Origin of the sequence: Bacteroides sp. AM23-12, assembly GCF_003434395.1 — a bacterium.
GTDB classification, from domain to species: domain Bacteria; phylum Bacteroidota; class Bacteroidia; order Bacteroidales; family Bacteroidaceae; genus Bacteroides; species Bacteroides thetaiotaomicron.
In genome coordinates this window covers 1-57,671 of record NZ_QTLF01000025.1, presented here as the reverse complement: position 1 = coordinate 57,671, position 57,671 = coordinate 1, and the positions used below count along the sequence as shown (strand labels likewise).

The window sequence follows — 57,671 nt, the reverse complement described above, 5'->3', positions numbered from 1 at the left end:
CCACCCTGCAGGTAGATATCGTTCATGGTCTCCTTTACTTGATAGAACAAATTTTCTTTTTCTTTGTCCGTTAATGCTGCTATTTTTTTCTTTGGATGGATGTGGGCATGATACAGAATGTCCTGTAATACACCGTTTCCCAGTCCCGGAACAGTCTGTTCAGTAGCCAGAAAGGCTTTGGCGGATTTCTTCTGCGCACTTTCATCATTAATCAGTCCGAGGAAATATTTTTTGCTGAAAGCGTCCGACATGACCTGCGGCTTGCTTTTCGCTGTCCGGTAATATTCGGAAAGTACGCCGTTGGCGGCGTCCTTGCTGTAACACATGATTCCTCCATACATGCGCACGGAAGCGATAAGGCAGCTTTCGTCTTCAAAGCCGATCAGGAGTTGATGTTTGGCAGGCAGTTTCGTTCCCGGTGCGTAATACCGGAGATTTACTCCGTCCGTAAGTATCAGCATTTTGTCGCCTATTGTCATCTCTACCATGCCTCCTTGTGAACGTGCGTGGTCTATTGACTTTCCGGTCAGCCATTCGGCATACTCGTCGGGACTTCCGGAAAACCAAGCGAATTTGTGAGGAGTGAACAGGGTGAATACATTTGTGATTCGTTTTCCCTTGACAGTCTTGTTCAGTTGCTCGCATAGATAGAGCGCTTCGGGTGCCTCAATCATGTTCTTTCTTTTTTATGGTTCTATAAATGTTCTCTTGCAAAGATAATGCTTATTAATCAGAATAGCCCTAATTCGGCAGAACAAAATAGATCCGTTTACCGGAGTGTCATTTTCTTCTGAGATGTTGAGAGACGTTATCCGGCATGCTAATACTGCGCCTTGCTTTTACACACTTGTGCCAACAGATTGTCACAGTTGTGCCAAAGGCTTGGCACGGCTGTGCCACCGCATTGGCACAACTGTGCCACAGTGTTGGCACAAGCATACCTCCGTAGGGGGCAGAGTTTATCAATATATATAACAACTGCAATGAAATAGTTTATTTTACTTTTTTCAAAGAACCTTTTCTGCTTTTGATACGTTTCTCTAGTATAGTTAAAAAAACGAAGAATCAAGATGAATATAGCAATGACCGGAGCCACCGGATATATAGGCAAACATCTTTCTAACTATCTGACCGAAAAGGGTGGACATCGGATCATTCCTTTGGGAAGAGCGATGTTTCGGGAAGGTATGTCCGGACTTTTGGTTCAGACGCTGACGCATTGCGATGTCATTATAAATTTGGCAGGCGCTCCTATCAATCAGCGCTGGACGCCGGAACATAAACAAGAGCTTTTCAATAGCCGGATAACAGTAACACACCGCATTATCCGTGCCTTGAATGCAGTCAAAACCAAACCGAAACTTATGATTTCGGCCTCTGCTGTAGGATATTACCCCTCTTTGGTGGAATCGGACGAGTATACACAGACTCGTGGCGATGGTTTTCTGTCCGATCTTTGTTATGCGTGGGAGAAGGAAGCGAAGCGTTGTCCGCAACCGACCAGGCTTGTCATTACCCGTTTCGGTGTAGTGCTTTCTCCCGATGGGGGAGCGATGCAACAGATGCTTCGCCCGCTACGCGCAACAAAGGTTGCCGCCGTCATAGGGCCGGGTACGCAACCTTTTCCGTGGATAGATATTCGTGACCTTTGTCGTGCCATGGCCTTCTTTATTGAAAATGAAGAGTTGAGAGGTGTTTTCAATTTGGTTGCTCCTCAAGCAGTTTCACAGTCCACGTTTACACGTGCGATGGGAAAGGCGTATCATGCGTGGACAACTTTGATTGTTCCGCAAACGGTCTTTCGTTTGCTCTACGGTGAAGCCGCCTCTTTTCTGACAGCCGGACAGAGTGTGCGTCCTACACGTTTGCTGGAAGCCGGATTCCATTTTTCCGTTCCTACCATAGAGAAGTTGTTTGAGGAGACAGATCACAGTACGGTAGATCGGCTTGATCTGAAACGCTATATGGGGCTTTGGTACGAGATAGCCCGTTATGATCATCGTTTCGAACGTGGGCTTATGGAAGTGACCGCTACTTATACCCTCCGTTCCGATGGAACAATTCGTGTTGAGAATCGGGGATATAAACGCAATTCCCCTTACGATATTTGTAAAACAGCCACTGGACACGCCAAGATTCCCGACCCTGCACAGCCCGGTAAACTGAAAGTCTCTTTTTTCTTGAATTTCTATTCCGATTATTATGTGATGGAATTGGATCAGGAGAATTACAATTATGCTCTTATAGGCAGCAGTACCGATAAATATCTCTGGATATTGAGTCGGACGCCCCAACTGCCGGAAGATATAAAAAAGAAATTAGTAACTGCCGCCGAACGTCGTGGCTATGATACGAATCGGCTACAATGGATTGAACAACTTTAAAATAAACATTATGGATTACAAAATTACTCATCAGCCCGAACAGAAACTATTCAAGACGGAAGTCGACGGTCGTACCGCATTTGTAGAATATCGCCTGTTAGGTGATTATCTTGATATTATTCACACGATTGTCCCTAAACCGATAGAAGGACGCGGAATTGCTGCCGCACTGGTGAAAGCTGCTTACGACTTTGCACTCGCCAACGGGATGAAACCGAAAGCTACCTGCTCCTATGCAGTGAGGTGGCTTGAACGCCATCCGGAAATGAATGCGGATAGTTGAATAAATAGGGGCTGACCTAAAAGCACGAAAAGTCATTTTCTCTTTGCTGTAATGGATATTTGTGACAAAGATACGTTTGGAAGAAGAATTTTCGGGTCAGTCCCTTTTTAGCCTATTGTTTCCATCTCTTTAGTTGAGGGAAGAACTCTTTCATCGTTGCCCGCGCCTCTTCTATAGTGTACTTTACTTCCGAATCCTTATTAAACTCCTCAAGGTAGTTCAGGTTGAGCTCAATCATTTCATCCATTGTGCATTCTTTGGTAAAATGCCCGTCTGCATAGCAATACTGGCAATACTCTTCATTCTTGCTGCCGTCTGCTTCTGTTCCGAATGTCGTTTCATCAATTGGCATAGCACAACACTGACAAATTTTCTGTTCCATTTTTTATTGATTTTAAGTGAGTAAAAGCATGATAAATAATTCTCTTTTATCTGTTTACAAATATAGTTACTTTCAATAAGTTCTCAGTTATCCGATCTTGCTATTTTGTTTTCACCGGCAAACGTTTCCATATCCATCGGGGAATCATTCGCCAGAAGAATACGAGAATACGATAACGTCCGTCAATGATAGCTACCCGCTGTTTCCGATGAAGTGCGCGTACAATGTCGCGGCCTACCTGGTCGGTTTTCATCAGCATAGGATAATGCTTTCCGTCATTCAGCAAGTCAGTGGCTACAAATCCCGGACGAATATCGGTAAAGTGAATGTTTAACTTTTGCAGGTGGGCGAGTTGTTCAAGAGCATCGATGTATGTATTCTGAAAGCGCTTCGTTGCAGAATAGGCAGGGGCAACTCCCAGACCTTTAGTTCCGGCAATCGAACTGATGACAGCCAGGTGTCCGCCTCCATTGTTCTTAAAATAGGAAAAAGCGGTATCCACCATTCGTGTGAAACCTTCGACATTGGTACGTGCGGTATTCAGCTCGATTTCCATCTTCAAATCCATATTTTGGAAACCGATGCCGGAACTGAGCAGAAATAAATCCATACCGCCCAATTGATGGATAAGCGCATCCAGTTTTCCGGCACTGTCTTCCTGAGTGACGTCCAGTGATTGGATTTTTATCTGTTCCGGTGCGATTTGCCGGAAATCTTCGAGAGCTGACTGGCGTCTGCCCGCTATGCCGATCTGCCATCCTTCGGACAGGAGGCGTTGGGCAACTTCCTTTCCGATACCGGAGGTGGCGCCTATGATAATGGCTCGTTTCATCTTTTTGGAACAAAGATAGTCAAATCTTTCTATTTTGAAAGGGGAACTTTCCATTTTGAAAGCCATCCTTTTCGTTTTGACAGGAAACCTTTTCATTTTGGTAGGGTAGGAGTCTTCTCGTTTTTCAAAGCAGAAATAGTATGTTGCTGATAAATAGCAGCTTAAAAAGAATACGGCTGTTTTGGCATACTATTAGCTATGGGATTCGTGCAGAGTAATTCATGAGTTATGGAAGAGTATATATCAGACAATAGTGTGTATGCGCGTGCTAAAAGCAACAGCATGATCAATCCGAAAATGATAGGACGGGTGCTTGGGACGTTGCTTTTTATTGAGTTGGGAATGTTCCTTTTGTGTGCCGGTATTTCGTTGGGGTACGGAGAGGATGATTATAAGTATTTTCTTTATACGTGTGTGATTAATGCCGTAGCAGGAGGATTATTATTGCTTTACGGACGGGGAGCGGAGAATAAGATGAGCCGCCGGGACGGATATTGTGTCGTCACTCTTTCATGGATATTCTTTACCGTTTTCGGGATGCTTCCTTTTTATTTCAGCGGGAGCATTGATACCATCACCAATGCTTTCTTCGAAACGATGTCCGGATTCACTACCACAGGAGCTACGATACTCGATGATATCGAGTCCCTTTCACATGGGATGCTGTTTTGGCGAAGCCTGACGCAGTGGATTGGTGGACTGGGGATTGTCTTTTTTACGATTGCTATTCTCCCGATCTTTACCACAGGCGGCGTACAGCTCTTTTCTGCCGAGACTACCGGAGTGACTCATGACCGCACGCATCCCAAAATCAATGTAATGGCGAAATGGCTGTGGACTGTTTATCTGATATTGACCGTTTCGGAGACGATCCTGCTGATGTTTGGCGGAATGGATTTATTTGATGCCATTTGTCAATCATTTGCTACTACGGCGACAGGAGGATATTCTACCAAACAAAACAGTATTTCTTACTGGAATTCTCCGTATATCGAGTATGTTGTCGCTATCTTTATGATTATCTCCAGTATTAACTTTTCCTTATTCCTGATGTGTCTGAAAGGAAAAGTCGGCCGCTTGTTTAAAGATGAAGAAACGCATTGGTTTCTGGGCTCTGTCGGGATATTGACATTGCTTATCACTTTGGCACTCGTATTTCAGAACAACTATGGATGGGAGCTGGCTTTTCGTAAATCATTGTTTCAGGTAGCTACGGTGCATACATCCTGCGGCTTTGCGACGGATGACTATAATTTGTGGCCTCCTTTCACGTGGCTGTTGCTGTTTATAGCGATGCTTTCGGGAGGTTGTACGGGATCTACCAGCGGAGGTATCAAGAATATGCGGTTACTGATTGTGGCGCGGACCATCCGGAATGAATTCAAACATCTGCTTCATCCGAATGCGGTGCTTCCGGTACGGGTTAACAAACAAACCGTATCTTCTTCCATCGTAACGACTGTATTACTGTTCTTTGCTTTTTATCTGGTGATTATTCTGATCGGCTGGACGATTCTTTTATTTTTAGGAGTCGGTTTCTCCGAATCGGTCAGTACGGTAATCTCCAGTATCGGTAACGTGGGACCGGGTTTGGGTAGTTGCGGTCCCGCATACTCGTGGAATTCTTTGCCGGACTTGGCAAAATGGGTTCTTTCTTTTCTGATGTTGATAGGCAGACTGGAACTTTTCAGCGTTCTGTTACTCTTTTATCCGGGATTCTGGAAAAACCGTTAAGACTATTTTGCCGGTATAGCTTTGCCGCTCAGGAGAATAAATGGCGTATCGCCTCTAAAGGGGCATAGAATAACATTCTGGGACCGGAGAACCGCATAACCTCTCGCATCCGTTTGCGCATGGCAGGCTTATAACAATGTACGGGACACTTCTTGCACGAGCTTTTTTTCTCTCCGAACGGACAATGGTCAAGACGGGCATGTGCGTAGCGGAGCAACTCTTCGCACTTCGGACAAAGGGTTGCATTCTTCTCTTTTTTCCGGCAATAGAGACGGATCATGATCTCTACGGTTCTCTTTTCCTGAGTGATACGCGGTTTTTTATCTGTTTCCATTTGTTTTCTTTTGGCTTTGGAGGCTGGCTTCACTTCGGCAAAGATAATAAACTGATCGCATATTCTGCAAAGAACTTCCACTGGAATGATTGCCGTTGCTGGAAACTATGCGTATCTTTGCGGCATGAGAAAGTTATTATGTCCGCAATGCAAGATTGCTGCCCTATATGTGGTGAATGACCGTAAAGAGCGTCTTTTGGTCTATGTACTCGAAAATGGAGAAGTTGTGCCTAAAGATCCGGCAGCTTCCACCGATGGATTTGATTTGACGGAAGTTTATTGTCTGGGTTGTTCCTGGCATGGTTCGCCGAAAAGACTGGTGAAGAGATAGACAGTTGCCGGCACTTCGTCTTTTTTTGATTTATGTCAATAAAAAGAGGGTGCGGGATTAGAATCTTTCAACCGGATTTTTCTGTATCTTTGCAGCCAATTTTTAGGACATAGACGTATGGCAACTTCTAAAGAGATGACGGCAGGGCCGGCATTACCTCTGATTTTTAATTTCACTCTGCCGCTTTTGTTCGGCAATCTGTTGCAGCAAACGTATTCGCTTGTTGATGCTGCAATCGTAGGAAAGTTTTTGGGTATTAATGCGTTAGCCTCTGTCGGGGCTAGTACATCCGTTGTGTTTCTTATTCTGGGTTTCTGCAACGGATGTTGTGGAGGATTCGGTATCCCCGTGGCACAGAAGTTTGGGGCGAGGGATTATAGTACGATGCGCAGTTACGTTTCCGTCAGTCTGCAACTTGCTGTTGTGATGTCTGTGGTCATAGCCATCTTTACCAGTATTTATTGTGCGGATATCCTGAAGATGATGCGTACACCAGAGAATATCTTTGAAGGAGCGTATGCTTATCTGCTTGTTACTTTTATTGGGATACCTTGTACTTTCTTTTATAATCTGTTGTCAAGCATTATCCGTGCTTTGGGAGATAGTAAGACACCTTTCTATTTCTTGGTACTGGCTACGGTGCTCAATATTATTCTCGATTTATTCTGTATTTTGGTACTGGGCTGGGGAGTGATGGGAGCTGCCATTGCTACTGTCTTTTCGCAGGGAGTTTCCGCTTTTCTTTGTTACGTTTATATGTATCGGAAGTTTGACATTCTGCGGGGCACGCCGAAAGAACGGAAGTATCAGTCGAAGCTGGCGAAGACGTTGCTTTCCATTGGCGTTCCTATGGGATTGCAGTTCTCCATTACGGCCATTGGCAGTATCATGCTTCAGAGTGCGAATAATGCGTTGGGTACGGCGTGTGTGGCAGCTTTTACTTCTGCGATGCGTATCAAAATGTTTTTCCTTTGTCCGTTGGAGAGTCTGGGTATGGCTATGGCTACCTTTAGCGGTCAGAATTACGGTGCCGGAAAGCCTGAACGTATTTGGTCGGGGATTAAAGCCAGCACGCTGATGATGGTTATCTATACAGCCGTCACTTTCTTGATTCTGATGCTGGGAGCCAAATCTTTTGCCTTGATTTTTGTTGATCCGTCGGAAATTGAGATCTTGGAGAAAACAGAACTTTTCCTGCATATATCAGTCTCTTTCTTCCCGATGCTTGGGTTACTTTGTATCCTGCGCTATACCATTCAAGGGGTGGGATATACTAATCTCGCTATGTTTTCGGGAGTGTCGGAGATGATTGCACGCATTCTCGTCAGTATTTATGCCGTGCCGGCTTTCGGCTTTATCGCTGTTTGTTACGGTGATCCGATGGCATGGATAGCGGCTGATTTGTTTTTGATTCCTGCATTTATTTATGTTTATCGCAGGTTGAAACGTCAGGTGCTGACAAGTGTCGTTGTATAATTGAAGTGTGTGTCAAAAGTCAATATACCCGTAGGGGAGTTTAGTTACTTTTGACACATACTTTATCATATTTTAGTCTTGTATCGGATACAGCGGGTTACCGCTTTCATCTACATCCGTCCAGTCTTTTACGCTCACGTTACCGAATGATACGGAGTTTTCGTTGATTACTGCACGGAAAAGATATGAATTTCCGGCAGCCAGAATATTGTCTGGCGGGGTAATGGTCGTATTGTAAGTACGTGAGAAACTTTCTCCGTTGACCATCAATTCCATCGTTAAAGCCATCGGATCGGAACTTTTCAGCGGAAGCATGATATATTGAACCGTGAAATCATTGATTCCCATGTCGGCAGGCTTATCGTAACTGACTTCTGAAGAAATGATCCCTGTTGACAGATCCATGAAAGCTCCCGGTTTCGTGGGAGTAATAGTGGCGGAGAGTACTTTGTTGAGTGTAATATTCTCACCTCCCGTTATGGTTATCACGACCTGAGTGGCTACGTGCTGGTAAGTGATGGGAATGTTGACTTGTGAACTGGTCACATCCTGATGCAGGGCATGCCACCACAGATAATCCACCCCATTGGATAATGCTTCGGACTTGCCGTTGGTAAAGGTAGGAGCGGGGTTGCTGGAATTACAGGAAACCGCATAAAAACTATAGATATCATTACTGAGATACATTTTATAACTTTGTATTCCCGTCAACACTCCGGGAGAAGAAGTGATATAGTTGCCTTCACCGACAGGCTCTCCCTCTATCGTATTGGTGGTATTGGAAGGGTAGGCACATAACCAGCTCTGCAATCCTTTTCCCATCGGAGACATGGCACGCGTTATATTTCTTCCTTCTACGGAAGCACTGAAAGTAATGAGTGCATCTTTTTTGTCAGGATTGTCATTGTTTCCCTCTTCTCCGGCACTATTTTCTTCTCCGTTCGGATAGGCAACATCCATATAAATGTTGTTTTTGGAGCAGGCTCCTAACAGCAGCACCGCCAGTGCGGATACTGCCAGATACTTTGTAATTCGAAACTTAAAATTCATAGTCAGGTTCTTTTTGAAAGTTAGTAATTACCCCTATATACATTTCAAAAAGAATTTAGTTCATATCGGAAGAAACTATTTTTAGAACTCCGCTTCCTTCTGTATGCAGATGATATCGCCATAAACGGGATGGCGGAACTCAATATATTCAGCATGGAGATAGAGCCTGTCCGCCTTTTTTCCATAGAGTTCATCGCCCAGAATGGGGCAGTTTAATCCTTGATGATGGGCGGCATGTACCCGTAGTTGGTGGGTACGCCCTGTCAATGGATAAAAAGCGATGCGTATGTACTTATCGGAATAGTTCAGAATCCGGTATTCGGTAACTGCCGGTTTGCCGTATTCTTCACTGACCATTTGCCGGGGGCGGTCGAGCGGATTGAGGCAAAGAGGAAGATTGATGGTTCCTGTTTCTTCGAGTTGCTGGTTCAATCCATTTCTATCCAGCAAGGCTACATAACGCTTCTTAATACTGCGATTGATGAACTGTTCCTGCAAGTGTTGATGAACTTCCTTAGTTTTGGCGACAAGTAACAACCCCGAAGTAGCCATATCCAGCCGGTGTACAATCATGGGACCGGTAGCTTCCGGATATTTAGCTTTTACACGATGGTAAACGGAATCCGTCTCCTCTTCTTTTCCGGGGACAGACAACATACCGGATGGCTTATTGACTACCACCAGCCATTCGTCCTCAAAAACGATTTCTAATTCTTCCTTCCTGTGTGCTTGGGGCGAAAGTGGATTCCCGTCTACTTCCAGTCCTTGCAGCATGTGTTGCAGAATCGGTTCGCATTTTCCTTTACACGAAGGGTAATAATAACCGTGATGCCGTACCTCTGTTTTCGGAGAGTTTCCCCACCAGAACTCGGCCATAGCCAATGGTTTCAGTTGGTGAAGGTAGGCATATTGCAGCAATTTGGGCAAGGCACATTCGCCTGCTCCGGCAGGGGGGATTTTGTGTACGGTTTGTTCAAAGATAGTACATAAGTCTTTTATTTCTCCTTTCGCATTCAGTATACGGAACTGTTCGAATAACTTTTGCTGCAAGGCTGCCGAACGTTGCTTCCGTTCGTTTTTTAGTTTTTCTATTTCCGTCTCAAAGGTGATAACCTCTTCTTCCAGCGTTTTGATTCGTTCTTTCCATCCCCGTTCCAATCGCTTGAATTCCGCTTTCTGATATTGGCTTTCACGAACAAGTGCGTCCTGTTCTTCTTTAGACAGGGCAGGGGATGACTTGCGGCGAAGTTCCCTTTCTTTCTTTGCTGTCTTTAGTTCCTCTTTGGCTTGAATAAGAGCCAGCCTTGTTTGTTCCGTTTCCCTGTCCAGTTTTTCTTTTAAGTGCAGATAATGAGGATTAACTTCCAATGCACTGATACGGACATTGATAGCTGAAATTTGTTCTTCTTCTATTTTAAAGAATCCCTGTGGTTGCAGCAAATCGTAAACAGGTGGGACGAAATACGGATGCAGATTCTTTCCTGCCAGATTGCCGGAAAAAGCAGCAAGATAACCGATAGAGGAAGATCCTTCTTCCTGGGTTTGTACGATCAGTACTCCGAACATTTTTCCGAGGGTCAGTTCCTCTTGCCACTCTTTCTTTGTCGAGATATAAGCTTTGACTTCTTCGGCCGCTAATACACATAGCGGATGAGGAGTATAGTTGAAAGGGTATGTAAACCTTTCCGGTAGTGCAATATGGGAAACCGGTTGGTCGAAAAAATGTATCATTGATTCTTATCTGAATATCGTTATTGATTGCAAAAGTAAGGCAAATCCGCGAATTTTATTCTATATTTGTTTTGTAGTTGGAATAAAATAGAGGAATAAAATGGAAGACAAACCAAAATTCGCTTTTGTAGGTAACAGCCACATGGCATTCTGGGCACTGAATGTATATTTCCCTCAATGGGAATGTCTGAACTACGGTGCTCCCGGAGAAGGGCTGGCGTATGTCGAGTCATTTCATGAAGATACATCCGACTGTCAGGTAGTGATTCAGTTCGGGAGCAATGACATTTATCAGCTGAATGAAGAAAATACAGATGATTATGTAGAGCGGTATGTGAAAGCTGTTCTTGCGGTTCCTTCCCGAAAAACGTATCTCTTTTGTATTTTTCCTCGTAATGATTATGATGATTACAGTACGGCTGTGAACAAGTTCATCCGCATACTGAATGAGAAGATAGTTGCAAAACTGACAGGGACAGGCGTCATTTATTTGGATGTTTTTGATCAATTACTGATGAACGGCAGATTAAATCCGGAGCTGACTATTGACAATCTGCATTTGAATGGAAAAGGGTATCGGATATTAAGTACGGCGCTGAAGCAGGCATTCAACAGACAGGAGCATCTATGAAATTTTATGTTAACGCTTTTGTCATGTAAATAGGTGGCGTATCATTTATTTTTCCTATTTTTGCCCCATTAATCAATATGTATAACCCCCATAAAACGATGAGACGATGGAAAAAGTTATTATCAACTCGTACGAAGAATTTGAAAAGCTGGTAGGGCAACAAATAGGTGTTTCCGATTATGTGGAACTCTCTCAGGAACGTATCAACCTTTTTGCAGACGCAACACTGGATCATCAGTGGATTCACGTAGACACAGAACGTGCAAAAGTAGACAGTCCGTATCACAGTACGATTGCTCACGGTTATCTGACGCTTTCCATGCTTCCTTACCTGTGGAATCAGATTATTCAGGTGAACAATCTGAAAATGATGATCAACTACGGGATGGATAAGATGAAATTCGGTCAGGCTGTTTTGTCCGGACAGAGCATTCGTCTGGTAACTACTCTACACTCACTGACCAATCTGCGCGGTGTGGCAAAAGCTGAAATCAAGTTTGCAATTGAGATTAAGGATCAACCGAAGAAAGCCCTTGAAGGGATTGCTGTGTTCCTGTATTATTTTAATTGAGTAACGACGAAAAGATAAGATAAGGCTGTTTCCTGCAAAGGAAGCGGCCTTTTGTTTTATTTATTGGATGTAAAATATGTAAATACACGGAAATCGGTTAAAATATCAAAATAATAAGAGGTTTGTCATGATTGCGGCATCCATAAGCGCTGCTGAGTGTTTTACATATCATATATGTATTCAAATAATCATGAAGCAATTAAAAAGTGAGCGTTATGTCTTTAAGTAGTCTTTTAATCATATTTTCATCTTCTTTTATGGCATTGTTTCCGGTGATCAATCCTTTAGGAAACGGTTTTGTCGTCAATGGATTCTTTGCAAACCTTGATCCTTCACAACGAAAAACTGCTATTCAGAAACTAACCATTAACTTTATAATGATCGGTGTAGGCACTTTACTGATAGGTCATTTATTCTTATTGATTTTCGGTCTGGCGATTCCTGTGATTCAACTGGGTGGTGGAATACTTATTTGTAAGACAGCGATTGAGCTGTTGGGTGATTCCAATTCTTCCGATAAAGAAGGGACCAGCCAGAATGTGGACAGCTTCAAGTGGAAGAGCATCGAGCAGAAGATATTTTATCCCATCACGTTTCCTATCAGTATCGGTCCGGGCAGTATATCCGTGATCTTTACTTTGATGGCATCTGCCAGTGTGAAAGGCAAACTGTTGCATACCGGAATCAATTATCTGGTCATTGCGCTGGTCATTATTTGTATGGCTGGGATACTCTATGTGTTTCTTTCACAGGGACAGAGGATCATTCAGAAACTGGGACCTGTAGGAAATCAGATTATTAATAAACTCGTTGCCTTTTTTACCTTTTGCATCGGTATACAGATTTCCGTCACAGGTATTTCCCAGATATTCCATCTGAATATATTATGAGTTCGGATGTTCTTTCTTTTTCTTTGCTTGGATAGCTTTCAATGTATTTTTTCTTACTGAACGTATGGCAGGAACCAACAATTCCGGTTCCATTATCTCCAGCATAGTGCGCAATTCTTGCTGTAGTTCGGGGATGGAGCAGGTCAGCTGATAGGCAAGTTTGATGCAAAGAGACTGCACTCCTGCCGGCTCATTTCTCGATACCATTCGTTCCATACAGAAATCCAGTAAGTCTACTCGTGGAGGGTCGGCTAGCTGTTGTTGGCATAGCAGGTTCAGTAACATCCTTCGTTTTCCCGAATGCGGGCAGGTAAGTGCTGCGTCTATCAGTTCGTCTTGTTTCAGAGTCAGCCATTCTACTTCAGGCTTTGAGAAGTGCGTACAAACCCACAATGCCTGATAAGAGACAACGTCATCCTCATCAAAGATCAGCCGGTAAATTTCCTCTCTGAGCCGTTCGTCTTCTTTTATATAATGAAGTAGTTCCCGTATATTCTCTATATGGAAGCGTGTGGCCAGTTGTGTGCGTAAATCCATTTTTATTTTGGGTTCAGTATCTTATTTTTTATCGTCGGCCAGTTGTAAGTGCAGGATTGGATACGGCTTGCCCATGCTGTCTGTTTCATCCCGTCCGATGATCTCGAATCCCAGATGCTGATAGAACCGGAGAGCCTGGTCGTTGTCTTCGTTTACATCCACCTTGTCGATCTGTTTTTGGCGGATGGCATACTCTATCAATCGCTTTCCGTATCCCTTTCCCTGTTCGTCGGGGTGTACAAACAGCATCTCGATCAGTTCATCACTCAATCCCATGAATGCGGCAATCTTTCCGTGAGAGTTGCGGATGATAAAGAGCTCTATTGCCGGCAGATAGTGGTTGCGTATCAGTGGCTTATAGAACTGGATACTCTCTTCTGTCAGAAAGTGGTGCGTGGTACGCACAGACTTCTCCCACAGCTGTATCAGTTCATCGTAATCCTGTTCGGTGGGGCGTGCTATATTGGGAATGTAGTAACATTCATGATCATATATATTCCCGTTATAGGTAAGTTCTGCCTGATGAAGTATTCCTTCGTAGATAAATCCGTTTCGCTTCAGCACTTGTTGCGAACGTTTGTTGTGCGGATAACAGTTGGCAGTGATGAGGCTGAGCTGTAGTTCGTTGAAGCCATAGTTGAGCACGGCTTGCACTGCTTCCGACATGTATCCTTTTCCCCAATACGGTTCGTCCAGCCAATATCCCAGCATACGTACCTGAGGATTTTCCCGTTTCGGATCGGGTACGATGCCGATGGAAGCTATCAATTGCTGTGTATCTTTTAATGTAACAGCCCATATACCTTCCTGTCCTATAAATGCGCCGTGAAGGATTTCACGGGATTCATTCAACGTCTTGTGGGGAGCCCATCCGGCATTATTCCCCAAATTGGGGTTCTGGCAACAGGCAAAGAATGCTTCTGCGTCATTCTCCTGAAAAGGGCGCAGTAGCAGACGTTTCGTTTCGATATTCGGGCATAGAGCCGCTTCGGTTCTTTCTGCTTCCGGTTCTTTCTTGTATACACATTCCAAACGATTTCCGTCGGGGTCGAGTACAACGCTCTCAAAGTATCCGTCGCCCGAAGTGCGTGGTTCACCTGCTATGGTATACCCCTCGGAGCGCATTTCTTCCGTAAAGCGAAGAATCTCCTCCTTGCTGGGAAATGTGAACGCAAGATGTGTCAGTCCCCGCCTGTTTTCCTCTATCGGGGTATTCTGCACATCTACCCGACTCATCAACTCCAGAGTGGGACCTTCATCAAAAGAGATAAAGTATGATTCGAATCCCTTCTTGGGATTGATATATTTCTCATTACTTGTCCCGCCCAGAAAGCGGACATAGAAATCTTTTAATTCTTCCAGACGGAAAGTCCAGATGGCGATATGATGTAGCTTCATAAGAATCGTAGTTAATGTTGTTATACTTCTATTTTATTGATGCGTCACATATTCGTAAACGATACGTGAGATGTCCGCAATGATTTTACTGTTCTCCTGATTATTCTCTTCGGAATCTTTGACGAAGACAGCTATACTGTAAGCGTGTCCGTCGGGCAGGAGGACGAAGCCGATATCATTGCAGGCTACCTGTTGTCCTTTGGCATTGCGGTCACCCGTCCCTGTCTTGTGGCCGATTGTAACTTCTTTGCCGAGCAATGGAGCAACCAGTCGATCTTGTCCGGTCTGGCATTCTGTCATGGTCTGATAGATGAAGTCTTTGTATTCCTGCGGGAACAGTGCTTCTTTGCGGAATATCTCCAAGAGTCTCGCGGCGGCCAGCGGAGTAGTCCAGTTTTGATAACACAGACTTTCGTCTTGGTGCATATCGTTTTCCGTACAGACAATGGCACAATCCGTAACGCCCAGGGAATGGATGTACTGGTTCACCGTATCTACCCCTCCCTGATATTGAAACAGAATATCACAAGCATTGTTGTCACTTTGTTGCAGGGTGTAATTTAATAAATCCGCAATGTCTATATTGAATCCTCCCTGTGGAAAACTATCTCGCAGCGGACTATAAGTATCGGGTTTTAAATCCTCTTTCTTTATGGTCAGTTCAAAGTTCAATGACTGTTGCTGCTTTCCCATATAATCAGCCAATGCCAACGCCTGATGAAATTTGAATACACTCATCAATGGATAATGAATGTCATTGTTGACAGTTACCGTATCTTTTCCGTCGATAATGACGGCAATACCGATTTCAGCTTTCTTGCCTTTGATAGCCTGTTTGAGTTGGTCCTCCAGAGAAAGATTCTGTGCACAGATAATAGTGGGGATCAGACAGAGAAGCAGGATGAATGAGCGCATACTAATTTTTTCATTAATTGGTTTGTATTTGGGTCTTAAGAGTCACAAAGATATAAATACTAATTTTATCAGCAAATATTTACTTGGAAATAGTAATCCTGCATAAGAATTATCTATTTTTGTCGGTAAACAAAATAATAAGCCTTCTATATGTTAAAATGTCATTCAGAGTTGTTTAAATCGTCGGTGAAGTTGGCGGATGGTTTAAGATTGAGTACAAAAGAAGAATTGAAAGATGTAGCACAGTTGCTTCTTCTTCCCATTCCTTCAAAATTGCGAAAAGAAGAGTATGTATCCTGTCTTGCAGAAGCTGTTCTGACTTGTCCGGATATATGGATTCCGCAGTTGACACATTATGAATGGTTGCTCCTTCAAAAATTGGTGAAAGCAGGAGCCAATACCTATGTGGAAGAACCTAATATGATAATGACGAGTACATTAGAATTACTTTCTTTTGTTGCGACCGACCGTGGTTTGAACGGAGACAAGATTCGTTATATGATTTGTGATGAGTTGCGTGAAGCGGTTGCTCCCCATATTGATAAGTTTTTGACATCAACGGAAGAGAACAGCCGTTTTGTGCTGGAGCAGTATGCTTTAGGAATTTTAAATCTTTATGGTCTCTTACCTTATACGGAATTTTTGAAGCAACTGACCGGATACTTGAAGGGTTCAATGACAAAGGACGAAATAGCTAAAGGTTTATCAAATTCAATGTTGATGAGACAACTGACGTTTGATATAGAAGATATATATAATTCTGTTATGTATGTTCGATCTCCCTTATTATTGGAAGTTGAGGACTTGGAGGAAAGATTATATGCACATCGTGCTATAAAAAGTTTGAAGAAGTTTACCGTCGAAGAGGTTTTGTCGGCTGGAACGATGCCTGTGTTCTATATTTCCAATCCGCATTCGGATCAACTGAAAGGATTTATGATGAGGAAATTAGGTTATAATGAAGAACTGGCTGAGGCCAAGATACAGTGGCTGTGGTATGCAATACAGATGGACGAAAATCCGATGTCTGCTATTGTTTCGGCAATAGACACGAAGGTTCTTTCTATGCAAGAACTTCAGGAAGTGGTTGGAATAGCTGTAAACTATTGTAATGATTGTCCCCGTTGGTTCTTGAAAGGTCACTCGTCCACCGAAGCATCTGCTTTACTTGGTAGGGGTGAATCGGTGAAAACTCCTCCTCGTATCGTTGCCGGACCAACGATGAAAGCAGCAGGCATGGATATCACTCCTAAAATGCAAACAATGGTTGATGGTATGTTTTATGATACATTCTCCGGAACGAAAATCGGACGGAATGATCCTTGCCCTTGTGGGAGCGGAAAGAAATATAAGAAATGTTGCGGCAGGGATAACTGAAAAGGGACTGTTCGTAGAGATGCTATGTTGGTATAGGCGGACTGTTCTTTGAAAGATTGTGTTGGAGATTAGAGGAAAATGAGCTTTAGGGAGATTCGGGATATTGTGCAAGAGAATTAGGCAACCTTTTCCTTACGGTTGTGAATTGTCCCGTTTTTCACGTAAAAAACGGGACTTTTTATTACCTTTGCAGCGTTATTAGCGGTTTGATCATGAATATAACAAAAGAGATAAAGGAATTAGTTCGTAATTTTTCTGATGATTATGTATTAACTGCATCAGATTTTGATTTTGGTCCACAAAGTAAAGCGGCTGTGGTCAAGGCTTTGAATCGTATGGCGGATTCCGGTGAGTTGATGAAACTGTCCAAAGGAAAGTTCTACAAGCCACGAAAGACACAGTTCGGCATATTGAAGCCTTCCGTCTACCAAATAGCCAAAGATTATATTGAGCGTGATGGAAAGCTGATAGGTTATATTACAGGGTATTCTGCCTACAATGCGCTTGGGCTGACGACTCAAATTTCCTCTTATATTCAGATAGGTACAAACAAATACCGCCGTGCTGTGAAACGAGAGAAATATACCATTTCATTTATATTGCAGCCTAATCCGATTACACGGAAAAACATAGAAGTATTACGCATTTTGGATGCAATTCGTTTCATCCGCGAAATACCCGGCACATCACCCGATGAAGCTTGTTTGCGGTTGAAAGAAATAATAAAGGAATTGGATGATGAACAAAAAAAAATACTCGTAAAATGTACCTTGCAATATACAAGCTATGTACGAGCGTTGTGTGGTGCTATTCTGGAAAATACAGGTTGTGATAAAGAACTATTGGGTATTATCCGAAAGTCTCTAAATGGCATAACTGAATACAAATTGCCACTATCTGCATCAGTATTACCCACGAAACAAAATTGGAAAATATATGAACCTACACGAAAATAAGAAGCTGTTTACGGATGCTGTACTTGCCGCAGCGGAACAGTTGGATATAAAGGCTGTATATATAGAAAAGGACTATTGGATAACACGGTCTTTGAAACTGATGGCACAAGATTCAAATGCAGAAAGAGCTATATTTAAAGGAGGTACTTCGCTTTCCAAAGCCTACAAAATTGGTAACCGATTTTCTGAAGATATAGATGTAGCTATTTCAGATGCAAATTCCTTAAGCGGCAATCAGTTAAAGATGCTTATTAAACGGATAGCCAAAGAAATGACTGTCGGACTGGATGAATTTGTCGTACAAGGAGTAACGAGCAAAGGTTCCAGATACTATAAAGCGATGTATGCTTATCCGAATATACTTGGCAAAGCCATCAAAGAAATAGTAAATGTCGGACAACTGTTAGTTGAAATCAATTCATTCGCCAATCCCTATCCGTATGAACAAAAGGTAATAGAGTGTTTCATCAGCGATTTTTTTAGGCAGACGGGAAACGACAATCTTATCGAAGAATACGATATGAGACCATTTTCAATGAATGTGTTGGATAAAAGACAGACATTTACGGAAAAGCTGGTATCGTTGATCCGTTTTTCATTGTCGGATAAATATATGTATGACATGGCAGCAAAAATACGCCATTTCTACGACCTGCATTATCTTTTGCAGGATAAAGATTGTGTTGTATATCTGCATTCTGAACAATTTTGCCAAGACTTTGAGAATCTGTTACAGCATGATAAGGAAACATTCGACAAACCGGAAGGATGGACGGAGAAGCATTTAGGTCAATCGCCTTTATTGGTGGATTTTCCAACAATCTGGAGTGAACTGAAAAATACTTATGTTAGGGAACTGCCGGGTATAGCATTTTCTGCTATCCCGAAAGAAACTGTTGTTGCACATAGTTTTATGGATATAGTGGAGATATTTAAGCATAATTATTTTTAAGATTTTTAGTAGCCTTGTTGGCTTGGTATGGTAAAGTTCTTACCTTTGTAAGGTCATCAAAATAAGTGTTCATGAAGAAGTCTATAAAACATTTGCCCAAGCGAACGCAGGAAGAACTGACAGTTCTGCTGGACTTAGTCTGCAAAAGCGTCGATAACTGTCAGATGATTATTCTGTTCGGGAGTTATGCCAGGGGTAATTATGTTTTATGGGATACTAAAATAGAGTTCGGTGTTCGTACCTCGTATCAGAGTGATTATGATATTCTTGTCATCACCAACGGAGCAGTCAAGCGGGCAGAAAGAAAACTGGAGCGTATCACTAACAAATATCATGATTTGTTTGAATACCGTCGTCACGCTTTTCCGCAATTCATTGTCGAACATATAAATACGGTTAACAATAATCTGGAGGTTAGCCAGTATTTCTTTACAGATATTGTAAAAGAAGGAATTTTGCTTTACGATAGTGGCAAATATCAATTGGCTAAACCACGGAAGTTGAGTTTTAGGGAGATTCGGGATATTGCACAAAATGAATTTGATAAACTTTTCCCTTATGCTTGTGACTTCCTAACTGGTGTAAAGGATTATTTTATACTTAAAGAAAAATACAACCTTTCTGCCTTTATGCTTCATCAATCCTGTGAGAAACTTTATAATACTATATTGATGGTTTTTACGAATTACCGTCCGAAAAGTCACAGACTTCAAGACCTTGGTGGAATGGTAAAGCGCTTTTCGATGGAACTGGTAACGGTTTTTCCTCAAAATACGGATGATGAAAAAGAGTGTTTCGATCTGTTATGCCGAGCCTATATCGAGGCCCGCTATAACAAAGATTACAAAATTACACGCGAACAGCTGGAATACTTAATTTCACGTTTAGAGATTCTAAAGGAAATGACTGAACGTCTTTGCAAAGAGAAAATTGCAGAATATAATGCGATGGCGGAAAATGGTTGAACACACGAAAAATTTTAAAGTCTTATAACTTTGCATCCGTCTGGCTGTCACTCCCTATAAATTAAAAAGAAGAATATATCTGTCATCTGTCACCGATTTCATTCTAACTATCAGATTATAAATAGTTAATGATGTGACAGCAGTGGGTGACAGCACTGTGATGGCAATTATGCTGTCACCCTTGTATTTGTGATTCGGGATATGTTGTGAAGTCGTTGATTTCATCACGGTATGTAACTATCTTTTCTACTGTAAGAAACAGTTTGTTTTGCAGTTTGAAACTAAAGTTCCCAATGCTTGAAACCATAGTTCCAAACGCTTGAAACTAATGATTCCAAGCTGTTGGAACTAAAGTTTCAAGCCTTTGAAACTATGGTTTCTCTTCGCTGAAACTATGGTTTCAAGGCGACGAAACTAATTCAGTGCTATAACCTTATCATGACCCAGCTTAGATTACTTCTTTAGTGTCTTCTCTTTTCTATATTAAACTTTCGTTTTTTCTTGTCGGTCCCGGATATAATGAGTAATTTAGCAGTCTCAACGACACGAAGACGCTGACACAAACAACCTATTATTATATAAATGAAAATTACCCAATTCCGTAAAAATGGAGATACAACAGCGCTCAGCGTAATGGATCTTGAAAAATTGGTAAACAAAGTAAAAACAGAGATAAAATCCCGTCCGGTTTCCACTTTCAGAGAAGAATTAAGATATATGCTTCCAGATGATCGGTGTATGTTTGCCGACAAGCTTCCCGAGATAATTCCTGCCGCAGAATTTAGAAAAGTAAACGGGCAGAAGCAGATGAAAGCGTACAATGGTATTATTGAACTGACTGTCGGTCCCCTGTCCAATAAATCGGAGATAGCTCTGGTGAAACAAAAAGCGAGTGAACAACCGCAGACCCGTTGCGCTTTTATGGGTTCGAGTGGAAAAACGGTGAAGATATGGACCACTTTTACTCGTCCGGATAACTCACTGCCCAAAACACGGGAAGAGGCGGAACTGTTTCACGCTCACGCCTATCGGCTGGCCGTGAAATGTTATCAGCCCCAAATCCCGTTCGATATACTTCCCAAAGAGCCGACTTTGGAGCAATATTCGCGATTGTCTTATGATCCGGATATTATGTATCGTCCGAATTCCGTGCAATTTTATCTCTCGCAGCCCACAGCGATGCCCGAAGAGACGACTTTCCGGGAGGCAGTGCAGGCAGAGAAGTCTCCGTTGACTCGTGCCGTGCCGGGATATGATACAGAAAATGCTTTTTTGATGCTTTTTGAAGCTGCTTTTCGGAAAGCTTATACAGATCTTAGCGAAGCAGGCCTCCAATTACGGGAAGATAAATGGCAACCATTGGTCGTACAATTGGCCAAAAATTGTTTTGCTTCGGGATTGCCTCAGGAAGAAGTCGTGAAACGTACCGTTTTTCATTTCTATATGTATAAACAAGAAGTGTTGATCCGGGAGATGATTGGCAACGTATATCTCGAATGTAAAGGTTTCGGCAAAAATATCAGTCTGAGCAAAGAGCAACAGCTAGCCTTACAGACCGAAGAATTCATGAAACGCCGTTATGAATTTCGCTATAACACACAAATCGCCGAGGTGGAATATCGGGAAAGGCTGTCTTTCCGTTTTCGTTTCAATCCTCTCGACAAACGGGCGCTGAATAGCATTGCCCTAGATGCACAAATGGAGGGTATTCCACTGTGGGACAGGGATATCAGTCGGTATATCTATTCAAATCGCGTGCCTGTATTCAATCCGTTGGAGGATTTTCTCTATCGACTTCCCGGATGGGACGGTAAAGACCGTATCCGTGAATTGGCAGCTACCGTTCCTTGCCGGAATCCGTATTGGACAGACTTGTTTCACCGCTGGTTTCTCAATATGGTTTCTCATTGGAGAGGGTATGATAAAAAATACGCGAACAGTGTTTCGCCATTGCTGGTCGGGGCGCAAGGGACGCGAAAATCTACCTTTTGCCGGAGTATAATGCCACCTTCGGAACGTTCCTATTATACTGACAGCATTGATTTCTCGCGAAAGAAAGATGCGGAACTTTATCTCAATCGTTTTGCGCTCATCAATATTGATGAATTTGATCAGGTCAGTTCGACACAACAGGGCTTCTTGAAACATATTCTGCAAAAGCCTGTGGTAAATATGCGGAAACCTCATGCCAGTGCCGTGCTCGAAATGCGCCGGTATGCTTCATTTATCGCTACGAGTAATCAAAAAGACCTGTTGACCGATCCTTCCGGTAGCCGTCGTTTCATCTGTATCGAAGTGACGGGAGTGATTGACACGAATCGTCCGATAGATTATGAGCAGCTTTACGCGCAAGCCATGTATGAATTGGAACATGGCGAACGCTATTGGTTCGACCAGGAGGATGAAAAGATTATGATGGAAAACAATCGTGAATTTGAGCAAGTTCCTCCGGAAGAACAGTTGTTTTTTCGTTATTTTCGTGCCGCACAGCCTGAAGAAGGGGAGTGGTTGTCTCCGGCGGAGATTATGGAAGATATTCAGAGAAATAGTTCGATACCGATGTCCGTGAAAAGGGTCAATTCATTTGGAAGAATACTGAAAAAGCAGGAAATCCCCTCCAAACATGTACGTAGCGGTACGCTTTACCATGTCGTAAAGTTAGTGACCGGGTAGCGGGAACAAATAATAAATGTGTGATTGCATTGTGACGGCAAAAATGCTGTCACAATGCAATCACCTCCTGCTGTCACGGGCTGATTCGTTCATAATGAGTCTGTTATGTCCCGTTTGGTGACAGATGACAGCAACTTACCATATATATTCTTCTGTGTAGCGTTGGTAAGCAGGCTCTTCTTTTATTCCTTTGTTACGAAACAATTGTTTTATATAAGCTTGATCTTTGGGCATAAGGCCTCGTTCTCCACGATAGAGGCGGTAATATCCTGTTTTCCCATAGTGTCCCACCAACTGTGATCGGATACTGACTGCGTCTTCATAAGGAATCCTGTCAAGCAACCGTTTAAGTCCCCATGTTACATGAACTTTTACAGCCGTTTTAAAACATTCGCATTGATTCCCGTCCGCAGGATAGCGTGCCGGATTAACGCTGGTGATATAAAGATAGTCGGCTCCGTTATATTGTGCAGCTATGTGGCGTAAGCATTTGGAGGCTTGTGGGCATTGGTCGTTGAAGCAACGGGCAAAATTGTAAGGGACAGACAGGCTGTCGGGTTCTTCTTTCATTTGTTGACTTTGTTTTATTTATGATAGCAAGGGATACAAGTTTTGTATTCTCTACAAATGTAAGGCTTTCTTTCAAGAATGAGAAATGATTGATAAGCTAATACCATTGTTCTATGCGATTTCTTTTTGAAATCACTATCTTTGCAATGGATCTATTCATTAAATAAAGAAGAGATTATGCTTGCATACACATATATTGAACACGGAAAATTTGAATTGCGAGAAAAACCGGAACCGAAAATTACGGATGCACGGGATGCAATCGTGCGTGTGACTCTTGGCAGTATCTGTACCAGTGACCTGCATATCAAACACGGTAGTGTGCCGCGTGCAGTACCCGGAATAACGGTTGGACACGAGATGGTAGGTGTCGTGGAAGAGGTGGGAGCTGAAGTTACATCAGTCAGACCCGGCGACAGAGTAACCGTGAATGTCGAGACTTTCTGTGGGGAGTGTTTCTTTTGTCATCACGGATATGTCAACAACTGTACCGACCCCAACGGTGGCTGGGCTTTAGGCTGCCGTATCGACGGCGGGCAGGCGGAATATGTCAGAGTACCTTATGCCGATCAAGGACTGAACCGTATTCCCGATACAGTCAGTGATGAACAGGCTCTTTTTGTCGGTGATGTCCTTGCCACAGGCTTCTGGGCAACTCGTATCTCGGAGATTACGGAGAAAGATACTATCCTCCTCATTGGTGCCGGACCTACCGGAATTTGTACTTTGCTCTGCTCGATGCTGAAGAATCCGAAGCGTATCATTGTCTGTGAAAAGTCCCCTGAAAGGATTCGGTTTGTCCGTGAACATTATCCCGATGTACTGATAACGACACCTGAGAACTGCAAGGAGTTTGTACTCCAAAACAGTGATCACAGTGGAGCTGATGTTGTTCTGGAAGTGGCGGGGACCGAAGATAGTTTCCGGATGGCGTGGGACTGTGCCCGTCCCAATGCGATAGTCACGATTGTGGCTCTTTATGACAAACCTCTGCTTTTTCCTTTGCCTGAGATGTATGGCAAGAATTTGACTTTCAAAACAGGAGGTGTAGACGGCTGTGACTGTGCTGAGATCCTCAGTCTGATTGAAGAGGGAAAGATTGATACCACTCCTCTTATTACCCATCGCTGTTCGCTGAACGAGATTGAGGAGGCATATCGTATCTTTGAAAACAAGCTGGACGGCGTCATCAAGGTAGCGATTGTATGTCAAACTGAAAGTAATAAATAAGAATATGCCTGTTGTCGAAATATCCTCTTTGTCTCATCCCGGAGTTGAGATATTCTGTACTCTTACCGAGGCTCAGTTACGCAATCGTATCGAGCCTGACAAGGGTATTTTTATCGTAGAAAGTCCAAAGGTCATAGAGAGAGCTCTGGACGCCGGTTATGAACCTTTAGCCATTTTGTGTGAGCATAAACATATCACTGGCGATGCCTCCAACATCATTGAACGTTGTGGCAATGTGCCTGTCTATACGGGTAGCAGGGAACTGCTTGCTACATTGACCGGTTATGTCCTGACACGTGGTGTTCTTTGTGCCATGCGTCGTCCTGCGGTGCGCAGTATGGCAGAAGTCTGTCGGGAAGCCCGGCGCATCGTCGTGATCGATGGTGTTGTTGATACAACCAACATCGGTGCTATTTTCCGTTCGGCAGCCGCCCTGGGAATTGATGCCGTACTACTGACGCGTAACTCTTGTGACCCGTTGAACCGTCGTGCAGTCAGAGTATCGATGGGAACGGTCTTCCTTGTACCATGGACTTGGATGGACGGTTCTCTCAGCGACTTGGGCAAGTTGGGCTTCCGTACAGCTGCCATGGCACTCACGGATAACTCTGTTTCCATTGATGATCCTGTCTTGGCAACCGAACCCAGATTGGCTATCGTGATGGGTACCGAAGGGGACGGACTTTCGCCGGAAACGATTGCCGAAGCTGACTACGTAGTCCGTATTCCTATGTCGCACGGCGTCGATTCGCTCAATGTAGCCGCTGCGGCTGCCGTAGCTTTCTGGCAACTTCGTGCTCGATAGTTCTGAGGTTTTAGCATATGTTGGTGTAATAATCTTTAATAAAAAAGATTTTATGAAGGTCCTTTTTATTGTCGGGACATGAGTTCCGCAAATTGATCGAGTGACTGGACATTATATTTCTCAATGAGATCAATGCATTGTTGAAGATAATCTTCATCCACTTTTACTCCATTCCATTGGTACCATCGTTTTACCATCTCAATACCTGCATTATGCTTCTTGGCAACATTCCAAATCGTGACGAGATCATCCTTTTGTTTTCTTGATTTTAACCGTTTCAGCTCAAGTGCCCCTTTGTAGATTTTGATTTCCTCATCATAGATGAGCTGTTTCTTTAGCGTCAGTTCATCATCTCCCAGAAAAGTGACATGGGTCATGAGTTTTAGTCCGTCGCTGAAATCGGCTACAGCGATACCATGGTCGGAAACGATGAAATAGCCGCCATTATTCTTGCGGGTATACAAGACTTGCGGATTGTTATACACAAAGTACTCGAATAAGTTTTCTCCCTTGCGGTCTATTTGATAATGGTCGATGTAACGTTCTTTATATCGTTGCATGAAATGCGCTGTGTAATGCATCACCATATCACGGGGCTTGAAGCCCGACATTTGGATATAGCCATTGCTTGAAGCGCCGATAACGGGGGCGTAAGCCTGAAATCCTACGCCTTGCATATATGAATTGTGTTTTCCCACCACTGTCCACACATTTCTTCGGGTGGTGGTGAGGATTATACGCTGGGTCGCCAAAGGATATGGCAGCATGTTCTTTGTTTTCTTACGAACCTTATCCATGAACATATTTGCTTGGGTCGATATTTCGATGAGGTCCTTATGCACTTCGGCATACAGTTCCTCGTGAGTCATACTTGTAAGATACATACTTTGTTTTTTTGATTGTGTATAACGGTAATGGTTATCTTCGTATCTGATGTCGTCTGTAGGACAGCTTTTTGTAAATGATACCGAAAACAAACGCTTTATTTTGTTTGGAACCTGTTTGAAACAAGTTCCAGCCAGCCTGCCATACTTTCTTATTTTCTATCTCTAATTTTAGCTCTCAAATATTCTTTTAAATTTTCATCACAGCAATATACATAGCAACCTTTCATTCCTCTGGACATTAAAACACGGTAGATGTTGCGGGCGTAGTTATCAAAATATGCCGCATTTCGTTTTAACATAGGATCTTTGATTTCTTTAATGTCTGTAATCAGACATTGTTGCTCTGTGTCATACCGTAAATCGGGACCGATGATGACACCTATGTAATCAAATTCAAAACCTTGCACCGTATATATACATCCGACTTGTTTGATGCCTTCGGGTTTATATGCCCATTCATACCACTTGACATATCCCTTGGGAATATTGGCAATAGTATCTTTGGTTTCCCACGGCATTGCGAAGTTCCCGATGGCAACATCTTTTACAAAATCTCCGTTCTCATCCAGAGAACTTGACCATGGCCAGCAAAATCCTGCAGTCAGGCGTGCGCTTTGTCCGTCTATACTGTCTTTTCTCTTTATCTCATCATACAGTGTTTGAGGATCGTCGAATATTTTAAAGTCAAATTCATCTTCTTTGAAGGATGATTTTACAGGTTCATTATAGATAACTTGTTCAAGCCAGTCTAGATAGTTGTCCGAACCATTGCAACGGAACTGGGATTTTAATTCGACTTCTACAATATCGGCATTGTATTCTTTGGCACATTCCCGAATGAGTTGGGAAGATCCGATCTCGACGCTTCGGATGGCTTGTTTGTCGTCGATAAAGAATACGGATATCTTGGCTGCTTGGACGATTGTTTGAATCTGTGTAAGATTGGTTCGTTTATCAGTCGGCGTGTATTGGTTGTTTGCACTATTAGAGATGCGATGGGCTTCGTCGACCAGCAATACATCTATATTATTAGGTTCGCAGTTGGCCGGAATAAACTGAGTTACATTTGAAAATAGCAGTTTAGCCTTACTGCCACGCGGCAATCGGTCTTTTACCCCTTCCAGTAAAGGTTTTGATTTTGTGGCATAACGGATATTATAACTTTTCTTGTTTCCCGCCAATAGAGCCAGGATATGTAAGGCAATCACTGTTTTTCCGGTTCCCGGTCCTCCTTTTACGATAATGATACTTTTCTTGTTACCGATTTTGCGGATTTTATCAAGAATGACATTGCGCGCTATAATCTGCTCTTCGATTAGGGCGAATGCGGATACATTACCTTCATGAATCAGGTTGGCTGCCGATTCCAGCAGTTTTTTAGAAGGGCGTATGGGGCTGCTGATCATTTTGTGGAAGATCGTTTCGCCATCACCGTTGCCTAATGCTTGCTGCAGGTGTTGGGCGAGTTCCTGCACTTCGTCGCCGGCGTACGTTTTGTATGCTTGCAGGAGTTCGCTGTATTTCTCATCAAATAAGGTATTGGGTGTTTTGTTTTTGCGGTAATTGTAGCAGTATGCGAGTCCTTCGATATGAAGTTCTTTGCTGCTCAATACTTCGATGAATCCGGTCAGATAATCATTGTATCCTCTTACTTGTTGGGAAGGGTGGGATACCAGCCGGTGTCCTCCGCCTGTGTATGCCTGTACCTGGAATGTGGTGTCTGAATCTTCGTCGTCGACGTTGAAGTTTCCTTCGCAGTCAGTATCCCGAACCCCCTTGTTGTCCCATTGTTTTAATTCGATATGGACTACATTTCCCTGATTTTGTGAGTTCCTACCATATAAGATGCAGTCAATGCGTTTCATGTTGTATGGAACGAGGTACTCGAATGTCACATATGTATCAGTAACTCCGCTCAACTGAAGCAAGTCTTTTATTTTAGGGGCATTATTTCCCCATGACATTAGTTCTGGATTGCTTGGGTGTAAGTTATAATAGGTGGCGGCCTTTGTCATTTTGTCTGTAAACAGATTGGTCATTACATCATGAAAAAACGTAGCCTGCGGTTCTTGGTATAATACTCTTTTTCCGGTCATCGTGTTTGGTTATAATTCGTTATATTTCTTAGCAGTTCCTTTGGCTTTCTCAACTGGATACTTTTGCGCATTCTTCTCTATTTTGTCCAGTATGATTTGGGCAACATCAAAATTATATTTATTAGCAATGAGTAATGCGTAATTGAGGACATCTGCCAATTCTTCTTTTATTTTTTCAACATTTGCCTCTTCCGGTGATTTCCAGAGAAAGAGTTGGTTCAGTTCTGCTGCTTCAATGGATAATGCCAATGATAAATCTTTAGCATTGTGAAATTGGGCCCAGTCCCGTTCGTCTCTGAATTTCACAATGGTTTCTGTAAGTTCTTCTATTGTTGCCATATTATGTTGTTTATTCTGTAAAGTCAAAAGATTTGCTTTAGAGTATAAAGCATAAAAACTTATTGATGCACAAAGATACTGTTCTATTTAAAATAGACCTAATCTTCTTCCAGCTATTTTAGCTGAATATTTTATAGGCTTATTGTTTAAGGATGTACTCATCTATTTAAAACAGGGTATTATTGGCATTCAGAAAAAAGTAATTGTATTAGCTTTTCTGTCTTTTTATATTTACTTTTGTCTTTGAAGGTGAGATGAGCTTTATGGAAGTCTCGGTAGTGCAGGAAAAACAACTTAAATAAATCTTTTATATGCTAAAGAAAGGTATATACGAACATGTTATCAACCAGATAACAAAGCAGCATATTCATGAAATTGAGCAGCAAGGTATGGTTTGTATGCGACAAAATATAGATGAGGCGGAGTCTCCACAAATACTAGCCAATTATTTGGGGAAGGTGATTCGCCAGAAACTTGAGGAGATCGAAAATCAGGAAGATCGCGTAAATCTTATAAATAATATCTTGAAAGAAGCTGGGATTATTGATGAAATTCAGATAGCTGAACCTTCAAAATTGTTAACGGAGGTAATGAGCAGACAACAAGCACTATTACAAGCAGAAAGTCGCATACAAACTATTCGTCCCATCTCTGGCTTTCGCGTAAGTAATCTGTTTACGGGCGGTAGTAGCTTGCTTCCTCTAGGAGAAGAAATACGTCGTGAAATAGCAAGTGCTAATGAGATAAATTTCATTGTATCTTTCTTGAAAGTATCAGGGGTCCGTATATTGCTCGATGATCTGCTTAAATTCTGCCAAAAAGAGGGAAATCGTTTGCGTATCATAACAACTACTTATTGCGGAGCTACACAAGCTAAAGCAATAGAGCAGCTTGCTGCGTTGCCTAATACTGAAATACGTATTTCTTATAATACAGATATTGAACGTCTACATGCCAAATCATATATTTTTGTGCGTAACTCCGGTATGAATACTGCTTATATCGGTTCGTCAAATCTTTCAAAATCTGCTCAAACTGAAGGTCTTGAATGGAATATACGCGTTACAAGTGTTGAAAATCCACATATAATAAAAACTGCTCTTGCTACATTTGAGATGTACTGGAATAGTTCTAATTTTGAGGATTTCCGACTTGGAGGTATAGAAAAGTTTAATAAAGAAATACATCGTAATATCTTTAGGGATACTTCGAATGAAGTGATATATCGACATTTTACTCTTCTTCCTCATCAAAAACAAATTCTTGACAAGTTACGTGTAGAACGTGAAGAGCTTAAGAATTTCAAAAATTTAGTTGTTGCGGCTACTGGTACAGGAAAGACAGTGATTTCAGCTTTTGACTATAAGGAATTTCGTCGTATACACTCCAGAAGCCGTATTTTATTTACAGCTCATCGGGAGGAAATTCTTCGCCAATCGTTGAATACTTATCGTAGTGTACTTGGTGATGCAAATTTCGGTACTTTGTGGGTAGGCAATTGCCGTCCACAAGATGAAAGCGAATACGAAAATTTGTTTGTTTCCATCTCTATGTTAAACTCCCGTTTTGAAGATTTTTTTGAGAAACTAGGTGCTGATTTTTATGATTATATCGTGATTGACGAAGCTCACCACAGCCAGGCAGAAAGCTACCGAAAATTGTTTGCTCACTTCGTACCGCAACTCCTTATTGGACTTACTGCTACACCTGAGCGTATGGATGGACGTGATCTTCGACCAGATTTTGGTGGACGAATTAGTGCAGAAATTCGCTTGCCACAAGCTTTACAAGCAGGATTGCTCACACCATTTCAATATCTTTGCGTAACAGATTCTACTGATCTTAGTGATGATGCTCTTTGGAATGGGCAAAAATACAATATCGAGCGTCTTGCGGATAAACTTTGCAGCAAAGAACGAGCTGGGTATATTGTTGAAGCGTTGCATAAATACCTCGCTAATGAATATATGTGCCGTGCACTCTGTTTCTGTGTGAATAAACGTCATGCCGATTTTATGGCAGAACAGTTGAGTCTGTATGGATTTAATGCTCAGAGTTTAACATCGGATACACCATCTGATAAACGCAAGCAACTTGCTAAAGAACTGCGTGAAGGAGCTATTCATTATCTCTGCGTAGTAGATATTTTCAACGAAGGTGTAGATATTCCTGAAGTGGATACTGTACTTTTTCTACGTCCTACAGAGAGTTTAACGATCTTTCTTCAACAGTTAGGACGTGGTTTGCGCCTTTCTGTAGGTAAGACGGAACTCACTGTACTTGACTTCGTAGCACAATCTAATCGTAAGTATGACTTTGCTAGTCGTTTCCGGGCTTTGATGCTCAATCCTGAAAAGAATATTGTTAAGCAAATCAAAGATGGATTCACTTTGTTGCCATCAGGCTGCAGTATCGTGATGGAGAAGAAAGCAAGACAATATATTCTTGATAATATCCAAAGTGCTATTTATAACAAGAATCGCATTATCAGAGAAATCAATAGTTACCCTAATATACCTACCATTTCTCAGTTTTTAGAGAATAATGGACAAGATATTCGTACTCTTTATCAAAGTAACAATTGCTGGACATCGCTTAAGCGCGCTGCAGGTCGTATCGCGTACAAAGACGATGTTATAACCAAACGGTTGGAGAAAGGGATGGCTAACTTATTGCACCACAATACTGCATCATTCCTTCATTTTATAGAACTCTTTATCGATGGAAGTAAGCAATATCTTGATACTAAAAATTATAAGTATGCTTTGATGCTATATTACGCTCTTTTTCAGGATCGTTTGGATAAAACAGGTTTTGCCAGTATTTATGAAGCGCTTGAATTGATCCATAAGGAAATGTACAGCTATTTTAGGCAAGAGATTTCGGAAATTATTTCTTATTTGCTTGCGCATCTTCAACTAAAAACGATGCCTTTAGGAGAGGATGTTTTGCCTGGACTTGAATTATACGGTTGCTATACCCGTGAGGAAATTTTTACGCTTGCCGGTAGGCAAACGGAAGCGCGCAAGATGCAAGGTTCTGTAACGGGAGTATTTAATTTGTCCGAACATAATGCTACATTACTTTTTGTGACGCTAAACAAATCAGATAAGGATTTTTCTCCTTCAACACAGTATAATGATTATCTCATTAATGAACACTATTTCCATTGGCAGTCACAAAACACAGACTCTCATCAAAATAATGGAGGACAGCGATATACTAAGCAAGCTGATACACAAAACAAAATAATCCTCTTTGTTCGTGAAGAGAAAAAGGATGGTTATGGTAATACTTGTCCTTTCCATTGTTTTGGTCTAGTAGAGTATATGTCTTCTCATGATGATTTCCCTATGAATATCACATGGAAACTTCAACAACCAGCAATGGCACAATATGTTAAAGCAATATAAGCTATGAAACAGATAGAAGTTGTAGCAGCTATAATCTATGATAATGAAAAATACTTTGCAACCCAACGTGGTTATGGCGAGTTTGAAGGTTTGTGGGAATTTCCTGGTGGTAAAATAGAGAAAGGCGAAAGCCATGAAAATGCACTCAGACGGGAAATTCAAGAAGAATTAGGTATTGACATTAGTATTGATAGATTTGTATGTACTACTGATTTTGACTATCCATCTTTTCATCTTACTATGCACTGCTATCTGTGTACAATTTTAGCTGGTGAATTAGAGCTTCGTGAACATAAATCTGCACGGTGGCTAGTATTAAGCTCCCTTAATGAAGTTATGTGGCTACCGGCAGATAAAGAAATTGTTGAATATTTATTAAAAAATAGGTATGAGGAGTAATAGCCAGAAGAAATATCATTAATTATTTTCTCATGGCAATTGCTACTATAATCGATTGTTCGAAGGGGGGAGCAATTATGGGAGGAAACATATATTAGGATATTTAGGATGTTAATAAATTATGAATGAATCGCCTACATATCGAGAGTTGCTTGCCGCTAATAGACAATTAGTAGCTGAAAACGAACTGCTTCACAAAGAGAATGCAAAATTGAATGGGTTGGTGAAAGACCTTTTAGAAGTCGATAAAGAAACGAAAAATATAGAGGTAATTTCTGCTAATAAAGCTCCTAAGCTTGTATTTCAGGAAAAGAAGATTGTTGCGCCTCCTTGTTTGTCTTTGGACGAAAAAGGCGCTTAACTATATCAAACGTATTGCTTCATTTAAGAATCCTGAGTTTTATGCTAAACAGGGGATGAGATTATCTACCTACAATACTCCCCGTATCATTTCATGTGCTGATGTTTCTGAAGAATATGTAGTTTTGCCTCGTGGTTGTGAAGATGCCATCGTGGAATTATTGATGAATAACCATGTCTGTTATCGTGCAAAAGACGAGACAAATCCGGGAAAATGTATCTCGGTAAAGTTTAAAGGAGAACTACGTGAGGAGCAAGATACTGCCATCGCAAGTTTGATGTCTCATAATACTGGTGTGTTAAATGCTACAACTGCATTTGGTAAAACTGTGACTGCGATAGATCTGATAGCGAAGCGTAAGGTAAATACGTTGATTCTTGTACATACTAAGGCATTACTCGAACAATGGAAATCTCGTTTGGAAGAGTTCTTGGATATTGATTATGTCGAGGAAGACACTTCTCATAGGCGTGTGCGCAAAGTTGCGTTTTCTCCTTTTAGTGCGCTGGATTCTAATGGAAACAGGCTTCATAAAACGATTGATATTGCATTGATACAATCTTGTTTTGATGATGATGAGGTAAAGCCGTTTGTAAGAGATTATGGGATGGTGTTGGTAGACGAATGTCATCACGTATCGGCTGTGAATTTTGAGCGCGTCTTGAAGTGTTGCAATGCCTGTTATGTGTATGGATTAACGGCAACTTCCATCCGCAAAGATGGTCATCAGCCAATCATATTTATGCAATGCGGTCCCATTAGATACTCAGCTGATGCTAAGATGCAGATGACTTCGCAAACATTTGAACGTCTACTTATCCCACGTTTCACCTCCTATCGTGAGTTGACGGATGACAAGGCTATGTGCAGATACTACAAAGGATAGCCGATGACAATTATCGCAACCGGCTTATAGTGACTGAGGTGTGTAAGGCATTGGATGATGGGCGGTCGCCAATTGTTTTGACCAGTCTTACTTCGCATGTAGAGATATTGTCGGCTATGCTTGCTGATAGTTGCAAAAATGTTATTACGCTTGTAGGCTCTGAATCAGTTAAAGAGAAACGGATGAAGATGGAGCGTTTGCAAAATGTTTCTAAAGAGGAGGCGCTCGTGATTATCGCTACCGGGAAATATGTCGGTGAGGGATTTGATTGCTCTCGTTTGGATACTTTATTTCTGGCATTACCTGTTTCGTGGAAAGGGATAGTAGCGCAATATGCTGGTCGCTTGCATCGTGACTATCCGGGAAAGAAGATCGTTCAGGTTTATGACTATATTGACATCCATGTCCCAATATGTGATGTACAAACGGCGGTTGAAAGGTTATGCGTCTGTTGGGTATAAGATTCAACAAAGTGATTCGAAAGATCTTTTCGGTGTCGGTCAAAGTGCTATTTTTACTGGTAAGAATTATCAGGATTCATTTTTTGCTGATTTGTTAAACGCCTCTAAATCTATCATTATATCAGCCACAAAGTTGTGGTTTGCTAAACGTGTTCCTATCCTTGAACTGTTGGCTGAGCTTTCTGCACGAGGTGTGGAAGTTATTGTGTTCACGCGCCAACTTTCAGATAAGGATAAGATGTTATTAAGTGGTGTACAAGTAAATGTAAAAGAAAAGTTGTCACTTCATGCTTCGATTATTGATAAGTCTGTTGTTTGGTATGGTAGCGTAAACTATCTTGGTTACAACGCGGAGGATAATCATACAATGAGGATTATGGAATCATCTATTGCAGAGGAGGTCATTGAGATCCTGTATGAATGATAATGCCCAGTCTTTTTGCTCCGGTTGCAAACTCTAATCTAGGAATATCCCTCATTATTTGTATTGTGAAAGAAGCATATTGGTGCAAAGATAAAGAACCTATTCTATCTTTCCCAGTTTCTTCAATCTGGATCGTATTCCTCCATTATTGCGTTCGAATATTTCAGCAAGCTCCTTGATTGTTTTACCTTCATCGTATAAGCGTATGAGATATTCATCTGCTTCCTTTTCCCAAGGCAGATAGGCATTACCATGTTCTTGACGCTTTTCTTCCAACGTATATGTCTTTTTTTTAGGTTCTTCTTTCACTGATGTATTGAAAGAGGAAAGTTCAATCAAGTTTCCATCTGGATCGGCAATGTAGGCTGTTCGTTGCCCCCACAGCTCTGTGTTGGGTGGCATCACACCTTGTACGCCTTGTTGCAAGCATCGGGCATATTCATTGTCTACATCATTGAATGTGGGGAGGTCGAACGAAAGTTCCATGGTACTGTTCAAACCTTTGGGGCAATCAAAGCGTCGAGATAACATTTTTTCGAACTCCTTTCGAGGGAACATAATCAAGCGCATGCCGTTGTAGGTCATCTCTACATTAGGTTCATTACCATTCCAAGTCGTTTTGAATCCCCAGATATTCCGATAGAAGGCAACCATCTGTGGCTGTTTGTCGGTGAAAAATCCAATGGTATTGAATTTCATAATTGGACGTTGCTGGGAATAGAGCAGAGGTGTGGAAGAATGTTCTGTAACAGGGATTGCTCGTTCATTGAATTCAGTGAAGTCATACGTTTTTTGCCATTCTTCTACCGTTCCGTCCGTACTGATGGCGAAGTGAATGTAATCGCCTGCACCATTCTCCGGTGGAATTACGCCATTGGGAACATATCCTTTGAGTATGCATATTGGTTTCTTTTCCGTATCAAGTAAGGTATAAGTCCCAGTATCGCATACTTTTGCTTGGAAATAACATTCTCCAAAATTAGGTTCCCATTCGAGAAGTTTGTGGGTTTCGAGGTCGACGGTCCCTTGCCAGTAACCCAGGGTGACTAAAGGCAGTTGCTCTTCATCTTTCTCATATTTGAAAGGAAAGGTATAGGAGCAGAGTTCTTCCCGAAAAGGGAAGGATATATGGATATATTGGGCTTGTTCTTTGTTCATAGTCTCCTTAATTTGATTGAAGCTTAGATCGTATATTCAATCGTTTTCTCTTTTGGTAGCATAATGGTTACTCTATTATTTCCCAATGTCCCGACTTATTAGAGCCAATACGTTTAATTAAACCTTTTTCTTTTAATGTTGCCATAATGCGCTCACCCTGTCGTAAGGAAACCGAGAGCGATTCTGCTACCTCTTTTGCAGTTATCCGATTATTAATTCGAATAAGTTCTAATGTGCGCTGTTCGTTTATACCGACATTTATGCCGACATTTATACCGACATCTACACGAGATTCTAAACCTTCATCTTCTATTGATACTTGATAATTGCGGATTATCTGTTCCAAGTTGCGTATATGTTCATCAAACATAAAATTGTGAAATAGTTCTATATCATCGTTTTCACGAGTAGCGATAAGAGCCTCTATATATTCGGCTTTACAGTCTTTGTTGATATTGGAAGGAACAATTCCGTATTCAAATTGCAATTGATTCATCAGCAATCTGCACATTCTACCGTTTCCGTCAGCCCAGGGGTGAATGGTTACCAAATGAAAATGTGCATCGAAACTTAACTTATAACACTCGATAATGTCTGTTTTTGAGAGTGACTTTCGTCTTTGGTTTATGTTTTCGCAAAGTTCCGCTAGCTTAGTAGGTACTTTTGAGTAATTCATATAAGAACGCCCTCCGGTACCTGCCGTAACATTCAACAATCGTAAATCTCCATTCGCTGACGAAAATTCCCCCAAAGCCGTTTTATAAGTCGTTCCCGTATTCTTTAAAACAATAGAAGACAATTGTTTGAGCATCTCCACGGAAATATCGCTATGGCTCTTTGCAAAGGCAATTGATTGTTCGTATGCAGCTTTCAGGTCTAAGTTCATTAACTGTTCGGTCATTGAACGGCCTTTTGCGCTGATACCCTCATCGAATAAAAGTTGGTTTTCTATTTCGGTGACGGTAGAACCCTCAATAGCTGTTGAATGGGTAATAATAGAGTAGAGATAGAATTTATTGTAATCTATCTGTTGATTTATACCCAGTTCTTTGAACTGGGTTAATAGAGATAATAACTTTTTCTCTCTGTTCATTATTCCATAAATTATTACTTAATGTTAATTCAAGATAGATTTTCCTCTTCTATATTCAACCCCAACTGCATAGCCGACTCCTTTACTACTTTGTAAACCTGTGCTGACTCATCCAATGGATTTAAACTTGTGGTTTTAGCCTTAAAAGATATTTCTATTTCCAAACCATTATTTTTGAGAGGAACAACAAAGCTGGAGAATAAATCAGTCCAGCGTTCAACTGGTACTTTCCCAGATACTTTGATGGACTTGAATTTCCGTATCTCATCAACAGATTGGGAGGAGTCCGTTTGCTCTGATTTCTCTTCGGCTGCTGAATTCCATCCAACAGGTTGTTCTTCGGTAGAACTTTCTTCAGGCTCTTGTTGATTATTAATAGATTTATCAACTAACCAATATTGCGGATCGGTAACATCTAAGAATGGAACAGATTCATGATGATAAATGCGATTGTAGTTTCCTTGTTCACCACAAGCTACATTAAAATCACCATTCTCGCAATACCTTTGAATACTTTGACTGACAGTTTCCACTCCACAAATCATGGGTTTGTCATCAAAGCGTAGAAAGGCCTCATATAAGTCGTTAACTTGTATGGGTTGCTCTATTGTAGGGTATAAGCCACTGCTGCGTAGAGTTCCTAGGCCAATTGACTTTTCAAGTAGCCATTCTTCTTCTTTTATATTGTTAAAAAGATTGCTACTTAGTTGCGTGTTAAAATCTTGCGCAAAATCTTTAATCTCAATTTTCTCTAATCCCTCGCTTACAGAGTATTTACATACAATATTATAAGCTGCAATAAGTAAAGTATTTGCTTGTTTATCGTATTCGGCTTTGCGCTCTAAAATATCTTTCTTCTGTTCTGGTTCTATCTGCCCACTATATTCAGCTTGTATTTTCGCACAAGCCAAATACTCAAGTAGCTTACTATGTAGCATACCTAAACCTATTTCAGAGCATGCCAAATATAATATAGTATTCCTATATATGCGACTACTATTGCCTTTATTTTGAGCTATTTGCTCAATTTGCTTTTTGGTTTTGGTATTTATACTTCCTGGCTGTGTTGCATACTCAGGACCGAGTATCACCAACGTAAGATTTTTCTGTTCAGGAATATCATTGGCTGGATTAACCAGCACCTTTATTTTTGATATGTTACGGGTTTGTGCATTTAGCCGATTGATGATTTCTCCCGAAATATCCGCTTGGCCTATTTCTGCTTTAGCCTGATTTACCAAAATATTGATATTAGGTTTGGATTGAAACCAATAACTGCGTGAGCCAACATTAGTGGAATAGAGATAATGAGCTACTTGTTCCAATTTGTTTAATGCACTATTTACTTCACTATGATTGAATGCACTAGGTTTCAAAATACATAGTTTTAGTTCTTCAATAGTCAATCCTTTGTTTTGTAAATTACCCAATGAAGCCATTAATATGGTGGTGGCTATACCTTGGGTCAAGTTATATTTACCGATATTGTTGTTAGGATCTTCATTATCTATTTTATAAGCATTGCTTGAGGTACCTATGACATCAGCATGAATCACTGTTTCCCACTGACTTCCCATCAGACTGGTTATAGTACCTGTCAATGTTGGCAGATTACTAAGGTTGACGTCTGAGGTATGGATTAATGCCTGGGTACCAGTTAATGATCCCCGTCGTGTCCACAAATCCTTCACGATGGATGCTAATAATCGTAATACTCCACGAGTACGCTGGAAACGAGAATCCTGTCCCCATTTTAAACGAAACATATCAATCAATTCTGGATGGAAGGGATAAGATTTGCGCATCTTGTTAATATATTCCATGCGGTCGGCTTGATTGGGTAAATCGGAACGTCGATTATGATATGTATTCTTGTAACGGTTTAAAACAAGCTCTATCACTTGTGGATTCCCAATATTGTCGAATAAACGACGGCGAACGACTTCAAATATTTCTTCATCTTCGACGGGTTTGATACTTGTTCCAACCCGGACAATACGATTTTCTAAGGCAGTCAGTATCTGTTGACCGATAGCCGATGAAGCAACTTCCGTTGCGCTAGCGGGTAATGTGGCAATTAATACGCAGCGAGGTACGGAAGATACCACCTCGGTCAGTGTTTGCATAAAACCAATAGTCTGATCGGATAGACTTCCTTTTCCTATCATGACTGCCGATGCTTTATTACAATAGTCTGCTAACTCATCAATTAGTATAAGAGCAGGGGCTGACTTTTCCAAAATGGGTCGAAATAAATTGGCTGCCGGCGAAATCCGTTCTATGTCATTCTTTTTAATTAAGTTGTATCCTTCTAAACCTCCTAATTGATAAGCTAGTTCTCCCCATAAGGTATTAATGGTGATTCCATCATCGGTGGTTCTGCCTTGTGATACATCAGTGGTATTATTGGTAAACACTGCTACTTGTGCATTCTCAAACTGAGGAGCTACTTTACTGTCTAAAATATGTTGAGTATAAGCTGAAGAGAGCAGAGATTTTCCAGTTTTTGTAATGTGGTATAAAGAGATCAGCGTATGCGTTTTACCGCCTCCGAATCCAGTCTGTAGAGAGATAACCCGATTATCGGTTTCTTCACCGTTCAACGCGCGGACAACTCGGTTAGCTATATCGCGCAATCCAGCTGTGATATAGGTCTTTTCAAAAAACATGGTCGGATTGCTATACACCTCTTGTCCGATGCCCATAGCCACTTCGCTAAGGTTTGCTGCAAAAACAGATTCATCCAGTGAACCGTTGCGGATGTCATAATGAGGATATACATTCGTATACCAGGCCGGTAGAGGGGAGTCTTCGGAGAACGAAACTGTAGAAGAAGCTTCTGTGGTGACAGGTGTCTCTATTTGAATAGTAGGTTCATTTCCTCTATTTTTTATTGTATCTATTTCTGTCACTAAATCAGGCATCTGAAGTAATTTAGCTACTAGTTTCATAGTGCCAAAAGCTCTATCTATCTCGTCTTCATCCAATGGCTGATAGTGGTTGCATTTATTACGTACTTCTTGTATCTCTTGCAGATAGCTAATAAGTTTATTTGCCTCCTTGCTACTCCCTAATTCATCGGTTAGTTCTTGCTTAAAGGCAATGGCAAAGCTTGAGAGATTGCTATAATCTACCAGTTGCTTACGGTCACTATCTGCGGATAGCGACTGAACAGCTTTATTCCAGGTGTTTTGTTTGTCCGGTTTAAGCCGTGCAAAGAATACGCCTTCCCAAGGTTCATTCTTAAATTTCTCCAGTAAGAACCCCACGACGAATGGACGCATGGCTTCAATAAAAATACTGAGTGCTTTGGATAAATTATCATTCATAATCATTCTGTATTTATTAAAATCCTAAATTCATTTGTGTAGCCTGACCAGTTATATCCTTCTGGCAAGACTGTATTAACTCCTCACTATTGGCAAGCAGCTCATTTACTTGTTTCAGGTCATCTCCATCGGGTAGTAACTCTTTCAGGGAGGCCAATACACGCCAAAAACTATTATTAGCTTCAGAACCAACCAGCTTAATAAGACGCAATAGTTTAGGGCGATTTTCTTTTGACCATAACATCATCGCTTGTTGTACTTGGTCTATTAATGGATCACTGATGTTAGTGCCTTGTACTTCGCCTGTAATTCGTTCTGTGTAGGAGGCCAAATGCTGCTTATTTCCATCTTTAATAAGTAAATGATGATGGAATATGTCGCTAACATCTATATTCATGCCGATGCGTGTGAATTTTGCAGCATCATCAAAATCAGTTTCTCCCATACCGTTCATTTGCAACCAGCCAATGTAGAATTTGGTATATTCATCTCCTTCAAAACCTCTGAGCAAAGCATTGAAAGCTGCTGTTTTTGCCAGTTCTAAAAGTTCCGCTACAGTCACTTCGCTTCCATCAGCTTTCTCTACTTTTTCATATTTGCCGAATTCACTTACTGCTTGTCCAAAGCATGCGGTTAATAGATCGGCACCACGAAAACCTAATCCATAAAGTTTTTCTACTTCTGTATTAACTTTTTCTTCAATGGCTCGTTTCACTTGTTTGAAACTGCCATAGCCTAAGCGCTCGGAGGGGCGACAGGAAACGGTAACGGAAGACTCAAGAGCAGCACTTGCCAGTCCCAAACTTCTATTTGCCATTTCTGTATCCATAGGCCAGCTACCTGTAATGTTCATGCGGGCACTTAGAATAGAATTACACAACGTGGTCCATGCTTCTGTTGTTTGGTGGGCAAACATTATACTGACAATATCAGACGTTTGTTGTTCTATTGCATCAAATATATCTGTGAGTTTCTTTTCAAAGTATAATTTAGCTTCTTGTTCGCTATTGTTATGATGATGTTTTAGTGCAGTACACTCCTCTGATTTAGGTGTTTGTGGTGTTGAAAAGTTTAATGAATATGTGTCATTTAATGTTCGCTTTAACCAAACGTAGAAAAAGTCTGATATATCCGCATAGGCAATCGCATCATAATATGGAGGGTCTGTAATCACAGCTGTCAGTTTTTTTTCTCCAAATTGTTTTTTTTCTCCACTGGAAGCATTTTTTAATATAGTCTCAAAAGAAGAATTACTTTCTGATTCTATATATCGCAGTATCCATTCGAGTTGGTTTGTTGCGCTGCCAGAACTACTACAAAAAGGATTGGATTCCGGATAGTCGAAAACCATAGCAATAGCTTGTCTGCTGAATGGATGCTCAATAGTTTCACGCCCGTTATGCCATCTTCCCAATGAAGTATTAGCCACAGCAATTCGATCAATCCAGATTGCTAAGTAAGTGTAAAGAGCTTGAGTATATTGCGTTGGTTCTATTTTCTTTTTTAAAAGAGAGAAGCTTTTTGTAAATGCCTGGAGCATGAATAGTTGACGGTCAGAGAACATGTCGCCATAAATTTCTATTCCCCATCCTGGAGTGTTGAAATTTCTATTATTTTCAACAGCCATTCTATCTGTAGGCTTATCTATATTTTTAGATTGTGGCTTAATGTATTCATTTTTGGTTGGCGATCTGTATAGCTTTCCTCTATTTGTTTCAGAAATGATTGCTAATAATACTTCTTTAGATGTTTTTGCCTTAAACTGTAGTTTTACCTGATTTACAGTTGTAATGCTTCCACAACAAGGACAAGTCATATTTCCCCGATTATTCCATCCACTTTTTATAGGACACATCCCTTCCTTAATTTCGAATTGAATATCTGTCCCATTAATGACAGGATTCAAATACACCTTCTTTGATGAAGTATTCGCCAAATAGAATTGCTTTAATAAAGGAACTTCCGCTTTACAGCTTGGATTAGAGCAAGTAGCAGTTCTTGCCCAATAGTAAGCGATTGGTTTGTTCCCATTTTCATCGGCAGGATATAAATACCCTACTTCCTTCTCTGTCATAGCCAACAGTTGTTTGGCATAGTATTCCACATCAAAAGAAAGTCTGTTGGGAATATCTATAATGCCGTTGCAGATAGAAATACCTTTGGTAATGAGTATATCTATACCTTCTTTTCCGTAAATACGACGAAACTCCTCTTCTGTATATCGTATGGGCTTCCCATATTTCTGTGGAAACTCTACACTTCCTTTTTCAATGATATGGGCAACCGGATTAATATCATTGCCATAACTACGACATCCCAAACGCGCTGTCTCTAAGGGTATAGCACCTCCACCTGCAAATGGATCGAACACACTTGGCATCTGCTTTTGAAAACAATCAATTGCAGTTTTCAGTGCAGCCTCCTTTTCTTTTATAATATCAGTTTCCAAATGACGGTCTATGCAAGTATAGAGATTGTTTTCTGCTTCTTCAATAGCTTGATAGGCTGCATCAAATGACTGACTTAATGAAATAAAAGAAGCATCAGGATTCTGTTCTGCATTGTATGCAACCCAAATTAACTTTCTTGCTTTTGCTAGAACAGCTTTATCGTTCTTACTTTCCCATTTTATCAGGCAACCTTCACTTAACTGTTCTTTCGAAGCTGTACTTTTGCCTTTCAACATATTAGCCTGACAGACTGGAGAAAACTTTCCTATAAACATCAGCAAACGATTGCGCAGATTGTCCGGCATTGGATCATATATCGCCGTATATGGAATATCCGGATAAGGTACATAAAGTGGATCGTTACTTAACAACTCCTGTATAGCATCTTTAAAAGCCAGCGGACATTGCTCATCCAATGGGTCTGGTACCAGACTGGCAAAGATTACAGCCCTGCACACAGGAAGTGGACGGCGTGCCCACCATAAATGTAAAGTAGAAATATGGCCGTGACGAATAGATTTATCACGTACACTCTCAGCCGATATTTCCTTAATCGGCATAGCTACTTCTATCAGTTTTTTTGCTTTTGTCATATTTATGTTTTCCTTATTTTTCAGTTTTATTTCTCCATTCATCCAGTGGCAGATAGTATTGTACTCCTTTGTCTTTCCGCTCAAAGATGAGCTTCTTGGCTGGGTTTTGAATACGGTGCAATTGTGGTTTAGATTTGCAATTCACTACAATATAAAGCCATGCACTGTTTCCCAGTTGTGCCAACCGGTTCATTTCATTCTCCGACAGCATAACCCCATCAATCCCTGAACGACCTTTGACCTCAATATATCGTTTAATATCTAACTTGTTAACGCTTCGGATATCATATCCTAAGTTTTGGCTGGAAACATCTTCCGCTTGCCATTCATTGGCAGCCTCATATTCGATAGCTATATTCATGGCTATGGCTTCTACTTCATCGTCTCTTTTCATGCCGTAATGTTGCTCATACTCCATTTGGCTGAGGGGGACGACATAGGCACATCCCAATATTTCCGGAGCTTTGGGATTTATTTGAACCATTTGCTCCATTTCGCGGATGCGTTCATCTTTTTTGCGGAGTAGTTCTGCTTTTCGTTCCATCTTATGCAATAACTTTTCCTGTATTTTTACATCTCCCAATAAAACCTTACCTTGCAATTCATTAATTTCTATGTCTAAATCCATGATAATCTGACTGAATGCAGTCTGCAAATATTCTTTTCGCTTTGCGGCATCTGCTTCTACAATCTCCTGTGTAGAGGTGAATAGAGGTAAGGTAATATTCTCGAATGCCCATTCGGTGACTTCTTCGTTACCTATAACAGCAGGAGGAGTGATTTGCTTGGCAAATTGAAGGGGTGCATGCAGATCCAGAAACTTGGCCGGTGAAGTTGCATGAAATACTCCATTATTAGTTTGATAAACAAAACTAAGCTGTTCATTTGCTATACTGTCGTCTCCTTTATTGGGACGATTGTCTGTGATTTGATTTTTAACATAAAAAGCAAAATAGTCTTCAGTATCTTCCGGTGAAACGAGAATCGTACCTTTCAGCATTTCGTCTCTGAAAGAATCGCGCACACAATCAATGAGTGCATCAAACAAAGCGTTACCCGGATTGATATAGTGTACCTTACCCAATATGGCATTGGTATTCTGATAGTCGAGAAATATATGTTTATCGAAACAGAACAATAATTTATTGATATTCTCAGCGTAGATGTTATAATCATCTTTTAGACGTTTGGAAAGTACATCCGGAATGTTTTCCATTTGATAAATTCCGTCTTGTATCATCCTGTATTTTCCTCCTAAATAGCTGAAAGTTCTTTCAAAAAAGAAACGAATATAAATCGGTTGCAATCGTTTCTCGTCAGAATGTTCTTTGAGAATACGGGCATCTTTATAATCGACTTCACTATGGGCGATTACTTTTTGTTGTTCTTCTATCTTATTCCGGAATACTTTCTCAATGATGATTTCATCCTGTTCTATAAACTGATCAAAAGAAGATTCTTTTCCATCAAAAACGGAAGTTATAATAGCATCCAGACTAACATCCTTCAGTACATCTTGAATAACATCATAAACGCGGTCATCACCCATGCTTTGACGAATAATATCCAGCTTTATCAGTAAACGAGACAATACTTGCCCTTCCCGTGTGTTGTCCGCCACCATATTGAAGACCAGTACATCATTTTTCTGTCCATAGCGGTGGATACGTCCCATGCGTTGCTCTAAGCGATTAGGGTTCCAGGGGATATCCCAATTTATTAGTAATCTACAAAATTGAAGATTGATACCTTCGCCGGCAGCATCGGTTGCAATGAGTATTTGGGTTTCGGGAGACATGAAATCCCATTGTGCCTGACGGCGTTCATCAACAGATAAGCCTCCATGAATGACTGCTACTTTATAGCCGTTATTGCTTAGGCGTTCTCTCAAATAGAGCAATGTGTCCTTGTGCTCTGTGAAAATAACGAGTTTTTCGCCATTGATAACTCCTTGGCTTTTCAAGAGTTCTTTTAGCTCAATGTATTTCTTTTCTTCTTGATTTTGATTGTACAGGCTGTTCGCCATCTCATACAGCCGTTTCACTTCTTTAGCTTCGGTCTGTATCTCTGCTAAACTTTTTGAAGTGGTGAACAGTTTGAATTTTCGAGGGTCAGATAGGATACCATCCAACGCATCCCGTTCATCGTCCTCCAGGTCATCATATTGGTCAATACTATCCACATCCAGTTCTTCTAACTTTTGACGTTGCTTCCATATATTAGGATTCTTGCTTACTTCATCTACTATGCCTTGTAGTGCGATCCAGCGTTTGTATAATGTATTTTTGATCGCAAAAATAGAACTTACCAATCGTCGTTGCATTACAGCCAAGGCTAAAGACACATGAATGTTCCTTGTTTCGGTTGCTTCTTCTTTCTGTTTGGTCAGATAATTGGTTACATTATCATAAAGTCGCTTCTCTTCTGGTGTCAATTGAAAAGATACAGTTTTAGTATACCGATCCTTGTATAGATTGTTGCCATTCCAGTCTTTCATGTCCTCCTTTAATCGGCGTATGAAAAACTTATTCAGCCCATCTTTACTTAATTCTTTTACTCTGTCGGCAGCAATATCCTCTGTTGCAAAGATATCTTCGTCTAATAATTGAAGAAGTTTCTTGAACGTATCTGTTCTTCCTCTATGTGGGGTAGCTGTCAACAACAAGATATGCTCACATTGTTGCGAAAGTAAATGTGCAGCTTCATATCGCTTTGACTTATATGTTTTTTGCCCATATTCATAAGCCGATAGCTTATGAGCCTCATCAAAGATGACCATATCCCAGTTTGTATTGCTGACAATGTTCAACACATCCTCCCGGCAAATGAAATCAATAGAAGCTACCACTTTATTTGCCGAGCGAAAAATGGTAGGGTCAGCATTAAAAATACTTCTATTGACAAGCGTAAACGGGATATTAAATTTTACTCCCATTTCATCTTCTTGCCATTGTTTGGTTAAACCGCCTGGGGTGATAATAAGTATGCGTTCAATGATCTTTCGCATTAATAGCTCCTTCAATAATAAGCCTGCCATAATTGTCTTTCCTGCACCTGTATCATCTGCCAGCAGAAAACGTATCTTAGGTTGAGGAAGCAAAAATTTGTATACGGCTTCTACTTGGTGGGGTAGTGGATCTACAACACTACAATTGATGGCAAATAGAGGGTCAAATTGATAAGCGGAATTTATTCGTTCTGCTTCTGCAAATAATACAAATTTATCGGGATCGCCCTTAAAATTGAACTCTCCATCAGATGTCAATACTTCTAAAGAACTGAACTGTTCTTCTGTAATCACCTTGGAACTGCTTTTATTCGTATTTACTCCTGTAAATTTGAGCGAATACATAGTTCCTAATTTCTGTATTTTGTTAACAACAACAGCTTCTGTTGGTATTAGATTTTTTATTATATTTCCGACTTCAATCATTGTTAGAGGATTTTATAAGATCTTTTACGTCCATTTGAAGGACTTCTGCTATCTGAAATAAGACTTCCAAACTGGGCTGTCTTCTATTGCAAACATAAGAATTGACAATACAGAAACTTTTCCAAGTTTTTCTGCCAGCCAGGTTTGTTTGATACCTTTTTCTTCAAGAACTTCTTTTATCCGATTCATGGGTTTGTCTATCACAAAATTCTTAATTGTTAAACAAAGATATAAAACAATCTGCTATAAAAAGAGAAAAGAGGATGATTATTTCTCCCAAGATGCTAAAAATTAGGTAGTGAAGTGTCTACTTGTTTACTTCTTTTTCCGACATCACAAGTTTGGTGCTATTTATTAGGGGTAAAACGCTCTTTATACAAGAGGTTGTGCCAGAGTTTTAACACCTCGTAGAATAACTTACTCTATTTTAGGACCACCCAAAAGTTAGTCAAGCTTTGGTCGGGAGATCTTGACGTATTTACCGACTTTCTGCATCGGGAATGTTATGGTATTTGGTGTAATGATAGAGTAAATCTCATATGAGGTTGAATTTTGCCATCGCTTCAGCTACCGTGTAATATTGGGGCTCGTCGGGTTGGGCTATACTTTTGGATATATCGAAATGCTTTTTGGAGTGGCTGACAGTTTTATCCTCTATTTTTTTAGGGATAGCATTCTTCGAGACAAGTGTATAGATGGATGCCAACGTCATATCAAACTTTTCTTGAATCTCTTGCACAGTGTACTACTCGGTGATTTCCGGATTAGCTGCTTTCTTAGAGAAATAATTGTCGATATGCTTTTTACTCCAACTCCTCTCTATACTATTTGTATTTTTTTGATTTTACTCGCTGTCGTTTTTGCCTATTTTTAATGTCCATTTTCTTGTTATTTCACTAAGTATTAGTCTCCCATCTTCAACCATATTCAACTTTCTCCATCACCTTTCCGGCAGATTTCTGTGTAAAATCCTCCGAGACCCAAATATGGTGCAAAAATGAGCTGGAAAACAAATGTAGACGATAAAAAACGTCCATACGAGCAAAAAGAAAGGCATTGAAATTCAACGCTTTATTAACCATTAGTAATCTATGCTAATCGTTGGCAATCACCAATTACTTGCCGATGCAGAAATGCTGAAAAATATTTTGGAGCACCATATCATTCGTCACTTCCCCTGCAATATCTGAAATAAAGAAAATACACTCCCGTATATCTTGTGAAAGAAAATCTCCGGATATATGCGTGTCAAGCCCATTCTGCACTCGATGAATAGCATCTAAAGCTTTACTTAAAGCTTCATAATGCCTTACGTTTGTCACAATAATATCATTCTGTGTTACCGTAGGTAGATGTGCTGCATTAATAAGCATCTTTTGTAACTCTTCGGTCTGTTTACGTTCTTTTGCCGATATGAAGATAGATTTCGTGTATTCTTTAGAAAAGTCCTTTAATAAAGCAGATAATTCTTCTTTCTGCTTTTCCTCAATCAAATCCGCTTTGTTGAATACAACAATTAGTTGTTTCTCCTCACAACGAGGGATGATCTTTTCTGATAATTGCTTTATCTGAGAAGATGCATCAGATGAATCAACCATCCAAAGTACAATCTCCGCTTGATCCAACTTTTGGAATGTACGTTCGATACCAAGACTTTCAATGGTATCATTTGTTTCCCGGATTCCGGCAGTATCAATGAATCGGAAAGTGATGCCACCTATATTAATAGTATCTTCAATGACATCACGTGTGGTACCATGAATATCACTGACGATTGCTTTATCCTCGTTCAGTAATACATTCAGTAAAGTTGATTTCCCTGCATTCGTTTCACCGATGATAGCCACCGGAACACCATTTTTAATGGCATTCCCAACATTAAATGAATGAACCAGTCGGGAGATAACCTGCTCTATTTCATCTGCGAGTCTTCGCAATGCCGAACGATCTGCGAACTCTACATCTTCTTCGCTGAAGTCAAGTTCCAGTTCAATCATGGAAGTGAAGTTCAGCAACTTGTTGCGTAGATCTGTTAACTCTTTGCTAAAACCTCCCCGTATCTGACTCATGGCCAAACGATGAGTGGCTGCGGAAGAAGATGCAATCAAATCGGCTACAGCCTCCGCCTGACTTAAGTCCATCTTTCCGTTGAGAAATGCGCGTTGAGTATATTCTCCCGGCTGAGCCATACGGCAACCGTTCTTAATCAACAATTGCATTACTTGCTGAAGAATATAGGAAGAACCATGACACGTGATTTCTGTACTATCCTCTCCCGTATAGGAATGAGGAGCCCGGAAAAGACTCACAAGGACTTCGTCTATGATTTCTTCTCCATTATAAATACGCCCGAATGTCAGCGTATAAGGCTTTTGTTCACTAAGTAATTTGCCGGCTTTGGCTGGTTGGAAGATGCGGCTTGTAATGGAAATAGCTTCAGGACCGGAAACACGGATGCTTCCGATGGCACCTCCTTGAGCGGTAGCAATAGCGCAGATAGTATCTTGATTCATTATATTTCTTTTTGGATGATGCAAAGATAATTGTTTCTAAGTAAAAAAAATAAGATTAGACACAACTTGTGCTTTATTTGTTTATATTTGCTGCCGTTCAAACAATGCACATACAAAATATAATGATAGTCTATGGAGCCGGATACAAACTTATATTCACCGAATGAGAATAATGAAATCATACGGGAAAATTCACAAAAGAAACTTTATGTACTTGCCGCACATCAAATAGCTTTATGGGAATATGATATTCCGACAGGAAAATGTAGCTTTACGGACGATTACTTCCGCACGTTAGGCTTGAAAGATTTAAAGGCATTAATGACTTTTACCATTTCGCATACCCCGGAGATATAAATGCCTATCAGACTGCTTTTGCTAAAATGCTTGCTTCGGAGTCCAAAGCATATTAGATACAGGTTCGTCGTGTCGGAGAACATGGTGAGGTGATTTGGCTGGAAGAACATAACTGTAAAATAATAGAAGCTTTACCCGAATTTATTTTCATCTTTGACGAGAATTTCTTTATAACGGATGTGCTGATGGCGCGGGTACGATTCTGCGGTATCCGGTAGAAGTTGCCGAACAGAGTCTTTTTATTAAGATTGATTCTGAATCCGTACGTCATAAAAAGATTTTGGTTGTGGAGGATATCGAATCGAACTTTGCCCAGCTGAATATCTTACTGAAGAAAGAGTATATCATCCTGTGGGTGCGTAACGGACAGGAAGCAATCAATAGCTTTATTCGGGAAAAACCGGACTTGATATTAATGGATATTCGTATGCCTGTGATGGATAGTATTCAAGCTGGATGCAATGCAGTTTTCTCCAAACCATATTCTTTGGAGAAACTGAAAGAAACGATTGAAATCTATATCGGATAATTAATTTTCTAAAAGGAGACCAACATTCTGAAAGTTAGATTGTTATTAAACTAATAATAACAATCTAATTTTTGTTGGAATATGGAGAAAGTGAAAAAGATGGTCCTCATCGGAGCTAGCGGCTTTGTTGGTTCCGCTCTGCTAAATGAGGCATTGAATCGTGGCTTTGAAGTGACAGCTGTAGTTCGTCATCCCGAAAAAATAAAGATAGAGAACGAACATCTGAAAGTAAAGAAAGCGGATGTCTCTTCGCTCGATGAAGTATGCGAAGTTTGCAAAGGAGCGGATGCCGTTATCAGTGCATTCAATCCGGGATGGAATAATCCTAATATATATGACGAAACCATCAAAGTATATCTGACTATCATTGATGGAGTGAAGAAAGCGGGAGTGAATCGCTTCCTGATGGTAGGTGGTGCCGGCTCACTATTTATTGCGCCGGGATTACGACTGATGGATTTGGGTGAAGTTCCTGAGAATATCCTGCCTGGAGTTAAAGCCTTGGGAGAGTTTTATTTGAATTTCCTGATGAAGGAGAAAGAGATTGACTGGGTATTTTTCTCTCCGGCAGCAGATATGAGACCGGGAGTACGTATCGGACGTTACCGTTTGGGCAAAGACGATATGATTGTGGATATCGTGGGTAACAGCCATATTTCTGTAGAAGACTATGCGGCTGCAATGATCGATGAATTGGAACATCCCAAGCATCATCAGGAGAGATTTACGATTGGATATTAATAAAGAGGTTAATCATTATATAAATTTGCTTGTGTAAAATTTGAGTTAACAAGTAAAATAATGGCTTGAGGCATACATTTTGACGTATGGTTCAAGCCATTTCTTATTTTATTTTCCGATATTTGCATTGTGTCGGTATTGTAACACAAAATGAAACAAAGAAGAAATACTTAATGATATTCTGAACTATGATATTCAAACAAGAAACTCAAATCTTAAAATGTACCTTTGAGAAGGAACATTTTTCTAAAGTAAAAGCTGCCTTCAAAGATAGATGGCCTGTTGTATATATTATCGAGGATGACGAAAAGGGACAAGCCTATATAGGAGAGTCTACAAATATATGTACCAGGATTTGTGATCATTGGAATAATACCGAACGCAGAGCTTTGAAAAACATATATATTATCTTTAATAAAGTCTTTAATAAATCTGTAATCCTGGATCTTGAAGCATTTCTTATCGGATATATTGTAGCTGATGGTAAATATAGACTCCAGAATGGCAATGGTGGCCAGCATGTTCATAACTATTATTTGCGTGATGAATATCAGAGAGAGTTCAGACACATTTGGCAGCTTCTTCAGGATGAAGGTGTTGTCAGGCATGGAATTACTCTTCTGGAGAATCAAGACTTATTTAAATATTCTCCATATAAGATTTTGAATTTGGACCAATTTAATGTTGCTGTGCAAATTCTTACTGATCTGAAATCTGATTTAGGGAATAATAATCAATCCCGTTCTTTTATAATTGATGGAGGGGCAGGTACTGGTAAGTCTATTCTTGGAATTTATTTGCTGAAGCTATTGATTGATGCAAAGAGTTCACCTGCATGGACTGCGGAAGAAGAGGCATTGGATGAGAATCTTAGTTATATAATTGGACATTTGAGCCCGGACTTAAGAGTTGGGTATGTAGTTCCTACACAAAGTTTTCGTGAGACATTGAAAAAAGTTTTTGATGGAATACAGGGACTTGATTCTAAAATGGTACTTAGCCCCGAAGATGTTGCCAACTCGGGTGAAGGTTTATATGATCTTCTGATTGTTGATGAATCACATCGTTTGAGGCGTCGTCGTGCATTATTTAATTATGGATCATATGATAAAGCTAACGAGGCATTAGAGTTAGATAAAGAAGCGACGGAATTGGACTGGATACTGGAAAAAAGTTGGTATCAGCTATTCTTTTATGATTCTAGACAATCGGTGAAGCCTTCTGATGTGGAAGCACTAAGATTTTTCTCATTGTCTCGGCAAGAGGATACCCGGAACTATAAGCTTACTTCTCAGATGAGGTGTAAGGGTGGAAATGATTACATAGATTATATTCATAATATATTGGAGTGTCAGCAGGAAGAAATGCGCACTTTTGGGTCATCTTATGAGCTGCTGCTGTTTGAGGATGTTGAGGATATGGTATCTGCAATTAAAGATAAAAATAACAAAATGGGGCTCTGTCGGAATATGGCGGGGTATGCCTGGCCTTGGAAGACGCACAAAATGACACTGTCTAAAATTCAAAAAGAAGGGTTATATGATATTAAGATAGAAAACAAATACGAGGTAAATAATGCGCATAAGTACATTTGGAATACTACCCAGAAAGACTGGATAAACTCTGAAAATTCAATTAATGAGATAGGCTGTATACATACGACGCAGGGGTATGATTTAAATTATGCAGGTGTGATAATAGGTTGGGAGATAGACTATGATCCTATAAATAATATTATTACTGTATCTAAGGATATGTATCAAGATTCTAAAGGCAAAGAAAAGGTGGATGGAAAAATATTACATAATTATATAAAGAATATTTATACTACTCTTTTGGAAAGAGGTATGTATGGAACTTATATCTATGTGTGCAATGAATCTTTAAGAGATTACTTCAAAAGATTCTTTACCTTTGTTCCTCATCGCACCAAAGGCTAAAACCTCTCTCTTATTAGAAACTGTATATATGAATCAATAAAAAAGACCTTCACTAAAGAATTATTAATGGTTTTAGTGAAGGTCTTTCATGGTAATTGATATTATCCTATATTCTGTCGAGCACAGTCTTAATCAGTGTATCGATTGTATTCTTATATCCGGTATTAGCCTCTTTGATCAGTCGGTTGGCTATTACCATACAGACGGTCATTGCCTTATGTCCCATCAGTCGGCTAAGTCCTGCAAGTGCCGAACTTTCCATTTCGAAGTTGGTAATCTTAAAGCCTTTATATTCAAATGTTTCAATCTTATCATTTTGTTTCGGGTCTGCTAACGGAATACGGAGCTCACGTCCTTGTGGCCCAAAGAAGCCTCCTGCGGCAATCGTTACACCACGTACCATATCTTCTTTAGCAATCCGGTCAATCAGTTCTTCACTGGCATCAATAACATAAGGCGCAGGGGCACACATATTTCCCGACCAGCCCATGTAGTTAAGGAAAGCACGTTCGAAAGGAAGATCGCATACCGCATTACGTCCGGCATAAAAATTCAATAATCCGTCGAAACCGATAGATTTCTGTGAACAGACGAAGGTGCCTACCGGAGTATTTGGCTGCAAGCCGCCGCACGTACCGATACGTACTAACTCCAGTTGGCGGAACTTTTCTTTTTCTTCCCGTGTCTCAAAGTTGATGTTGGCAAGCGCATCCAGTTCGTTCATAACGATGTCGATATTATCGCAACCAATTCCGGTAGAAACCACTGTGATTCGTTTACCTTTATATGTACCCGTGATTGTTTTGAATTCGCGGCTTTCCACTTCGCATTCTTTGTTTTCAAAGTGAGAAGCTACGAGTGCTACACGTCCTGGATCTCCTACAAGGATCACTTTATCTGCCAGCCATTCGGGCTTTACGTGAAGATGGAATACCGAGCCGTCTTCGTTGATAATCAGTTCAGAGGATGGAAAGTACTTTTTCATGTTATTGAACGGTTTTAGTTTTACAATAAGTCGTATATATAAATAGAAACGCCGGAACCGGATTTTAGTTCGGAAGAGGTATCTTTCTTTTCTTTTGCAAGTTTGTCAAAGAGAAGATACGTAGATGAACTGAATAGGAATCAGGTTCCGGCGTTTGGTAGACTATTTACTCAAAGGCTGGTTGGTGGTACCACCAGTCGTTGGTTTGGCAATGTTTTCGCGCATTGAAGTATCGGCTTCGATATTTTTCATACGGTAATAATCCATTATACCCAGATTGCCGCTACGGAAGGCCTCTGCCATTGCTTTAGGTACTTCCGCTTCCGCTTCGATTACTTTGGCACGTGCTTCCTGTGCCTTAGCTTTCATTTCCTGTTCGGAAGCGACAGCCATTGCACGGCGTTCTTCTGCTTTAGCCTGTGCGATGTTCTTGTCTGCATTAGCCTGGTCAATCTGCAAAGCTGCACCAATGTTTTTACCTATATCGATATCCGCGATATCAATAGACAGAATTTCGAAAGCTGTTCCTGCATCCAATCCCTTGCGGAGTACAAGTTTAGAGATAGAATCCGGATTTTCGAGTACTGACTTGTGGTTTTCCGAAGAACCGATAGAGGAAACGATACCTTCACCTACACGGGCAAGGATGGTATCTTCTCCGGCACCACCGACCAGCTGCTTGATGCTGGCACGTACTGTTACACGAGCTTTCGCTATCAGCTGGATACCGTCTTTGGCTACTGCAGTAACAGGAGGAGTATCAATCACTTTCGGGTTTACAGACATCTGAACAGCTTCAAACACATCACGTCCGGCAAGGTCGATAGCGGTTGCCATCTGGAATGACAGCTCAATGTTGGCTTTCGATGCGGATACCAGCGCATGTACTACTTTTTCTACATGGCCTCCGGCAAGGTAGTGGGCTTCCAGTTCATCACGGGTGATGTTCTTCAATCCGGCTTTGTGGGCTTCGATCATGCCCGGAACAATGATATACGGCGGAACATTACGGATGCGCATCAGGAAGAGTTGAATCAACGAGATGTTAACGCCTGATACTTTAGCCGACAACCAAAGGAAGAACGGCACATAATGGAAAAATAGTATTAGGAAAATAATACCTCCAACAATCAGAACGATAGGTAAGTACAAAGATGTTTCCATTGATAATTTATATTAAGTGAATATTATATTTTGTGTTTCTCAACTAGAATGGTACCGTCAGTGATGCGGCTCACAATGATGGGAGTTTTTTCATTGAGGAAGCCATCTATCGATCTTACTTCCACGATGTTACCGTTAATCTCAGCATAACCGATTTGTGCCAGGCGGGTAGTGCTGATTCCTGTGTCGCCTACCTTGACGCTCTTTTCCGCACTGCGGTCTACTTTCGAGTCAATATCTTTTTTCAAAGCCAGCTTATCCAGCATCTTCGAACGCATGAACCAGATAAGCGAGCCGATACAGGCGACAGCCGATATCCCTAAAGTGATAAATCCTCCTGCCATACCCAGATTGGCGAAAGCGTAATAGTTGGCATAGAGAATACAAGCAAGTGCTGAAATGCCAGCCAGGCTAATCCCCGGAATGACAAACAGTTCAACCAAAAATAGTATTACTGCAGCAATGATGAGAACGGTGATAATCAGTATGTCCATAACTCTGTATTATTTTGATTTTGTTTTTTCGGCATTACGCACACTTACTCCAAGAGCATCCAGCTCTTCATTCATTTGCAGAATTCTTTTTTCCAGATCAAGGATTGCGGGAGCAAGTTTTTCTTTTCCTTGTTGATTGGCGCTTGCATATTGCTGGCGCAGACCGTTCAGTTTATCTTCCTGTTGCAGATAATCTTTTTCCAGTTGCCGGTAACTTTGGAACAGTAGCTTTGCTTTGGGTGATTTGAAGTCACTCAACTGATAATAGGTCGTGCTATCATCGATGACAAACTCGAAATCAACCACACGACGTTCCTGTGGCTTATGATTGATTGCCTCTTTCAGACGTTGCAGTGCCTCCGTTACTGTATTTTCATCTTTCCAAGTTTCCTTCAGCGAATGAATCTGTGCCAGACGGATCATCTGCTGCGGGTCCATCGCCTCATAATTATAAGTCTGTTTAGACGAATTAGGAATGAATACATAGATGCAGACTTTCTCTTCGGGCTGGAAACGGTCGGAGGCAAACCAACCTAGATTATTGTATTCGTCGATGACGTACATATAATCATTATAAGGTGAATTGAACGGCATTCCCACATTTTCCGGCGTCAGATAAGAGTCCGTATTTGTGTTGTAACGAGTGACAAAAATATCATATCCTCCCAGTCCTTCGCCATCGGTTGCATAATAAATAGTAACGCCATCCGATAAAACAAACGGGTAGTTGGCGTTTCCGGATTCGTTGATGCTGCCGGGCAACGGGCGACCGTTGCTCCATTCATTCAGTAATTTATTTTTGGAGAATATATCCAGATTTCCTCTTTCTCCCTTTTCGCTATAATAGATTTTATTACCGATTTCTGTTTCATAAACTGTTCCCGGATGATCTCCTTCGGTTTGGAAGAATTCGTTGAATGTAAATAGCTTGCCAGACTCTTCACTGATCTTGTATGCGCTCAGGAAATTTGCTTTATCTACCACGAAACTGTCAATAATGCACACGTCTTCTACTCCTTTGAGCATACGCAGGTCAGCTTTGCTCTTTTCCAATAGAGCTTCAGCTTCTTCCGTCGATCTTTTGCGTTTGCTGAGGTCGGCGATATATTCTTCAAAGCAGTTGACTGCATCTTCGAAACGATAAGTATCATTGTAAGCTTGTCCCAGATAGAGTTGTCCACCGGCTACCCGTCTTTTTACAGCGGTTTCGAGATACTTCACGGCTTCTTCCGGTTCTCCGGTTTTCAGGCAGCAGACACCGTACCAATAGCTGTAGTTACCATTGGATGGTTGAGATTTGGCATATTTCTGAAATACGGGTTTGGCTTGTTCGTAGTCACCTTTTGTAAATAAGGTGCGTGCCTGTTCCAATGTTTGTGCAGATACTCCTCCGAGGAAGAAACTGCAAATTATAAATAGAATATATTTTCTTTTCATTGTTTTATTCACTAATCCATGCATCAATTGTTCAAAAGTACAAATTTATTAGAAATAAACCCTTTTTCAGAGATTCTATTATGTTAATTCTTCTTTAAATCATTCTTTTCGCTTACTTTTGCAGCCGATTTTTGAAGATATGACACAATTTACGGAAGAAGAGAAGACGATCCGCCGTATTGAACGGCGATTCAATAAAGGAGTGGTGCAGTATAGACTGATAGAAGAAGGGGACAAAATCCTTATCGGACTGTCGGGCGGGAAAGATTCGTTGGCACTTGTAGAGTTGCTGGGCAAGCGGGCGCGTATTTATAAGCCTCGGTTTTCTGTGATAGCTGTTCATGTGGTGATGAATAATATTCCTTACCAAAGTGATACTGAATATCTGAAAGCATATTGTGAATCTTTTGGAGTGCCTTTCGTACAGTACGAAACGTCCTTTGATCCTACTACGGATACGCGCAAGTCTCCCTGCTTTCTTTGTTCCTGGAATCGTCGGAAAGCTCTGTTTACGGTTGCCAAGGAGCAAGGATGCAATAAGATTGCTTTAGGACATCACATGGATGATATTTTGGAAACATTGTTGATGAACATTACTTATCAGGGGGCATTTAGCACGATGCCGCCCCGTTTGGTGATGAAGAAATTTGATATGACAATTATCCGACCGATGTGTATGGTGCACGAGGCTGATCTGGTTGAACTGGCTGCATTGCATGACTACCGGAAGCAAGTGAAGAATTGTCCTTATGAATCACAGTCCAGCCGAAGTGATATGAAGGGTATTCTGCGACAGTTGGAAGCGATGAATCCGGAAGCTCGCTACAGCTTGTGGGGGAGCATGACGAATGTGCAGGAAGAATTATTGCCGGATAAAATAGACTGATAATTACTAATTTTAGTATATAATAAGATGAAAGGTTTCTATACAATTTTATTACTCATTGTATCCAATGTTTTTATGACCTTTGCATGGTATGGGCATTTAAAGATGAAACAAGAGTATTCTTGGTTTGCTGCTCTTCCGTTGATAGGTGTGATTACCTTTAGTTGGGTCATTGCATTTTTTGAGTATAATAAAACGGAAAAACCCAACTGGAAATTTAACACTTTACGTTGATATATAATAATGTATCATTACTGTCCCATTAAAATCTAAAAGAGTTCTTTGAAATATTTGAA

47 protein-coding genes and 4 pseudogenes (1 of these 51 running past the window's edge) are annotated in these 57,671 nt (G+C 40.9%); 26 read left to right on the top strand and 25 right to left on the bottom strand.

From position 1 onward, the window contains the following. Nucleotides 1-674, bottom strand: the 5' portion of a protein-coding gene (locus DW640_RS17685) for an endonuclease VIII (protein WP_117578777.1). The gene continues 166 nt to the left of window position 1, outside the view; only the first 674 of its 840 coding nucleotides appear in the window; its start codon is at nt 672-674; its stop codon lies off the left edge, out of view. Nucleotides 675-1,070: 396 nt separating this feature from the next. On the opposite strand from DW640_RS17685, the gene DW640_RS17680 reads away from it, so the two are divergent. Together DW640_RS17680 and DW640_RS17675 are read left to right on the top strand one after the other, a co-directional pair. Further along, nucleotides 1,071-2,384 (top strand): TIGR01777 family oxidoreductase, encoded by a 1,314-nt coding sequence (locus DW640_RS17680; RefSeq protein WP_008760145.1) that lies wholly within the window; start codon nt 1,071-1,073, stop codon nt 2,382-2,384. 10 nt (nt 2,385-2,394) lie between these two features. Next, the gene (locus tag DW640_RS17675) at nt 2,395-2,667 is read left to right on the top strand and encodes a GNAT family N-acetyltransferase (protein WP_008764645.1); all 273 of its coding nucleotides are present in this window, start codon (nt 2,395-2,397) and stop codon (nt 2,665-2,667) included. A gap of 112 nt (nt 2,668-2,779) precedes the next feature. On the opposite strand, the gene DW640_RS17670 is transcribed toward DW640_RS17675, so the two are convergent. Next, complete coding sequence (locus DW640_RS17670) at nt 2,780-3,049, bottom strand: zinc ribbon domain-containing protein (RefSeq protein ID WP_008760147.1); 270 nt, start codon at nt 3,047-3,049, stop codon at nt 2,780-2,782. A 100-nt stretch (nt 3,050-3,149) separates the two neighbouring features. Then, nucleotides 3,150-3,881: an SDR family oxidoreductase gene (locus DW640_RS17665; RefSeq protein WP_008760148.1), complete on the bottom strand. Its 732-nt coding sequence runs from the start codon at nt 3,879-3,881 to the stop codon at nt 3,150-3,152. Nucleotides 3,882-4,109: 228 nt separating this feature from the next. Between DW640_RS17665 and DW640_RS17660 the strand changes: the two genes are divergently transcribed. After that, complete coding sequence (locus DW640_RS17660) at nt 4,110-5,615, top strand: TrkH family potassium uptake protein (protein ID WP_008760149.1); 1,506 nt, start codon at nt 4,110-4,112, stop codon at nt 5,613-5,615. Nucleotides 5,616-5,643: 28 nt separating this feature from the next. Here DW640_RS17660 and DW640_RS17655 read toward each other — a convergent pair whose 3' ends face one another. After that, nucleotides 5,644-5,949 carry a nitrous oxide-stimulated promoter family protein gene (locus DW640_RS17655; protein ID WP_008760150.1) on the bottom strand — a complete coding sequence of 102 codons (306 nt, stop codon included), beginning with the start codon at nt 5,947-5,949 and terminating at the stop codon, nt 5,644-5,646. An 85-nt stretch (nt 5,950-6,034) separates the two neighbouring features. Between DW640_RS17655 and DW640_RS17650 the strand changes: the two genes are divergently transcribed. Then, complete coding sequence (locus tag DW640_RS17650) at nt 6,035-6,280, top strand: hypothetical protein (RefSeq protein ID WP_008760151.1); 246 nt, start codon at nt 6,035-6,037, stop codon at nt 6,278-6,280. Between the two features lie 117 nt (nt 6,281-6,397). Beyond that, the gene (locus DW640_RS17645; protein WP_008760152.1) at nt 6,398-7,756 is read left to right on the top strand and encodes an MATE family efflux transporter; all 1,359 of its coding nucleotides are present in this window, start codon (nt 6,398-6,400) and stop codon (nt 7,754-7,756) included. 72 nt (nt 7,757-7,828) lie between these two features. On the opposite strand, the gene DW640_RS17640 is transcribed toward DW640_RS17645, so the two are convergent. Then, entirely contained in the window at nt 7,829-8,806 is a 978-nt protein-coding gene (locus tag DW640_RS17640) for a fimbrillin family protein (RefSeq protein ID WP_117578776.1), read from the bottom strand. A gap of 81 nt (nt 8,807-8,887) precedes the next feature. Next, the gene (locus DW640_RS17635; RefSeq protein ID WP_117578775.1) at nt 8,888-10,537 is read right to left on the bottom strand and encodes an RluA family pseudouridine synthase; all 1,650 of its coding nucleotides are present in this window, start codon (nt 10,535-10,537) and stop codon (nt 8,888-8,890) included. A 100-nt stretch (nt 10,538-10,637) separates the two neighbouring features. Between DW640_RS17635 and DW640_RS17630 the strand changes: the two genes are divergently transcribed. The 3 genes from DW640_RS17630 to DW640_RS17620 all read left to right on the top strand — a co-directional run bounded on the left by DW640_RS17630 (nt 10,638) and on the right by DW640_RS17620 (nt 12,629). After that, nucleotides 10,638-11,168 carry a GDSL-type esterase/lipase family protein gene (locus DW640_RS17630; protein WP_117578774.1) on the top strand — a complete coding sequence of 177 codons (531 nt, stop codon included), beginning with the start codon at nt 10,638-10,640 and terminating at the stop codon, nt 11,166-11,168. A gap of 106 nt (nt 11,169-11,274) precedes the next feature. Then, nucleotides 11,275-11,739, top strand: a complete 465-nt coding sequence (locus DW640_RS17625) for a MaoC family dehydratase (protein ID WP_004308264.1) — start codon at nt 11,275-11,277, stop codon at nt 11,737-11,739. A gap of 215 nt (nt 11,740-11,954) precedes the next feature. Next, nucleotides 11,955-12,629: a MarC family protein gene (locus DW640_RS17620; protein ID WP_008760156.1), complete on the top strand. Its 675-nt coding sequence runs from the start codon at nt 11,955-11,957 to the stop codon at nt 12,627-12,629. On the opposite strand, the gene DW640_RS17615 is transcribed toward DW640_RS17620, so the two are convergent. Genes DW640_RS17615 through bla form a run of 3 tightly spaced genes read right to left on the bottom strand, consistent with a single transcriptional unit; the run spans nt 12,624 to nt 15,479 of the window. Continuing rightward, nucleotides 12,624-13,166: a hypothetical protein gene (locus tag DW640_RS17615; protein ID WP_008760157.1), complete on the bottom strand. Its 543-nt coding sequence runs from the start codon at nt 13,164-13,166 to the stop codon at nt 12,624-12,626. The two genes, DW640_RS17620 and DW640_RS17615, sit on opposite strands and share 6 nt — an antisense overlap. Nucleotides 13,167-13,187: 21 nt before the next feature. Then, nucleotides 13,188-14,564 (bottom strand): GNAT family N-acetyltransferase, encoded by a 1,377-nt coding sequence (locus DW640_RS17610; protein ID WP_117578773.1) that lies wholly within the window; start codon nt 14,562-14,564, stop codon nt 13,188-13,190. Between the two features lie 33 nt (nt 14,565-14,597). Beyond that, a complete protein-coding gene (gene bla / locus DW640_RS17605) occupies nt 14,598-15,479 on the bottom strand; it encodes a class A beta-lactamase, subclass A2 (protein ID WP_011109295.1) in 882 nt (293 codons plus the stop codon). Nucleotides 15,480-15,629: 150 nt separating this feature from the next. Here bla and DW640_RS17600 point away from each other — a divergent pair, with 150 nt between their 5' ends. From DW640_RS17600 to DW640_RS17580, 5 genes are all read left to right on the top strand, one after another. Then, on the top strand, nt 15,630-16,856 hold the full coding sequence (locus tag DW640_RS17600; protein ID WP_008760160.1) for a YecA family protein: 1,227 nt from the start codon (nt 15,630-15,632) through the stop codon (nt 16,854-16,856). 212 nt (nt 16,857-17,068) lie between these two features. Further along, complete coding sequence (locus DW640_RS17595) at nt 17,069-17,812, top strand: DUF6088 family protein (RefSeq protein WP_022470171.1); 744 nt, start codon at nt 17,069-17,071, stop codon at nt 17,810-17,812. Continuing rightward, entirely contained in the window at nt 17,793-18,764 is a 972-nt protein-coding gene (locus DW640_RS17590) for a nucleotidyl transferase AbiEii/AbiGii toxin family protein (protein WP_022470170.1), read from the top strand. Before DW640_RS17595 ends, DW640_RS17590 begins: the two co-directional genes overlap by 20 nt. Before the next feature lie 71 nt (nt 18,765-18,835). Next, a complete protein-coding gene (locus DW640_RS17585) occupies nt 18,836-19,729 on the top strand; it encodes a HEPN domain-containing protein (protein ID WP_008760161.1) in 894 nt (297 codons plus the stop codon). A gap of 582 nt (nt 19,730-20,311) precedes the next feature. Next, a complete protein-coding gene (locus DW640_RS17580) occupies nt 20,312-22,402 on the top strand; it encodes a BT4734/BF3469 family protein (protein ID WP_055229016.1) in 2,091 nt (696 codons plus the stop codon). 135 nt (nt 22,403-22,537) lie between these two features. On the opposite strand, the gene DW640_RS17575 is transcribed toward DW640_RS17580, so the two are convergent. Continuing rightward, nucleotides 22,538-22,972 carry a DUF6078 family protein gene (locus DW640_RS17575; RefSeq protein ID WP_008760274.1) on the bottom strand — a complete coding sequence of 145 codons (435 nt, stop codon included), beginning with the start codon at nt 22,970-22,972 and terminating at the stop codon, nt 22,538-22,540. A 177-nt stretch (nt 22,973-23,149) separates the two neighbouring features. On the opposite strand from DW640_RS17575, the gene DW640_RS17570 reads away from it, so the two are divergent. After that, nucleotides 23,150-24,202, top strand: a complete 1,053-nt coding sequence (locus DW640_RS17570) for an alcohol dehydrogenase (protein WP_117578772.1) — start codon at nt 23,150-23,152, stop codon at nt 24,200-24,202. Between the two features lie 4 nt (nt 24,203-24,206). Then, complete coding sequence (locus DW640_RS17565; protein WP_011109300.1) at nt 24,207-25,007, top strand: RNA methyltransferase; 801 nt, start codon at nt 24,207-24,209, stop codon at nt 25,005-25,007. A 65-nt stretch (nt 25,008-25,072) separates the two neighbouring features. Here the strand turns inward: DW640_RS17565 and DW640_RS17560 are convergent, their stop codons facing one another. From DW640_RS17560 to DW640_RS17550, 3 genes are all read right to left on the bottom strand, one after another. Next, on the bottom strand, nt 25,073-25,891 hold the full coding sequence (locus DW640_RS17560) for a hypothetical protein (RefSeq protein WP_117578771.1): 819 nt from the start codon (nt 25,889-25,891) through the stop codon (nt 25,073-25,075). 152 nt (nt 25,892-26,043) lie between these two features. Then, nucleotides 26,044-27,990 (bottom strand): DUF2075 domain-containing protein, encoded by a 1,947-nt coding sequence (locus DW640_RS17555; RefSeq protein WP_117578770.1) that lies wholly within the window; start codon nt 27,988-27,990, stop codon nt 26,044-26,046. 9 nt (nt 27,991-27,999) lie between these two features. Continuing rightward, nucleotides 28,000-28,329 (bottom strand): nucleotide pyrophosphohydrolase, encoded by a 330-nt coding sequence (locus tag DW640_RS17550; RefSeq protein WP_010537091.1) that lies wholly within the window; start codon nt 28,327-28,329, stop codon nt 28,000-28,002. A gap of 311 nt (nt 28,330-28,640) precedes the next feature. Here DW640_RS17550 and DW640_RS17545 point away from each other — a divergent pair, with 311 nt between their 5' ends. The 6 genes from DW640_RS17545 (at nt 28,641) to DW640_RS17520 (ending at nt 34,273) form a co-directional block, all read left to right on the top strand. Next, nucleotides 28,641-31,742 (top strand): DEAD/DEAH box helicase, encoded by a 3,102-nt coding sequence (locus tag DW640_RS17545; protein WP_016268244.1) that lies wholly within the window; start codon nt 28,641-28,643, stop codon nt 31,740-31,742. A 3-nt stretch (nt 31,743-31,745) separates the two neighbouring features. After that, the gene (locus DW640_RS17540) at nt 31,746-32,141 is read left to right on the top strand and encodes a (deoxy)nucleoside triphosphate pyrophosphohydrolase (protein WP_117578769.1); all 396 of its coding nucleotides are present in this window, start codon (nt 31,746-31,748) and stop codon (nt 32,139-32,141) included. A 121-nt stretch (nt 32,142-32,262) separates the two neighbouring features. Beyond that, a complete protein-coding gene (locus tag DW640_RS17535; protein WP_016268242.1) occupies nt 32,263-32,502 on the top strand; it encodes a hypothetical protein in 240 nt (79 codons plus the stop codon). Between the two features lie 55 nt (nt 32,503-32,557). After that, entirely contained in the window at nt 32,558-33,388 is an 831-nt protein-coding gene (locus DW640_RS17530; RefSeq protein WP_117578768.1) for a DEAD/DEAH box helicase family protein, read from the top strand. After that, nucleotides 33,367-33,849, top strand: a complete 483-nt coding sequence (locus DW640_RS17525) for a DEAD/DEAH box helicase (RefSeq protein WP_118201990.1) — start codon at nt 33,367-33,369, stop codon at nt 33,847-33,849. The genes DW640_RS17530 and DW640_RS17525 overlap by 22 nt, the downstream gene beginning before the upstream one ends. Further along, the gene (locus DW640_RS17520; protein ID WP_147350282.1) at nt 33,773-34,273 is read left to right on the top strand and encodes a hypothetical protein; all 501 of its coding nucleotides are present in this window, start codon (nt 33,773-33,775) and stop codon (nt 34,271-34,273) included. Before DW640_RS17525 ends, DW640_RS17520 begins: the two co-directional genes overlap by 77 nt. A 99-nt stretch (nt 34,274-34,372) precedes the next feature. Here the strand turns inward: DW640_RS17520 and DW640_RS23805 are convergent, their stop codons facing one another. The 8 genes and pseudogenes from DW640_RS23805 to mnmE form a co-directional block, all read right to left on the bottom strand. Then, the gene (locus DW640_RS23805) at nt 34,373-35,431 is read right to left on the bottom strand and encodes a VOC family protein (protein WP_199610414.1); all 1,059 of its coding nucleotides are present in this window, start codon (nt 35,429-35,431) and stop codon (nt 34,373-34,375) included. Between the two features lie 67 nt (nt 35,432-35,498). Further along, nucleotides 35,499-36,524 carry a Fic family protein gene (locus DW640_RS17510; protein ID WP_117578766.1) on the bottom strand — a complete coding sequence of 342 codons (1,026 nt, stop codon included), beginning with the start codon at nt 36,522-36,524 and terminating at the stop codon, nt 35,499-35,501. Nucleotides 36,525-36,553: 29 nt separating this feature from the next. After that, nucleotides 36,554-39,853: a DUF499 domain-containing protein gene (locus DW640_RS17505; protein ID WP_055289369.1), complete on the bottom strand. Its 3,300-nt coding sequence runs from the start codon at nt 39,851-39,853 to the stop codon at nt 36,554-36,556. A gap of 16 nt (nt 39,854-39,869) precedes the next feature. Further along, a complete protein-coding gene (locus DW640_RS17500) occupies nt 39,870-42,938 on the bottom strand; it encodes a DUF1156 domain-containing protein (protein WP_229061119.1) in 3,069 nt (1,022 codons plus the stop codon). Further along, nucleotides 42,910-46,248, bottom strand: coding sequence for a helicase-related protein (locus DW640_RS17495; RefSeq protein WP_233525453.1), 3,339 nt, complete (start codon nt 46,246-46,248; stop codon nt 42,910-42,912). The genes DW640_RS17500 and DW640_RS17495 overlap by 29 nt, the downstream gene beginning before the upstream one ends. A 73-nt stretch (nt 46,249-46,321) precedes the next feature. Next, a pseudogene (locus DW640_RS24045) lies at nt 46,322-46,530 on the bottom strand (helix-turn-helix domain-containing protein). 243 nt (nt 46,531-46,773) lie between these two features. Further along, a pseudogene (locus DW640_RS17485) lies at nt 46,774-47,140 on the bottom strand (DNA-binding protein); the annotation flags it as partial. A gap of 304 nt (nt 47,141-47,444) precedes the next feature. Then, nucleotides 47,445-48,842: a tRNA uridine-5-carboxymethylaminomethyl(34) synthesis GTPase MnmE gene (mnmE, locus tag DW640_RS17480; RefSeq protein WP_117578764.1), complete on the bottom strand. Its 1,398-nt coding sequence runs from the start codon at nt 48,840-48,842 to the stop codon at nt 47,445-47,447. A gap of 132 nt (nt 48,843-48,974) precedes the next feature. Between mnmE and DW640_RS24435 the strand changes: the two are divergent. The 3 genes and pseudogenes from DW640_RS24435 to DW640_RS17465 all read left to right on the top strand — a co-directional run bounded on the left by DW640_RS24435 (nt 48,975) and on the right by DW640_RS17465 (nt 52,409). Beyond that, nucleotides 48,975-49,728 (top strand): annotated as a pseudogene (locus DW640_RS24435) (response regulator). Between the two features lie 81 nt (nt 49,729-49,809). Beyond that, nucleotides 49,810-50,469: an NAD(P)-dependent oxidoreductase gene (locus tag DW640_RS17470; RefSeq protein ID WP_117578763.1), complete on the top strand. Its 660-nt coding sequence runs from the start codon at nt 49,810-49,812 to the stop codon at nt 50,467-50,469. A 188-nt stretch (nt 50,470-50,657) separates the two neighbouring features. Next, the gene (locus DW640_RS17465) at nt 50,658-52,409 is read left to right on the top strand and encodes a DUF2075 domain-containing protein (RefSeq protein WP_016268230.1); all 1,752 of its coding nucleotides are present in this window, start codon (nt 50,658-50,660) and stop codon (nt 52,407-52,409) included. Nucleotides 52,410-52,515: 106 nt separating this feature from the next. Here DW640_RS17465 and DW640_RS17460 read toward each other — a convergent pair whose 3' ends face one another. From DW640_RS17460 to DW640_RS17445, 4 genes are all read right to left on the bottom strand, one after another. Further along, nucleotides 52,516-53,394 (bottom strand): nucleoside phosphorylase, encoded by an 879-nt coding sequence (locus DW640_RS17460; protein WP_016268229.1) that lies wholly within the window; start codon nt 53,392-53,394, stop codon nt 52,516-52,518. A gap of 162 nt (nt 53,395-53,556) precedes the next feature. Next, entirely contained in the window at nt 53,557-54,558 is a 1,002-nt protein-coding gene (gene floA / locus DW640_RS17455) for a flotillin-like protein FloA (RefSeq protein WP_008760314.1), read from the bottom strand. Nucleotides 54,559-54,581: 23 nt separating this feature from the next. After that, the gene (locus DW640_RS17450) at nt 54,582-55,052 is read right to left on the bottom strand and encodes an NfeD family protein (protein WP_008760315.1); all 471 of its coding nucleotides are present in this window, start codon (nt 55,050-55,052) and stop codon (nt 54,582-54,584) included. Nucleotides 55,053-55,061: 9 nt separating this feature from the next. Next, a complete protein-coding gene (locus tag DW640_RS17445; RefSeq protein ID WP_008764708.1) occupies nt 55,062-56,489 on the bottom strand; it encodes a tetratricopeptide repeat protein in 1,428 nt (475 codons plus the stop codon). 139 nt (nt 56,490-56,628) lie between these two features. Between DW640_RS17445 and DW640_RS17440 the strand changes: the two genes are divergently transcribed. Next, on the top strand, nt 56,629-57,375 hold the full coding sequence (locus DW640_RS17440) for an ATP-binding protein (protein ID WP_022471175.1): 747 nt from the start codon (nt 56,629-56,631) through the stop codon (nt 57,373-57,375). A gap of 27 nt (nt 57,376-57,402) precedes the next feature. Then, nucleotides 57,403-57,567, top strand: a pseudogene (locus tag DW640_RS17435) (DMT family protein); the annotation flags it as partial. Nucleotides 57,568-57,671: the final 104 nt, after the last annotated feature.

What these genes read in the sequence shown, in the direction of transcription:
- DW640_RS17680 (WP_008760145.1), top strand. Translation starts at nt 1,071, where the DNA reads ATGAATATAGCAATGACCGGAGCCACCGGATATATAGGCAAACATCTT.
- DW640_RS17675 (WP_008764645.1), top strand. Translation starts at nt 2,395, where the DNA reads ATGGATTACAAAATTACTCATCAGCCCGAACAGAAACTATTCAAGACG.
- DW640_RS17670 (WP_008760147.1), bottom strand. Translation starts at nt 3,049, where the DNA reads ATGGAACAGAAAATTTGTCAGTGTTGTGCTATGCCAATTGATGAAACG.
- DW640_RS17665 (WP_008760148.1), bottom strand. Translation starts at nt 3,881, where the DNA reads ATGAAACGAGCCATTATCATAGGCGCCACCTCCGGTATCGGAAAGGAA.
- DW640_RS17660 (WP_008760149.1), top strand. Translation starts at nt 4,110, where the DNA reads ATGGAAGAGTATATATCAGACAATAGTGTGTATGCGCGTGCTAAAAGC.
- DW640_RS17655 (WP_008760150.1), bottom strand. Translation starts at nt 5,949, where the DNA reads ATGGAAACAGATAAAAAACCGCGTATCACTCAGGAAAAGAGAACCGTA.
- DW640_RS17650 (WP_008760151.1), top strand. Translation starts at nt 6,035, where the DNA reads ATGATTGCCGTTGCTGGAAACTATGCGTATCTTTGCGGCATGAGAAAG.
- DW640_RS17645 (WP_008760152.1), top strand. Translation starts at nt 6,398, where the DNA reads ATGGCAACTTCTAAAGAGATGACGGCAGGGCCGGCATTACCTCTGATT.
- DW640_RS17640 (WP_117578776.1), bottom strand. Translation starts at nt 8,806, where the DNA reads ATGAATTTTAAGTTTCGAATTACAAAGTATCTGGCAGTATCCGCACTG.
- DW640_RS17635 (WP_117578775.1), bottom strand. Translation starts at nt 10,537, where the DNA reads ATGATACATTTTTTCGACCAACCGGTTTCCCATATTGCACTACCGGAA.
- DW640_RS17630 (WP_117578774.1), top strand. Translation starts at nt 10,638, where the DNA reads ATGGAAGACAAACCAAAATTCGCTTTTGTAGGTAACAGCCACATGGCA.
- DW640_RS17625 (WP_004308264.1), top strand. Translation starts at nt 11,275, where the DNA reads ATGGAAAAAGTTATTATCAACTCGTACGAAGAATTTGAAAAGCTGGTA.
- DW640_RS17620 (WP_008760156.1), top strand. Translation starts at nt 11,955, where the DNA reads ATGTCTTTAAGTAGTCTTTTAATCATATTTTCATCTTCTTTTATGGCA.
- DW640_RS17615 (WP_008760157.1), bottom strand. Translation starts at nt 13,166, where the DNA reads ATGGATTTACGCACACAACTGGCCACACGCTTCCATATAGAGAATATA.
- DW640_RS17610 (WP_117578773.1), bottom strand. Translation starts at nt 14,564, where the DNA reads ATGAAGCTACATCATATCGCCATCTGGACTTTCCGTCTGGAAGAATTA.
- bla (WP_011109295.1), bottom strand. Translation starts at nt 15,479, where the DNA reads ATGCGCTCATTCATCCTGCTTCTCTGTCTGATCCCCACTATTATCTGT.
- DW640_RS17600 (WP_008760160.1), top strand. Translation starts at nt 15,630, where the DNA reads ATGTTAAAATGTCATTCAGAGTTGTTTAAATCGTCGGTGAAGTTGGCG.
- DW640_RS17595 (WP_022470171.1), top strand. Translation starts at nt 17,069, where the DNA reads ATGAATATAACAAAAGAGATAAAGGAATTAGTTCGTAATTTTTCTGAT.
- DW640_RS17590 (WP_022470170.1), top strand. Translation starts at nt 17,793, where the DNA reads ATGAACCTACACGAAAATAAGAAGCTGTTTACGGATGCTGTACTTGCC.
- DW640_RS17585 (WP_008760161.1), top strand. Translation starts at nt 18,836, where the DNA reads ATGAAGAAGTCTATAAAACATTTGCCCAAGCGAACGCAGGAAGAACTG.
- DW640_RS17580 (WP_055229016.1), top strand. Translation starts at nt 20,312, where the DNA reads ATGAAAATTACCCAATTCCGTAAAAATGGAGATACAACAGCGCTCAGC.
- DW640_RS17575 (WP_008760274.1), bottom strand. Translation starts at nt 22,972, where the DNA reads ATGAAAGAAGAACCCGACAGCCTGTCTGTCCCTTACAATTTTGCCCGT.
- DW640_RS17570 (WP_117578772.1), top strand. Translation starts at nt 23,150, where the DNA reads ATGCTTGCATACACATATATTGAACACGGAAAATTTGAATTGCGAGAA.
- DW640_RS17565 (WP_011109300.1), top strand. Translation starts at nt 24,207, where the DNA reads ATGCCTGTTGTCGAAATATCCTCTTTGTCTCATCCCGGAGTTGAGATA.
- DW640_RS17560 (WP_117578771.1), bottom strand. Translation starts at nt 25,891, where the DNA reads ATGTATCTTACAAGTATGACTCACGAGGAACTGTATGCCGAAGTGCAT.
- DW640_RS17555 (WP_117578770.1), bottom strand. Translation starts at nt 27,990, where the DNA reads ATGACCGGAAAAAGAGTATTATACCAAGAACCGCAGGCTACGTTTTTT.
- DW640_RS17550 (WP_010537091.1), bottom strand. Translation starts at nt 28,329, where the DNA reads ATGGCAACAATAGAAGAACTTACAGAAACCATTGTGAAATTCAGAGAC.
- DW640_RS17545 (WP_016268244.1), top strand. Translation starts at nt 28,641, where the DNA reads ATGCTAAAGAAAGGTATATACGAACATGTTATCAACCAGATAACAAAG.
- DW640_RS17540 (WP_117578769.1), top strand. Translation starts at nt 31,746, where the DNA reads ATGAAACAGATAGAAGTTGTAGCAGCTATAATCTATGATAATGAAAAA.
- DW640_RS17535 (WP_016268242.1), top strand. Translation starts at nt 32,263, where the DNA reads ATGAATGAATCGCCTACATATCGAGAGTTGCTTGCCGCTAATAGACAA.
- DW640_RS17530 (WP_117578768.1), top strand. Translation starts at nt 32,558, where the DNA reads ATGAGATTATCTACCTACAATACTCCCCGTATCATTTCATGTGCTGAT.
- DW640_RS17520 (WP_147350282.1), top strand. Translation starts at nt 33,773, where the DNA reads ATGACTATATTGACATCCATGTCCCAATATGTGATGTACAAACGGCGG.
- DW640_RS23805 (WP_199610414.1), bottom strand. Translation starts at nt 35,431, where the DNA reads ATGAACAAAGAACAAGCCCAATATATCCATATATCCTTCCCTTTTCGG.
- DW640_RS17510 (WP_117578766.1), bottom strand. Translation starts at nt 36,524, where the DNA reads ATGAACAGAGAGAAAAAGTTATTATCTCTATTAACCCAGTTCAAAGAA.
- DW640_RS17505 (WP_055289369.1), bottom strand. Translation starts at nt 39,853, where the DNA reads ATGAATGATAATTTATCCAAAGCACTCAGTATTTTTATTGAAGCCATG.
- DW640_RS17500 (WP_229061119.1), bottom strand. Translation starts at nt 42,938, where the DNA reads ATGAATGGAGAAATAAAACTGAAAAATAAGGAAAACATAAATATGACA.
- DW640_RS17495 (WP_233525453.1), bottom strand. Translation starts at nt 46,248, where the DNA reads ATGTATTCGCTCAAATTTACAGGAGTAAATACGAATAAAAGCAGTTCC.
- mnmE (WP_117578764.1), bottom strand. Translation starts at nt 48,842, where the DNA reads ATGAATCAAGATACTATCTGCGCTATTGCTACCGCTCAAGGAGGTGCC.
- DW640_RS17470 (WP_117578763.1), top strand. Translation starts at nt 49,810, where the DNA reads ATGGAGAAAGTGAAAAAGATGGTCCTCATCGGAGCTAGCGGCTTTGTT.
- DW640_RS17465 (WP_016268230.1), top strand. Translation starts at nt 50,658, where the DNA reads ATGATATTCAAACAAGAAACTCAAATCTTAAAATGTACCTTTGAGAAG.
- DW640_RS17460 (WP_016268229.1), bottom strand. Translation starts at nt 53,394, where the DNA reads ATGAAAAAGTACTTTCCATCCTCTGAACTGATTATCAACGAAGACGGC.
- floA (WP_008760314.1), bottom strand. Translation starts at nt 54,558, where the DNA reads ATGGAAACATCTTTGTACTTACCTATCGTTCTGATTGTTGGAGGTATT.
- DW640_RS17450 (WP_008760315.1), bottom strand. Translation starts at nt 55,052, where the DNA reads ATGGACATACTGATTATCACCGTTCTCATCATTGCTGCAGTAATACTA.
- DW640_RS17445 (WP_008764708.1), bottom strand. Translation starts at nt 56,489, where the DNA reads ATGAAAAGAAAATATATTCTATTTATAATTTGCAGTTTCTTCCTCGGA.
- DW640_RS17440 (WP_022471175.1), top strand. Translation starts at nt 56,629, where the DNA reads ATGACACAATTTACGGAAGAAGAGAAGACGATCCGCCGTATTGAACGG.